The 52361-nt window shown below is 69.9% G+C and carries 43 protein-coding genes, 1 tRNA gene and 3 pseudogenes (1 of these 47 cut by a window edge); 19 read left to right on the top strand and 28 right to left on the bottom strand.

All coding sequences use genetic code 11. The features are described 5' to 3' along the window. From ACFWBD_RS05040 to ACFWBD_RS05065, 6 genes are all read left to right on the top strand, one after another. Positions 1-42, top strand: partial view of a (2Fe-2S)-binding protein gene (locus ACFWBD_RS05040; RefSeq protein WP_385662772.1) — the end only. The gene continues 234 nt to the left of window position 1, outside the view; the window shows 42 of its 276 coding nt (coding positions 235-276); the start codon falls outside the window, past its left edge; the stop codon is at positions 40-42. A 181-nt stretch (positions 43-223) separates the two neighbouring features. Further along, positions 224-1630: an FAD-dependent oxidoreductase gene (locus tag ACFWBD_RS05045; protein WP_385662775.1), complete on the top strand. Its 1407-nt coding sequence runs from the start codon at positions 224-226 to the stop codon at positions 1628-1630. 43 nt (positions 1631-1673) lie between these two features. Further along, positions 1674-2606 (top strand): dihydrodipicolinate synthase family protein, encoded by a 933-nt coding sequence (locus ACFWBD_RS05050; protein WP_385662778.1) that lies wholly within the window; start codon positions 1674-1676, stop codon positions 2604-2606. Between the two features lie 40 nt (positions 2607-2646). Further along, positions 2647-3648: a proline racemase family protein gene (locus ACFWBD_RS05055; protein ID WP_385662781.1), complete on the top strand. Its 1002-nt coding sequence runs from the start codon at positions 2647-2649 to the stop codon at positions 3646-3648. Positions 3649-3844: 196 nt separating this feature from the next. After that, positions 3845-4627, top strand: coding sequence for a GntR family transcriptional regulator (locus ACFWBD_RS05060; RefSeq protein ID WP_385662784.1), 783 nt, complete (start codon positions 3845-3847; stop codon positions 4625-4627). 207 nt (positions 4628-4834) lie between these two features. Further along, positions 4835-6121, top strand: coding sequence for a flavin-containing monooxygenase (locus ACFWBD_RS05065; RefSeq protein ID WP_385662787.1), 1287 nt, complete (start codon positions 4835-4837; stop codon positions 6119-6121). 316 nt (positions 6122-6437) lie between these two features. Here ACFWBD_RS05065 and ACFWBD_RS05070 read toward each other — a convergent pair whose 3' ends face one another. From ACFWBD_RS05070 to sucC, 11 genes are all read right to left on the bottom strand, one after another. Next, the gene (locus tag ACFWBD_RS05070; RefSeq protein WP_385662790.1) at positions 6438-7646 is read right to left on the bottom strand and encodes a tryptophan dimethylallyltransferase family protein; all 1209 of its coding nucleotides are present in this window, start codon (positions 7644-7646) and stop codon (positions 6438-6440) included. Positions 7647-7868: 222 nt separating this feature from the next. Beyond that, positions 7869-9212: a cytochrome P450 gene (locus ACFWBD_RS05075; protein WP_385662793.1), complete on the bottom strand. Its 1344-nt coding sequence runs from the start codon at positions 9210-9212 to the stop codon at positions 7869-7871. Positions 9213-9221: 9 nt separating this feature from the next. Continuing rightward, positions 9222-9815: an ATP/GTP-binding protein gene (locus ACFWBD_RS05080; protein ID WP_355707308.1), complete on the bottom strand. Its 594-nt coding sequence runs from the start codon at positions 9813-9815 to the stop codon at positions 9222-9224. Continuing rightward, on the bottom strand, positions 9790-10167 hold the full coding sequence (locus ACFWBD_RS05085) for a DUF742 domain-containing protein (protein ID WP_355707309.1): 378 nt from the start codon (positions 10165-10167) through the stop codon (positions 9790-9792). The genes ACFWBD_RS05080 and ACFWBD_RS05085 overlap by 26 nt, the downstream gene beginning before the upstream one ends. Then, the gene (locus ACFWBD_RS05090) at positions 10164-10565 is read right to left on the bottom strand and encodes a roadblock/LC7 domain-containing protein (RefSeq protein WP_020125671.1); all 402 of its coding nucleotides are present in this window, start codon (positions 10563-10565) and stop codon (positions 10164-10166) included. The genes ACFWBD_RS05085 and ACFWBD_RS05090 overlap by 4 nt, the downstream gene beginning before the upstream one ends. Continuing rightward, entirely contained in the window at positions 10562-11728 is a 1167-nt protein-coding gene (locus ACFWBD_RS05095; protein WP_385662796.1) for an ATP-binding protein, read from the bottom strand. The genes ACFWBD_RS05090 and ACFWBD_RS05095 overlap by 4 nt, the downstream gene beginning before the upstream one ends. Positions 11729-12160: 432 nt before the next feature. Further along, positions 12161-12245: transfer RNA gene (locus ACFWBD_RS05100), tRNA-Leu, on the bottom strand. Positions 12246-12388: 143 nt separating this feature from the next. Further along, positions 12389-12685, bottom strand: a complete 297-nt coding sequence (locus tag ACFWBD_RS05105; protein WP_385662799.1) for a MarR family transcriptional regulator — start codon at positions 12683-12685, stop codon at positions 12389-12391. Positions 12686-12689: 4 nt separating this feature from the next. Further along, a complete protein-coding gene (locus ACFWBD_RS05110; RefSeq protein ID WP_385662801.1) occupies positions 12690-14231 on the bottom strand; it encodes an aldehyde dehydrogenase family protein in 1542 nt (513 codons plus the stop codon). Positions 14232-14334: 103 nt separating this feature from the next. Next, on the bottom strand, positions 14335-15228 hold the full coding sequence (gene sucD, locus ACFWBD_RS05115; RefSeq protein WP_385662803.1) for a succinate--CoA ligase subunit alpha: 894 nt from the start codon (positions 15226-15228) through the stop codon (positions 14335-14337). 12 nt (positions 15229-15240) lie between these two features. Beyond that, on the bottom strand, positions 15241-16371 hold the full coding sequence (sucC, locus tag ACFWBD_RS05120) for an ADP-forming succinate--CoA ligase subunit beta (RefSeq protein WP_385662804.1): 1131 nt from the start codon (positions 16369-16371) through the stop codon (positions 15241-15243). A gap of 245 nt (positions 16372-16616) precedes the next feature. On the opposite strand from sucC, the gene ACFWBD_RS05125 reads away from it, so the two are divergent. From ACFWBD_RS05125 to ACFWBD_RS05140, 4 genes are all read left to right on the top strand, one after another. Further along, a complete protein-coding gene (locus tag ACFWBD_RS05125; RefSeq protein WP_385662806.1) occupies positions 16617-18299 on the top strand; it encodes a thiamine pyrophosphate-binding protein in 1683 nt (560 codons plus the stop codon). A gap of 19 nt (positions 18300-18318) precedes the next feature. Next, positions 18319-19560, top strand: coding sequence for a formyl-CoA transferase (frc, locus tag ACFWBD_RS05130; RefSeq protein ID WP_385662893.1), 1242 nt, complete (start codon positions 18319-18321; stop codon positions 19558-19560). 4 nt (positions 19561-19564) lie between these two features. Then, positions 19565-21709 (top strand): acetate--CoA ligase family protein, encoded by a 2145-nt coding sequence (locus tag ACFWBD_RS05135; protein ID WP_385662895.1) that lies wholly within the window; start codon positions 19565-19567, stop codon positions 21707-21709. Positions 21710-21832: 123 nt separating this feature from the next. After that, positions 21833-23224, top strand: a complete 1392-nt coding sequence (locus ACFWBD_RS05140; protein WP_385662807.1) for an OFA family MFS transporter — start codon at positions 21833-21835, stop codon at positions 23222-23224. Between the two features lie 246 nt (positions 23225-23470). Here ACFWBD_RS05140 and ACFWBD_RS05145 read toward each other — a convergent pair whose 3' ends face one another. The 13 genes and pseudogenes from ACFWBD_RS05145 to ACFWBD_RS05205 form a co-directional block, all read right to left on the bottom strand. Further along, a complete protein-coding gene (locus ACFWBD_RS05145; RefSeq protein WP_385662809.1) occupies positions 23471-24517 on the bottom strand; it encodes a sugar phosphate isomerase/epimerase family protein in 1047 nt (348 codons plus the stop codon). A 105-nt stretch (positions 24518-24622) separates the two neighbouring features. Then, positions 24623-24736, bottom strand: a pseudogene (locus ACFWBD_RS05150) (hypothetical protein); the annotation flags it as partial. Then, positions 24727-24978 (bottom strand): annotated as a pseudogene (locus ACFWBD_RS05155) (PQQ-dependent sugar dehydrogenase); the annotation flags it as partial. The pseudogenes ACFWBD_RS05155 and ACFWBD_RS05150, both read right to left, overlap by 10 nt. A gap of 24 nt (positions 24979-25002) precedes the next feature. Then, on the bottom strand, positions 25003-26001 hold the full coding sequence (locus ACFWBD_RS05160) for a sugar phosphate isomerase/epimerase family protein (RefSeq protein WP_385662811.1): 999 nt from the start codon (positions 25999-26001) through the stop codon (positions 25003-25005). 21 nt (positions 26002-26022) lie between these two features. Next, positions 26023-27231: a Gfo/Idh/MocA family protein gene (locus ACFWBD_RS05165; protein ID WP_385662813.1), complete on the bottom strand. Its 1209-nt coding sequence runs from the start codon at positions 27229-27231 to the stop codon at positions 26023-26025. 549 nt (positions 27232-27780) lie between these two features. Next, positions 27781-28842 carry a substrate-binding domain-containing protein gene (locus ACFWBD_RS05170; protein ID WP_385662815.1) on the bottom strand — a complete coding sequence of 354 codons (1062 nt, stop codon included), beginning with the start codon at positions 28840-28842 and terminating at the stop codon, positions 27781-27783. Positions 28843-28859: 17 nt separating this feature from the next. Further along, positions 28860-29876: an ABC transporter permease gene (locus ACFWBD_RS05175; protein ID WP_385662817.1), complete on the bottom strand. Its 1017-nt coding sequence runs from the start codon at positions 29874-29876 to the stop codon at positions 28860-28862. After that, the gene (locus ACFWBD_RS05180) at positions 29873-31435 is read right to left on the bottom strand and encodes a sugar ABC transporter ATP-binding protein (protein WP_385662819.1); all 1563 of its coding nucleotides are present in this window, start codon (positions 31433-31435) and stop codon (positions 29873-29875) included. Before ACFWBD_RS05180 ends, ACFWBD_RS05175 begins: the two co-directional genes overlap by 4 nt. 150 nt (positions 31436-31585) lie before the next feature. Further along, entirely contained in the window at positions 31586-32767 is a 1182-nt protein-coding gene (locus tag ACFWBD_RS05185; protein ID WP_385662821.1) for an ROK family protein, read from the bottom strand. A 195-nt stretch (positions 32768-32962) separates the two neighbouring features. After that, positions 32963-33640: a GntR family transcriptional regulator gene (locus tag ACFWBD_RS05190; RefSeq protein WP_385662824.1), complete on the bottom strand. Its 678-nt coding sequence runs from the start codon at positions 33638-33640 to the stop codon at positions 32963-32965. Between the two features lie 226 nt (positions 33641-33866). Beyond that, the gene (locus ACFWBD_RS05195) at positions 33867-34814 is read right to left on the bottom strand and encodes a beta-ketoacyl-ACP synthase III (protein WP_385662827.1); all 948 of its coding nucleotides are present in this window, start codon (positions 34812-34814) and stop codon (positions 33867-33869) included. 190 nt (positions 34815-35004) lie between these two features. After that, on the bottom strand, positions 35005-35142 hold the full coding sequence (locus ACFWBD_RS05200; protein WP_020125643.1) for a hypothetical protein: 138 nt from the start codon (positions 35140-35142) through the stop codon (positions 35005-35007). Next, a complete protein-coding gene (locus ACFWBD_RS05205) occupies positions 35108-36445 on the bottom strand; it encodes an OFA family MFS transporter (protein WP_385662831.1) in 1338 nt (445 codons plus the stop codon). The genes ACFWBD_RS05200 and ACFWBD_RS05205 overlap by 35 nt, the downstream gene beginning before the upstream one ends. 299 nt (positions 36446-36744) lie before the next feature. Here ACFWBD_RS05205 and ACFWBD_RS05210 point away from each other — a divergent pair, with 299 nt between their 5' ends. From ACFWBD_RS05210 to fdhD, 5 genes are read left to right on the top strand one after another with little or no spacing between them, the layout of a single operon-like run. After that, positions 36745-37716 (top strand): 2-dehydropantoate 2-reductase, encoded by a 972-nt coding sequence (locus ACFWBD_RS05210; RefSeq protein WP_385662834.1) that lies wholly within the window; start codon positions 36745-36747, stop codon positions 37714-37716. A gap of 16 nt (positions 37717-37732) precedes the next feature. Continuing rightward, positions 37733-39658, top strand: a complete 1926-nt coding sequence (locus ACFWBD_RS05215) for a molybdopterin oxidoreductase family protein (RefSeq protein ID WP_385662837.1) — start codon at positions 37733-37735, stop codon at positions 39656-39658. A gap of 4 nt (positions 39659-39662) precedes the next feature. Then, positions 39663-41486, top strand: a complete 1824-nt coding sequence (locus ACFWBD_RS05220) for an NADH-ubiquinone oxidoreductase-F iron-sulfur binding region domain-containing protein (protein WP_385662840.1) — start codon at positions 39663-39665, stop codon at positions 41484-41486. 28 nt (positions 41487-41514) lie between these two features. Continuing rightward, the gene (locus tag ACFWBD_RS05225) at positions 41515-42375 is read left to right on the top strand and encodes a 2Fe-2S iron-sulfur cluster-binding protein (protein ID WP_385662842.1); all 861 of its coding nucleotides are present in this window, start codon (positions 41515-41517) and stop codon (positions 42373-42375) included. A gap of 7 nt (positions 42376-42382) precedes the next feature. Beyond that, positions 42383-43267, top strand: coding sequence for a formate dehydrogenase accessory sulfurtransferase FdhD (gene fdhD, locus ACFWBD_RS05230; RefSeq protein WP_385662844.1), 885 nt, complete (start codon positions 42383-42385; stop codon positions 43265-43267). Positions 43268-43339: 72 nt separating this feature from the next. Here the strand turns inward: fdhD and ACFWBD_RS05235 are convergent, their stop codons facing one another. The 3 genes and pseudogenes from ACFWBD_RS05235 to ACFWBD_RS05245 all read right to left on the bottom strand — a co-directional run bounded on the left by ACFWBD_RS05235 (position 43340) and on the right by ACFWBD_RS05245 (position 45337). Then, positions 43340-43867 (bottom strand): isochorismatase family protein, encoded by a 528-nt coding sequence (locus tag ACFWBD_RS05235; protein ID WP_385662847.1) that lies wholly within the window; start codon positions 43865-43867, stop codon positions 43340-43342. Positions 43868-43886: 19 nt separating this feature from the next. Continuing rightward, positions 43887-44066: pseudogene (locus ACFWBD_RS05240) on the bottom strand (MarR family transcriptional regulator); the annotation flags it as partial. A 254-nt stretch (positions 44067-44320) separates the two neighbouring features. Continuing rightward, positions 44321-45337, bottom strand: coding sequence for a bile acid:sodium symporter family protein (locus tag ACFWBD_RS05245; protein ID WP_385662850.1), 1017 nt, complete (start codon positions 45335-45337; stop codon positions 44321-44323). A gap of 153 nt (positions 45338-45490) precedes the next feature. Here ACFWBD_RS05245 and ACFWBD_RS05250 point away from each other — a divergent pair, with 153 nt between their 5' ends. After that, entirely contained in the window at positions 45491-46402 is a 912-nt protein-coding gene (locus ACFWBD_RS05250) for a LysR substrate-binding domain-containing protein (protein WP_385662898.1), read from the top strand. Between the two features lie 164 nt (positions 46403-46566). On the opposite strand, the gene ACFWBD_RS05255 is transcribed toward ACFWBD_RS05250, so the two are convergent. Further along, on the bottom strand, positions 46567-47562 hold the full coding sequence (locus ACFWBD_RS05255; protein ID WP_385662901.1) for an Lrp/AsnC family transcriptional regulator: 996 nt from the start codon (positions 47560-47562) through the stop codon (positions 46567-46569). A gap of 125 nt (positions 47563-47687) precedes the next feature. On the opposite strand from ACFWBD_RS05255, the gene ACFWBD_RS05260 reads away from it, so the two are divergent. The 3 genes from ACFWBD_RS05260 to ACFWBD_RS05270 all read left to right on the top strand — a co-directional run bounded on the left by ACFWBD_RS05260 (position 47688) and on the right by ACFWBD_RS05270 (position 52321). Continuing rightward, complete coding sequence (locus tag ACFWBD_RS05260) at positions 47688-49187, top strand: MFS transporter (RefSeq protein ID WP_385662853.1); 1500 nt, start codon at positions 47688-47690, stop codon at positions 49185-49187. Between the two features lie 299 nt (positions 49188-49486). Beyond that, positions 49487-51313: an AMP-dependent synthetase/ligase gene (locus ACFWBD_RS05265; RefSeq protein ID WP_385662856.1), complete on the top strand. Its 1827-nt coding sequence runs from the start codon at positions 49487-49489 to the stop codon at positions 51311-51313. A 171-nt stretch (positions 51314-51484) separates the two neighbouring features. Beyond that, entirely contained in the window at positions 51485-52321 is an 837-nt protein-coding gene (locus ACFWBD_RS05270) for an aldo/keto reductase (RefSeq protein ID WP_385662858.1), read from the top strand. Positions 52322-52361: the final 40 nt, after the last annotated feature.

The following is a 52361-nucleotide window of genomic DNA, read 5'->3' on the forward strand; positions in this document are numbered from 1 at the left end:
TGCCTGGTGGCGGTCGTGCCCGGCGTGGACATCCGTACGTAGGTGGGGACGGGCCACGAGGAGGCGGGTCCCGAGAGGGCAGGTCCCGAGAGGGCAGGTCCCGAGAGGGCAGGTCCCGAGAGGGCAGGCCACGAGAGGGCAGGCCACGAGAGGGCAGGCCACGAGAGGGCAGGCCACGAGAGGGCAGGCCACGAGAGGGCAGGCCACGAGGGGGCGGGCCACGATGACTGAGCACGGCCCGGTACTGGCGGTGATCGGCGCGGGCCCGGCCGGCCTCGCCGCCGCCCTGGCAGCCGCTGCCCGTGGCGTGCGCGTAGTCCTGATCGACTCCGCCGCCGAGGCGGGCGGGCAGTTCTACCGGCAGCCCGCACGGGGACTCGGCGCCCGGCGCCCGCAGGCCCTCCATCACCAGTGGCGTACCTGGGAGCGACTGCGCGCCGGGCTCGACACCCACCTCACCGCCGGCCGCGTCACGCACCTGAGTGATCGTCATGTGTGGTGCGTCGAGCGGGAGTCGGGCGGGTTTTCCGTGCACGCGCTGATCGGTCCTGAGCAGGAGGAGCCCGTCACGGTCCGCGCCGACGCAGTGCTGTTGGCGACCGGCGGTTACGAGAAGGTCCTGCCGTTCCCCGGCTGGACGCTGCCCGGCGTGGTCACCGCGGGCGGCGCCCAGGCGCTGCTGAAGGGCGGCCTCGTACTGCCCGGTCGTACGGCGGTCGTGGCCGGCACGGGCCCTCTGCTGCTTCCCGTCGCCACCGGCCTCGCCGCCGCGGGGGCCCGGGTCGTCGCCCTGGTGGAGTCGGCCGGTCCGGGGGATTTCGTAGGTCGCGCCCGGACCTGGGCCGCCGCCCCCGCGAAGCTCGCCGAGGGGGCCGTGTACGCGACCCGACTCCTGCGTCACCGCGTGCCCGTGATGGCCCGTCACGCCGTGGTGGAGGCGCACGGTACCGAGCGGCTTGAGTCGGTGACCGTCGCCGCGTTGGACACGGAGGGCCGACCGGTGCCCCACACGCAGCGACGTATCGCCTGTGACGCCCTCGCCGTCGGCCACGGCCTCCTGCCGCACACCGACCTCGCGGAGGGGCTCGGCTGCCGTCTCGACGGGCCGGGTGTGCGCGTCGACGACGAACAGCACACCGACGTCCCCGGCGTGTGGGCCGCAGGTGAGACCACCGGAATCGGCGGCGCGACTCTGTCGCTCGCCGAGGGGCACATTGCCGGACGGTCGGCGGCGGCAAGACTTGCGGGCGCGGTTCCCGACCCGCGGGAGTGGGCCCCGGCCGCACGGGCCCGTACCCGGCTGCGGTCGTTCTTCGCGGCTCTGGACGCCGCGTATGCCGCCCGGCCCGTCCGGTGGACGGAGCAAATCACCGACGAAACGGTCGTGTGCCGCTGCGAAGAGGTCACCGCCGGCGCCGTCCGCGAGGCCGTCGGCACGCTCGGCGCGGGTGACCTGCGCACCGTGAAACTGCTGACCCGGGCCGGAATGGGCTGGTGTCAGGGCCGTATCTGCGAGCCGGGCGTGGCCGGTGTCGCGGGCTGCGAACTCACCCCGGCACGACGGCTGCTGGCCCGCCCCGTGCCGCTGGGTGTGCTGGCCGCACCGCCTGATCCCACGGCAGCACAGTGATATGTCACATGCCACAACTCCACACAAGAAAGGGACTCGCCGTATGGCCGCCTCCACCGCGCCCACTGCTCCTGCCGCCCCCGCCACCTCCCCGCACCGGCCCTGGCGTGGCGTCCTCGTCGCCACCGCGCTCCCGCTCCACGACGACCTCTCCGTCGATTACGACCGGTACGCCGAGCACTGCGCCTGGCTGGTGGCGAACGGCTGTGACGGAGTCGTACCCAACGGTTCCCTTGGCGAGTACCAGGTGCTCACCGCCGAGGAACGCGCCCGAGTGGTCGAGACCGCGGTGGCCGCGATCGGCGGGGAGCGGGTGATGCCCGGCGTCGCCGCGTACGGCTCGGCGGAGGCCCGCCGTTGGACCGAGCAGGCGGCCCAGGCGGGCTGCGCGGCGGTGATGCTGCTCCCGCCCAACGCCTACCGCGCCGACGAGCGTGCCGTCGTGGCCCACTACGCGGAGGTCGCAGGGGCCGGCCTGCCGGTGGTGGCGTACAACAACCCGATCGACACCAAGGTCGACCTCGTGCCCGAACTGCTGGCCCGGCTGCACGGCGAGGGTCACATCCACGGCGTCAAGGAGTTCTCGGGCGACGTTCGCCGCGCCTACCGGATCGCCGAACTCGCTCCGGATCTCGATCTGTTGATCGGCGCGGACGATGTGCTGCTGGAGCTGGCCGTGGCGGGCGCCAAGGGCTGGGTGGCCGGTTACCCCAACGCGCTTCCGAGGTCGTCGGTGGAGCTGTACAGGGCGGCGGTCGCCGGTGATCTCACCGCCGCGCTGCCCCTTTACCGTCAGCTTCATCCGCTGCTGCGCTGGGACTCGCGCGTCGAGTTCGTCCAGGCGATCAAACTCTCGATGGACGTCGTGGGCCGCCACGGCGGTGGCTGCCGCCCACCTCGGGTCCCCCTGTCGCCGGACCAGGAGGCGACCGTCCGCGCCGCCACCGAGAAAGCCGTCGCCGCCGGTCTGGCGTAGCGGCCGAACCGCTCGACTTCGAGAAAGAGTAGGGGACTTCGTGCGCAGCAAGCTCGTCCTGCACGCCGTCGACTCGCACACCGAGGGCATGCCCACCCGCGTGATCACCGGCGGGGTCGGCACCATCCCCGGCGCGACGATGAACGAGCGGCGGCTCTATCTCCGCGAACACCGCGACGAGATCAAGCAGTTGCTGATGAACGAGCCGCGGGGCCACTCCGCCATGAGCGGTGCGATCCTCCAGCCGCCCACGCGACCGGACTGCGACTGGGGCGTCGTCTACATCGAGGTCTCGGGATATCTGCCGATGTGCGGGCACGGCACGATCGGGGTGGCGACGGTGCTCGTCGAGACGGGCATGGTCGAGGTCGTCGAACCGGTCACCACCATCCGTCTGGACACCCCGGCCGGGCCGGTCGTCGCCGAGGTGGCGGTCGAGGACGGCGCGGCCACGTCCGTGACGCTGCTCAACGTTCCCTCCTTCGCGGTCGCGCTGGATCGCACGGCGACACTGCCCGACGGCCGTACGGTGACGTACGACCTGGCGTACGGCGGCAACTTCTACGCGATCGTGCCGCTGGAGGAGTTCGGGCTGCCCTTCGACCGCGCACGCAAGGACGACATCCTGCGCGCCGGCCTGTCACTCATGGAGGTGATCAACTCCGAGCAGGAGCCGGTACACCCCGAAGATCCCTCCATCCGTGGCTGTCACCACGTCCACCTGTACGCGCCCGACGCCACCGCCCGTCGTTCCCGGCACGCGATGGCCATCCACCCCGGCTGGTTCGACCGCTCGCCCTGCGGTACGGGGACCAGCGCCCGCATGGCACAACTGCACGCGCGGGGCCAACTGCCGTTGCACACCGAGTTCGTCAACGAGTCCTTCATCGGCACCCGCTTCACGGGCCGGCTCCTCGGCACGACGGAAGTCGCCGGCCGCCCGGCGGTACTGCCCAGTTTCACCGGCCGTGCCTGGATCACGGGGACGGCCCAGTACCTGCTGGACCCGACGGACCCGTTCCCGGCGGGGTTCGTGCTCTGACGCCACCACTGCCGCGTTTGTCACCATCACCCGCGTGCCGCCCCGCAGCCGGCCTACGTCGTAGCGGGCCTACGTCGTAGCGGGCGGCCGAGGTCGTAGGCGGGCGGCCGAGGTCGTAGGCGGGAGTGAGGCGTGACATGGCACAGTGCACGGGTTCAGAAGTGACATGGCACAGTCCGCACCGAGGAGACCCACCATGGCCGCCGCCCGACGCACCAGCAGCCAGACACCAGCCGCACCCACCGCGTCCGCCACTCCCGTCACATCCGGCGCACCCGCCACACAGGCGCCGGCACCCGCGCCAGCTCCCGCAGCGGTACCCGCCCTTCCCGTGCTCGGCGGCCGGCGGAGCAGTTACCGCGAGCGGGTCGCCGATGCGCTGCGGGCCGCGCTCATCGCGGGTGAACTGCTGCCCGGCGAGGTGTACTCGGCGCCGGGCCTGGCCGCCCGCTTCGGCGTCTCGGCTACACCCGTGCGCGAGGCGATGCTCGACCTGGCGAAGGAGGGCCTGGTCGATGCCGTCCCGAACAAGGGGTTCCGGGTCACCGAGGTCTCCGACGGCCAGTTGGACGAGTACACCCACGTCCGCGCGCTCATCGAGATCCCCACGGTGGTGGCGCTGGCGACGACCGCCGACCCGGTGTCCCTCGAGGCGCTGCGGCCGGCCGCCCGGGAGATCGTCACAGCGGCGGTGGCGGGCGACCTCATCGCCTACGTCGAGGCCGACACCCGGTTCCACCTGGGCCTGCTCGCCCTGGCCGGAAACGCCCATCTCGTCGAGGTCGTCCGCGAACTACGCGGCCGGGCGCGCCTGTACGGCCTGACCGCGCTCTCCGCCTCGGGCCGTCTGCTGGCCTCCGCCGAGGAACACCTGGAGCTGCTGGACGCCCTGCTGACCCGCGACGAGCAGGCCGTGCGCGCGGTCATGACACGTCATCTGGGGCATGTACGCGGGCTGTGGGCCTCCGCTCGCGAGTAGCGACTCGCCCCGGAGTACGCGACTCGCCCCGGAGTGGAAGGCTCGCCCCACGACGTCCCCTCTACCCGTCCCGTTCCCTCCCGCCACCTCGGCCCGGGAAGCCCGCCTGTGATCCTTGTCGCTGGTGTGCGGCGCGTGGAGAGAGTGTCGCACGGGCATTCAATTGGCCGTGCGCGAAAAGACGGTGTCAATTCTGTGGGGGAACGCGTGAGTCTGTGCCTGATCGGTGCGGGTCTGTCCGGGCTGGCCACTGCACACGCCCTGAAGTCCGAGGGGCTCGACTTCGTCTGCCTCGAGAAGGCTCCCGACGTGGGCGGGCTCTGGCGGCAGCCGGGGGCCGGCGAGCGCGGTCCGGGCTATCTGTCGCTCCACCTCAACACCAACAAGCAGCTCACCGGTTACGCCGACCATCCGATGCCGGCCGGATATCCCGTCTATCCCCGGCACAGTCACCTCGCCGACTACCTGCGCTCCTTCGCCGAGTGGGCCGGCCTGCTGGACCACATCGAGCTGGAGACGACCGTCGAGTCGGTGCGCCGGGCGGCCGACGGTTCCTGGACGGTCGTCAGCCTGGACGCCCACGGCGCGCGCACCACACGGGACTTCACTCAGGTCATCGTCGCCTCGGGACACAACACCGAACCGGTCCTGCCCGCTCCCCCGCCGGGTTCCGAGACCTTCAAGGGAACGATTCTCCACGCACTGGACTACCGCGACGGAAGCGACTACGCGGGCCGGCATGTCGTCGTGGTGGGACTCGGCGCCTCGGCGGTGGACATCGCCGCCGACCTCTCCCGGTACGCCGCGCAGACCATGCTCTCCGTGCGCCGAGGCCTGCACATCCTGCCCAAGCAGCTCTTCGGCATGCCCCTGGACGACGTCGCCGAGGCCCCCTGGTGGACGACCATGTCCCTGGCGGAGCAGCGCCGGTTCATCGAGCAGGCCCTGCTCGTCGCCCGCGGAAAGCTCTCGGACTACGGCCTGCCCGAGCCGGACCACCCGATCTTCGCCTCGGCCGTGACCATCTCCGACGAGATCCTCAGCCGCATACGCCACGGCGGGGTCGTCCCCAAGCCCGCGATCGACTTCGTCGACGGCAGCCGGGTCGTCTTCACCGACGGCACCTCACAGCCCGCCGACGCGATCGTCTACTGCACCGGATACCGGATGGCCCATCCCTTCCTGCCCCCGGGCTGCCCGATCGGTCCGCAGGGCTCGGTCGAGCTGTACAAACGGGTCGTCGCGCCCGATCATCCCGGTCTGTACTTCATCGGCCTGGTCCGCCCGCACGGCTCCATCACCCGGCTCGTGGAGGCCCAGGCACGCTGGGTCGCCCGGATCGCCGCCGGCAAGGCGGCCCTGCCGGAGCCGGACGTCATGCGCAAGGAGATCGGCACGTATCTGGGGGGCATCGCCGGCCAGTACGGCCAGACGCAGGGCGCGTCGATCCAAGTCGATGTGGCGCCTTACCTGGAGGAACTGCGCAACGAGTGACGATCCGTCAGTGGCGGTACGAGGCAGGCACCGGATCCGGCGCCTTGCGCCGAGAAAGCCGCCCGGGCGGTCTGGGCGGCTGACGCGTGCATTTCTCGTGGGAGAGGGGGAGCGGTTCGACGACGTCGTCGCACGACTCCCCCCGAGGTTCTGGTCCGCGGGTGCTGTGGTACCCCTGGTTCTACGGGAGCCGGTGTTCTACGGGAGCCGGTGTTCTACAGGTGCCGGTTCTCTACAGGTGCCGGTTCTACAGGTGCCGCTGTCCTACGGGGTCCCCTGCGGTCCGTGGACGGTGCTGATCCGCAGGTCCTGCGGGCTAGCTTCCGGTCACGGCCGCGGCAGGCAGAGCGACGGTGGACGGGGCGACGGTGGAGAGGGGAACGGCAGGGAGCGCTGCCGTCGGCGGTCGGACCTTGTAGGCCTCCGAGGAGAGGTAGGTCATGACCCGGGGCGGACGCCCCTGCTGATGGGCCAGGCCCAGGTAGGCGACCAGACCCACACCGTCCTCCGGCCGCCGCGAGGTGACGGCGGCCGAGGCGCGCAGCACCGGTGCCGGGTCGATGCCGTAGCGGCCGAGCAGTGCCGTCGCCCGGTCCAGGGCCTCGCCGTCGTGCCGGGCGTAGTCCCGCACCGGGATGTAGAGGGTGAATCCGCTCGGCTGACCGGTTCCGGTGTCGGTGAAGGAATGGCAGGTCTGGACGGGCCGGCGCGCGAGCCGCGGCTCGCCTCCTCCCCCCGCGCCGGCGTCGGGCCCGGCCACGATGCGGAAGAAGTCCTCGATCTGCGCACGGCCGGGTCCGCCGTCCATACGGGACAAGGTGCACGCCTCCGCGGCCGACAGGTCGTGATGCGCGAGGTAGACCTTGACCCGCGGTTCCGCCCAGTCGCCCAGGTCCAGGGCGAAGAACAGGTGACGGTCGCCTTCGGGCAGCGCGTCGAACGCCTCCCGGTACCCGAGTCGCTTCAACGCCTCGCGTACCGTTTTGGCGGCCCGTCTCTCCCCGGATGCCGCGGGGTTCAGATAGGCCTTGACCTTGGGGACGCCACCGGGACGCAGCTCCAGCGCGCACCACAGCGCCAGGGGCCCTTCGGGCGAGGACGGGAAGAACAGGTCCGCCAGCTCGTCGAGCCGGTCGGTGGTGAAGCCCCAGCGGCGCCCCATCTCGCGCAGCACTCGCAGGCCGGTGCGGCCGTCCTCGGTCCGGCTGGCGGCACCTGCTCCCGGCTCCAGCAGTACTCGCAGGGTCGGCGCCGCGCCGGGTTCGCAGGAGAGGGAGAACTCCACCGGGGTGTGGTCGTCGGAGAGGAAACTGCGGCTGGGCGGCGGCAGAGCCAGAGGCCGCTGTGCGACGGGGCCCAACGCTTCGACGAGTGTGCGCGCGTAGACCTCGCCGTCGGCTCCGGACAGCCCCGCGATCTCGCCCAGTCTCAGCAGCTGACGTGCCGCATGACCGCCGAGCGTCTCCGGGCCGGGCGCGCCCGGAGCATCGGGAGTGCCCGGAGCATCGGGAACGACGGCGGTCATCGGGCCTCTCCCCGGGGAATGAGGCGGGCAAGAAGATACCCGCCTGGTGAGGCGGGTATCAGAGGGTGCACGACGGTCGGATGTTGTATGAAAACGGCGTCGGTGGATATGTGGTCCACGACACCTCCTCTGGTGTGTGAGCAGCACGGAATACCGCGTTCCTCACTACCCCCGAGGTTGAATCGTCATGCAGTGGTGGAGAGTTGACGGGTGTTGTGTGAATCACCTCGTCAGCCAGTTGAGGAACTGGCTCCACACACCCCCGCGTTCACCCCTGCCACCCGTCGCGATCGGCTCCTGACGGACGGGGGCTTCCTTGCGGGCAGGAGCGGGCCTGGGCACGATCTGCACCGGGGTGAACTTGGCGGGCAGCACGGTGAGGCCCCGGTTGAAGGGACCCGGCCGCCAGGTCAGGCTCTCCGACGGAACGGCGAGTTCGACGTCCGGAAGCTTGTTGAGCAGGTTCTCGATGGCTGTCACGGTGATCTGCCGGGCCGGCTCCTTGGACGGGCAGGCATGCGGGCCCGCGCTCCACGCCAGGTGGGCGCGGTTGCTGCCCGCCTTGCGTGCCGCCGTCAGTGCCGGGCCGGTGTTGGCCGCGCCGAAGCTGACCAGGAGCAGGTCACCGGCGTGCAGCTTCTGACCGGCGAACTCCATGTCGGCCGCCGGGTAGTGCGGCGCGAGGTTCTGCATCGGCGGGTTCTCCCACAGCGTGTCGTCGATCGCCTCGTCGATCAGACCGCCCTGGTGGGCGTACGCGTCGTGGGTGAGCAGCCGGTGCAGCGTGTTGCCTATCAGGTTGCGCAGCGGCTCGTTGCCGGCCACCAGCAGCAGCGCGATCTGGTGGACCAACTCCTCGTCGGTCAGCCTGGCCTCGTGCTCCATCAGCCAGGAGGGGACGTCGTCGCCCGGCTTGGCCCGCTTGAGGGCCACCAGTTCGCCGATGGCCCCGAACATGACCCCGACCGCCTGCTCGGCGTTCACGCCGTCGAACATGCCGGTGATGCCGAACACGACGCGGTCACCGATGTCGGCGGTGCAGCCGAAGAGTTCGTTGAACACGAAGAGCGGCAGCTGCTTGGCGTAGTCGCCGAGCAGGTCCGCCGAACCGCGCGAACCGAACTGCGAGAGCAGGTAGTCGGAGACCTGCTCGGTGGTGCGGCTCAATTTGTTCGTGTCGACGCGCGCCATGCTGTCCGTGATCGCTTGGCGGAGCCTCAGGTGCTCCGCGCCGTCGCTGAACATGGCGTTGGGCCGGTACGACAGCAGGGGCACGACCGGACTGTCCGGAGAGACCCGTCCTTCGTTGAGGTCGCGCCAGCGGCGTGCGTCCTTGCGGAACGCGCCTGAGTCCTGGAGCAGTTGAAGTGCAAAGGCGTAGTCCGTGATGAGGGTCGCCTCGACTCCCGGAGCCAGTTCGACCGGTGCGGTCGGCCCGAAGTGGCGCAGGTAGGTGTAGTAGGCCTGCGGGTCGGCGGCGAACTCCATGCCGTGCAAGGGCACTCTGCCGCCGGCCTGATGCGCCGGGCACCCGGGCGGGGGCACGGGTGCGGTGGGTTGGTCCATGTTCTGCTCCTAGTGTGCACGGTCCTGGAGGTGGCGGACGAGGGTGATCAGCGCGTCGGCCGACGACCGCTCGTCTCGCGCGTCACAGGTGACGACGGGGGTGTCGTCGAGCAGGTCCAGTGCGTCGCGCAGAGCCATCTCGTCCCGCAGGGGGGTGCCGTCGAAGTGGTTGACGGCGATGGCGTAGTCGAGTCCGTACTGCTCGATCAGGTCGATCACGGCGAAGGAGTCCGCGAGCCGCTCGGGGTCCACGAGCACCAGCGCGCCGAGCGCGCCGCGCGCCATGTCCTCCCACATCTGCACGAAACGCTGCTGGCCCGGCGTTCCGAACAGGTAGAGCACGACACGCTCGCTGATGGTCAGACGGCCGAAGTCCATGGCGACCGTGGTGGTGGTCTTGCCCTGGACCCCCTTGAGGTCGTCGACCGACTCGGCTGCCCGCGTCATCGTCTCTTCGGTGGTCAGCGGCTCGATCTCGGAGATCGCTCCGATGAACGTGGTCTTGCCGACCGCGAAGTGACCCACGACGAGGATCTTCACCGCCGTCTGCGTGGCCCCGTCGCGGACGTAGGCCTGCTCATCCAAACTTGGCCCTGAGACCATTCAGCACCTCCTCCAGGATGTCCCGGTCGGCGAGCGGGGCCCGCTGCACCGGCGGGCGGGTGACGAGGTAGCCGCCCTCGGTGAGGGCGGCGAGGAGGATCTTCACCACTCCCAGGGGCAGTTGGGTGTGCCCGGCGATCTCGGCGACCGACAGGTAGCCGGCCGAGCACAGGTCCAACAGGTTCTGTTCCTCGGGGGACAGGCGGGTCGGCCGCTGCTCGTGATCGGCGGCCGCCGTGACCAGGGTGATGAGGGACAGCTGTCCTTCGTCGGGCAGCCCGCGTCCCTTGGTGATGACGTACGGACGCACTAACTCCGGCGTCTGCGGCTCCAGTTCGTCGAAACCGTTCATGACCGGGCACCGAGGTTCTCGCGCGGCGGAGTCGTCAGCGCCTTGCCGAGCTGGCCGACGAGCTGCTGCATGCGGAAGGTGATGTCCGCCATGTCGACGTCCGGCGAGGCGGAGACGCCGAGGTAGGCGCCCTCGCCGGCGGAGATCAGGAAGACCCATCCCCCGTCGAACTCGACCAGCGTCTGCCGCCACCCCATCTGCGGGTCCTCGCAGAAGAACGCGAGCGAACGACTGAGTGACTGCACACCGCTCATCGCGGCGGCCACCCGGTCCGCGTCGTCCTTGTCGAAGTCCTGCGTCCGCGCCATCAGCAGGCCGTCGGCGGAGATCAGGACTGCGTGCAGGGCCCCGGGTATCTCCAAGGCGCTGTCAAGCATCCATGACAGATCGTCGTTCACGAGACCTCATGCCCTTCGCTGCCAGCACCACGGGTGCTGCTCGACTTTTCCGCGGGACTCGCAGGCGTGGCCCGGCCCGACTGGGTGCCTCGCTGGAAGGCGCCCATGATCGCCGCTGTCTCGGCGCCCGAACGGGCGGGAGTGGACGCGGACGCACTGCCGGGCACGATGGCCATGGGCCGCTTGCGACGCCGCTTCGGCAGGCCGTCGGCGGTGGTACTGGTGGAAAGCCCGCCTTCGGGGCCGCTGCGGGCCGCGGTGGTGGCGGCGGGAACGACCGGAGCCGGCTCCCTCTGCTCGGGCGCGTTGGTGAGCAGGTCGTGCGGCAGGAGGAGGACCGCCCGGACGCCTCCGTAGGGGGAGGTGGAGTCCACCGACACCTCGAAGCCGAAGCGCTCGCTGAGCACACCGATCACCGCGAAACCGAACTGCGGCGGGTTGCCGAGTGCGGAAACACCCGAGACCCGCTGGCTCGACAGGAGTTTGTCGGCACGGGCCCGCTCTTCGTCGTTCATACCGACACCGGCGTCGTCGACGACGATGCAAATGCCCTTGGGCACGGTACGAATGTTGATTTCGACGACGGTGTCCGGGCTGGAATAGCTCGTCGCGTTGTCGAGCAGTTCGGCGAGGGCGAGTGCGACCGGTTCGACCGCACGGCTCGTGATGCCGAAGTCGACCTGCGAGAGAATTTCCACCCGCCGGTAATGGCGGACCCTGCCCTGCGCGCTGCGTACCACGTCGTACACGGACGCGACATCACGCGCGCGTCCCAGCCAGCCGTCGCAGAGAACGGCGATGGACTGGGCCCGTCGACCGAACTGCGAGTTCGTGTGGTCGATCTCCAGGAGGTCCTGGAGGATGGCTGACTCGCCATATTTGTTCTGCAGCCGGGAGACAATCAACTGCTGTTCCGCGGCAAGGCCCTGAAGGGTCCGCATCGCGGACTTGAGGACCGTTTTCGTAGCCTCTTCGGCTCGTTCCTGAGCTGCCTCGACGGATTGCGCGTACTCGTTTTCCAACGCGGAGTAGTGAGACCTGAGCCCCGCGATCTCCTGCCTCAAGGCACGCGCCGCCCTGCGCTGGCGAACAATGAGGGCGACTGCGACGAGTACGGCCACGAGGAGAGCCCAGAGTACCGGGTTCTGTATGTAATGCGTCATAAGACTCTCTTCAGGCGACTGACGGCCAGTTGCTGAATTCCCGTCAACGCGGGTGGACCGGCGGACCGCCCGAATTGACGGGTGACCGCCCGGACTGTCCCCGTAGTCGGAGATGTCGTCTTGCACCCATCCGCCCGCTCTACAAGCGAGCGTGATCGTATCACCACAAGATGGAGTCACAGACCGTCAATTTGCGGACTGAGGTGAACATTGACGGATCGTCAGCGAAGCCGGTGAGCAACGGCGGAGTGGCCGGGAGGTGACTTCGCAAGCGGGCTGGCGCACGGCCCGACAGGGCAACCGATAAACGGGCTTCCGCGACATTCCGGAGGCAATGGATACGGAAACAACAAAACCCGCACCCGGCGGAACGCCGAATACGGGTAATTGATTGCTCACCGAACGGAAGTCGTTCGATACGGAGGGTGAGAGTGTCCGAGGGGGGACTTGAACCCCCACGCCCGATAAAGGGCACTAGCACCTCAAGCTAGCGCGTCTGCCATTCCGCCACCCGGACCAGGTGTTGCCGCTGCGTGAGATCTCCCCGCGGCGACAGGCACAACAATACCAAGCTTTCGGAGTGCGTTTCACCTGCATATCCGCTGGCCGCGCGGGTGCCGGAGCCGCCGCGCGAGGGCCTCACGCCGGGTGACGGAGGGATCACTTCGCCGTCGGCTCCTCGACGACGAGCATCCGCGGCGCCCGCAGCAACGCGGCCGCCGCCTGCTCGTCCAGCGGGGCGAGGAACCGGCGCTCCGCGGCCCTGCGAGCCGCCTCGGCCCGCTCCAGACAGACCAGGCCGGCGTCCGTGAGCCGGACGATGTTCCTGCGGCGGTCTCGAGGACTGCGCCGCCGTTCCACCAGGCCGTGGTCCTCCAGTCCGTCGACGAGCGCCACCATCGTGGTGCGATCGACGCCGAGCCGCCCCGCAGCCTCGGCCGGCGGTCCGTCCGGCATCTGGTCAGGGCATCAGCTGGTAGTCCGGGAAGTTCCCGGGCAGCCTCTCCCCCGTCGGCCCCCGGGTCACCGCCCGTACCAGCAGCTCACCGCCGACGAACGCGCCCCGCCAGGACGCGCCGAAACCGCCGAAGAGCTCGTCGCGGTCGCCGCGGGAGCGGGCTGTGCCGTGGCCGACCTTGAACGCGTGGATCTGCGGGGCCAGTCGGTCGTAGGTGCTCCGGTCGTCCGTCGACAGCGTGGCGACGAGCGCGCCGTTGGACGCGTTCATGGCGGCCAGCAGTTCCGCCTCGGTGTCGACCAGGACGATGGTGTCGACCGGGCCGAACGGCTCCGCGTGGTGCAGCGGAGAGGACGGCGGTGGTCCGAGGAGTGTGACGGGCTGCACGTACGCCGAGGTGTCCTGGCCGGGCAGGAAGCGGGCGTCGGCCGGCCTGCCGCGGTGCAGCGGGACCGCGCCCCGGTCGATGGCCTCGGCGATCTGGTCGTGCAGTTCCTTGGCCTTGGCCGCGTTGATCACCGGCCCGAAGTCCAGCCGGGGATAAGGATCGTCGCGCTTCTCCACCGCCAGCGGGTGCCCGAGGGTCAGCGTGCGCACCGCCGGGAGGTACGCCGCCAGGAACTCGTCGAACAGGGCGCGCTGGACGACGAATCGCGGGTACGCCGTGCACCGTTGTTTGCCGTAGTCGAAGAGCTTGGGCACGACCGCGGAGAGGGTGTCCCAGTCCGAGTAGTTCCAGATGCCCCAGGCGTTGAGTCCTTCCTGTTCGATTACGTGTCGCTTGCCCAGGTCGGCGACGGCCGTGGCCACCGCGGCGCCGGTGTCGCGGCCGCCGACGAAGGAGACGCAGCCGATCTCGGGCGCCCGGACCAGCGCCTGGGACAGCTCGCCCCCGCTGCCGCTGACGAGGGTGATCGGGACGCCCTCGCGGGCGGCGAGCGCACAGGCCAGCGTCAGACAGGCGACACCGCCGTCGGTCGGGGTCTTGGCGATGACCGCGTTGCCTGCCAGTGCCTGTACCAGCAATGCGTGAACGAGCACGCTCATCGGGTAGTTCCAGCTCGCGATGTTGGATACCGGGCCGTCCAGCGGTGTCCGCCCGGCCAGCATGGGTTCGATGCCGTCGACGTACCAGCGCACGCCGTCGACGGCCCGGTCGACGTCGGTTTGCGCGAGCCGCCAGGGCTTGCCGATCTCCCAGACGAGGAGGAGGGCGAGGAGTTCGCGGTGTTCGGCGAGGGCGTCGAGGGTGGCCGCGATGCGGGCGCGACGCTCCTCGACCGGGACGTGCCGCCAGGCGCGGTGCTGGTCCAGACCGGCGCGGACGGCTTGGTGGGCGGTGGCCGTGTCCAGTCGGGGCGGGCCGGCGATCGGACCGCCGTCGACCGGGCTGGTGGCCGGCAGTGTCCGGCCGTCGGCCTGCCAGGAGGCGTTCCAGAGGTTCAGGACACGGTCGTCGCGGAAGGCCTCGGGGGCGACGGCGAGGCATCGTCGCCAGGTGTCGGGCCAGGACGTGCCGGATTTGAGGGTGAGGGTGGTTGCCATCGGGCTGCTCCGCTCTCGGTGCACAGTCGGGGGCGGGGTGGTGCATGGCGGTGGAGGACGCCGCGAGGCACGGCGTCCTTGTCGGGTGACGGCGCGTCGTCCCTCAGTGTCGTCCGGCCCCTTCGTCCAGTACGGCGAGTGCGAGACGCGCGGTCTCGGTCGGTGTGGCGCCCACCTTGATCCCCGCCGCTTCCAGCGCCTCCTTCTTCGCCTGAGCGGTCCCCGAGGAACCGGAGACGATCGCGCCCGCGTGCCCCATGGTCTTGCCCTCCGGCGCGGTGAAGCCCGCGATGTAGCCGACGACGGGTTTGGTGACGTGCTCGCGGATGTAGGCCGCTGCTCGCTCTTCCGCGTCGCCGCCTATCTCGCCGATGAGGACCACGAGGTCGGTGTCGGGGTCCTCCTCGAAGGCGGCCAGGCAGTCGATGTGACTGGTGCCGACGACCGGGTCGCCCCCGATGCCGACACAGGTCGAGAAGCCGATGTCACGCAGCTCGTACATGAGTTGGTAGGTGAGCGTGCCGGACTTGGAGACCAGTCCGATACGGCCCGGTTTGGTGATGTCGGCCGGGATGATGCCCGCGGCGGACTGGCCGGGGGTGATCAGGCCGGGGCAGTTGGGGCCGATGACGCGCGTCCCGCGTGCCGCGGCGTGGGTGGTGAAGGCGACGGAGTCGTGGACCGGGACGCCCTCGGTGATGACGACAACGAGGCGGATCCCGGCGTCCGCCGCCTCGAGGACGGCGGCCTTGGTGAAGGCGGGCGGCACGAAGACGACGGTGACGTCGGCGCCGGCCGACTGCATACCGTCGGCGACCGACCCGAAGACGGGCACCGCGCGGTCGTCGAAGTCGACGGCCCGGCCCGCCTTGCGCGGATTGACGCCGCCGACGATGTTCGTGCCGGCCGCGAGCATGCGCGGGGTGTGCTTCATGCCCTCGGCGCCGGTCATGCCCTGGACGAGGACCTTGCTCTCCTTGGTGAGGTAGATGGCCATGGCGTCTTCTCCTCAGACTCCGGTGGCGAGTTCGGCGGCACGGCGGGCGGCGCCGTCCATGGTGGTGGCCTGCTGGACCAGTGGATGCCGGTGCGCGTCGAGGATCGCCCGCCCCCGGGCCGCGTTGTTCCCGTCGAGCCGGACGACGAGCGGCTTGGTCAGCCGTACGGTGTCCAGCGCGCGCACGATGCCCTCGGCGACCGCGTCGCACGCGGTGATGCCGCCGAAGACGTTGACGAAGACCGACTTCACGGCCGGGTCGGAGAGGATGAGCGACAGTCCGTCGGCCATGATCTCGGCGGACGCGCCGCCACCGATGTCGAGAAAGTCGGCGGGGCGGGCACCGCAGCCCGCGACGACGTCGAGGGTCGACATCACGAGTCCGGCGCCGTTGCCGATGATGCCGACCTCGCCGTCCAGTTTCACGTAGTTGAGGCCCTTGGCCGCGGCCGCCGCCTCCGGCGGGTCCGCGTGCTCCGCGGCCTCCGCGCCCCAACGTGACTGCCGGAAGGACGCGTTGTCGTCGAGGGTGACCTTGCCGTCGAGGGCGAGGATCTGGCCCTGCCGGGTGCGGACGAGCGGGTTGACCTCGACGAGGAGGGCGTCCTCCCGGATCAGCACCTGCCAGAGCCGGACGAGCACGTCCGCGGTCTGCGCGGGCAGTCCGGCCGCCGCGGCGATCTCCCCGGCCTTCGCCGAGGTGACGCCCTCCGCCGGGTCGACGGGGATCCGGGCGACCGCCATGGGCCGGGTGGCGGCGACCTCCTCGATCTCCGTACCCCCCTCGGCGGAGGCGATCGCGAGGAATCGGCCGGCCGCGCGGTCCAGCACATAGGAGACGTAGAACTCCGCCTCGATGTCCACGGGCTGGGCGAGCATCACCGTACCGACCGGGTGTCCCTTGATGTCCGTGCCGAGGATCTGGCGTGCCGTCAGTTCTGCCGCGGCCGGATCGGCGGCGAGCCTGACGCCGCCCGCCTTGCCCCGCCCTCCCGTCTTGACCTGGGCCTTCACCACCGCTCGCCCACCGAGCCGACGAGCGATCTCGCGCGCCTCCTTGGGCGAGTCGGTCACCTCGGCCCTGGGGACCGGGATGCCGTGTTCCGCGAAGAGTTCCCTTGCCTGGTGTTCGTACAGGTCCATCTCGCCTCCTGTCTGTGAAGTCGGATCCGAAGTCCGCCTATCCGTCGAGCCGTCGAGCCGTCGAGCCGTCGAGCCGTCGAGCCGTCGAGCCGTCGAGAGGCCGAACTCCGATGACCGAAAGTGCCGCACGCCCCCTGGACACCACCCACCGGATGCGGGATAACAAGCTTCATACAGTATTCGTCGACTGTATGCAATGTACCGCGAGAGCCTTCCACCCCCCTACGAAGGGACGGAACTTCGCCATGCCCGACGACACCCAGGACCTGATTTCCGGTGGTCATCTCGTTGCCAAGGCACTCAAGGCAGAGGGGGTCGACCGCATCTACACCTTGTGCGGCGGCCACATCATCGACATCTACGACGGCTGCGTCGACGAGGGCATAGAAGTCGTCGACGTACGCCACGAACAGGTCGCCGCCCACGCCGCCGACGGCTACGCGCGCATCACCGGCAAGCCCGGCTGCGCCGTCGTCACGGCGGGACCCGGCACCACCGACGCCGTCACCGGTGTCGCCAACGCCTTCCGCGCGGAGTCCCCGATGCTGCTGATCGGCGGCCAGGGGTCGCTCACCCAGCACAAGATGGGGTCGCTCCAGGACCTGCCGCACGTCGACATGATGACGCCGATCACCAAGTTCGCCGCGGCCGTGCCGGACACGGCGCGCGCGGCGGACATGGTGTCGATGGCGTTCCGCGAGTGCTACCACGGCGCGCCCGGCCCCGCCTTCCTGGAGATCCCGCGCGACGTCCTCGACGCCAAGGTGCCGGCGGCCAAGGCCCGGGTGCCGCGGCCCGGCGCCTATCGCGCCTCGACCCGCTCGGCCGGCGACCCCGAGGCGATCGAGAAGCTCGCCGACCTGCTCGTACACGCCGAGAAGCCCGCGATCCTGCTGGGCAGCCAGGTGTGGACGACCCGGGGCACAGCAGCCGCCATCGAGCTGGTGCGCACCCTGAACATCCCGGCCTACATGAACGGCGCCGGCCGCGGCACCCTGCCTCCGGGCGACCCGCACCACTTCCAGCTGTCCCGCCGCTACGCCTTCTCCAACGCCGACGTCATCGTGATCGTCGGTACGCCCTTCGACTTCCGCATGGGGTACGGCAAGCGGCTGTCGCCGGACGCGGCGGTCGTCCAGATCGACCTCGACTACCGCACCGTCGGCAAGAACCGCGACATCGACCTCGGGATCGTCGGCGACGCCGGGCTGGTGCTGAAGTCGGTGACCGAGGCCGCGTCCGGGCGCGTCAACGGGGGTGCCTCCACACGCAAGGAGTGGCTCGACGAGCTGCGCGCGGCCGAGCAGAGCGCCCTCGACAAACGGCTGCCGCACCTGCGGTCGGACGCCTCCCCCATCCACCCCTACCGCCTGGTCAGCGAGATCAACGACTTCCTCACCGAGGACTCGATCTACATCGGCGACGGCGGCGACATCGTCACCTTCTCCGGGCAGGTCGTGCAGCCCAGGTCGCCGGGCCACTGGATGGACCCGGGTCCGCTGGGCACCCTCGGCGTCGGCGTGCCCTTCGTGCTGGCGGCCAAGCAGGCGCGGCCCGACAAGGAGGTCGTCGCCCTCTTCGGCGACGGCGCGTTCTCGCTCACCGGCTGGGACTTCGAGACCCTCGTGCGCTACGGCCTCCCCTTCGTCGGCATCGTCGGCAACAACTCCTCCATGAACCAGATCCGTTACGGCCAGGCGGCCAAGTACGGCGTCGAGCGCGAGCGGGTCGGCAACACCCTCGGCGACGTCCACTACGACAAGTTCGCGCAACTGCTGGGCGGTTACGGCGAGGAGGTGCGCGACCCCGCCGACATCGGCCCCGCGCTGCGGCGCGCCCGGGAGTCCGGGAAGCCCTCGCTGATCAACGTCTGGGTCGACCCCGACGCCTACGCGCCCGGCACGATGAACCAGACGATGTACAAGTGAGGTGCCCCCGATGACCCCCATGACAGGAACGGCCACCAAGGCTCTCGAAGGCATCCGCGTCCTCGACATGACGCACGTCCAGTCGGGCCCGTCCGCGACCCAGCTGCTCGCCTGGCTCGGCGCGGACGTCGTCAAGCTGGAGGCGCCGTCGGGTGACATCACGCGCAAACAGTTGCGCGACCTCCCGGACGTCGACTCCCTCTACTTCACGATGCTCAACTGCAACAAGCGGAGCATCACCCTCAACACCAAGACCGAACGCGGCAAGGAGATCCTCACCGAGCTGATCCGGCGCTCCGACGTCATGGTCGAGAACTTCGGTCCGGGCGCCGTCGACCGCATGGGGTTCACCTGGGACCGCATCCGTGAGATCAATCCGCGGATCGTCTATGCCTCCATCAAGGGGTTCGGGGACGGCCCGTACACCGCCTTCAAGGCGTACGAGGTCGTCGCGCAGGCCATGGGCGGGTCGATGTCGACCACCGGTTTCGAGGACGGGCCGCCGCTGGCGACGGGGGCCCAGATCGGGGACTCGGGGACGGGTGTGCACGCCGTGGCGGGGATTCTCGCGGCGCTGTACCAGCGGGAGAACACCGGGCGCGGGCAGCGGGTCAACGTGGCCATGCAGCACGCCGTCCTCAACCTGTGCCGGGTGAAACTGCGGGACCAGCAACGCCTGGCACACGGACCGCTCGCCGAATATCCCAACGAGGACTTCGGCGACGAGGTTCCCCGGTCCGGAAACGCGTCCGGCGGCGGCCAGCCCGGCTGGGCGGTCAAGTGCGCGCCGGGCGGCCCCAACGACTACGTGTACGTCATCGTGCAGCCCGTCGGCTGGCGGCCGCTCAGCGAGCTGATCGGCCGGCCCGAGCTGGCCGGCGACCCCGAGTGGGCGACGCCCGAGGCCCGGCTGCCCAAGCTCGGCAAGATGTTCCAGCTGATCGAGGAGTGGTCCTCGACGCTGCCCAAGTGGGAGGTGCTGGAGAGGCTCAACGCCCACAACATCCCGTGCGGGCCGATCCTGTCCGCCAAGGAGATCATCGAGGACGAGTCGCTGGTCGCCAACGAGATGGTGGTCCGCGTGCCACACCCGCGGCGCGGCGAGTTCGTGACCGTGGGCAGCCCCATCAAGCTCTCCGACTCCCCCGTCGAGGTGACCGGCTCACCGCTGCTCGGCGAGCACAACGAACAGGTGTACGTCGGCGAACTCGGCCTCGGGGACGAGGAGCTGCGCCTGCTCAAGTCGAACGGGGTGATCTGACGTGATGGCCGAGGACCGGATGCTCAGGGTACGCGCGCTGCTCGACGCGGTGCTTGCCGACGGGCGGACCTCGCTGACCGCGCCCGAGGGCAAGGTGGTCGCCGACGCGTACGGGATCGCCGTACCCGGTGAGGAACTGGCGAGGGACGTCGAGGAGGCCGTCGCGTACGCGGCGCGCTTCGGTGGCCCCGTGGTGATGAAGATCGTCTCGCCTGACATCCTGCACAAGACCGACGCCGGCGGGGTGATCGTCGGGGTGGAGGGCGCGCCGGACGTACGGGCGGCGTTCCACCGGATCGTCGAGAACGCGCGCGCGTACGACGCCGACGCTCGTGTCGAGGGCGTACAGATCCAGGAACTGCTGCCGAAGGGTCAGGAGGTCATCGTCGGGGCGGTCACCGATCCGACGTTCGGCAAGGTCGTGGCGTTCGGGCTCGGCGGAGTGCTCGTCGAGGTGCTCAAGGACGTGACCTTCCGGCTGGCTCCGGTGGACGCCGACGAGGCGCTGTCCATGCTGGACTCGATCCGTGCGGCGGAGATCCTGCGCGGGGTGCGCGGGCAGGCCGGGGTGGACCGGTGGGCGGTCGCCGAGCAGATCCGCCGGGTCTCCCGGCTGGTGGCGGACTTCCCGGAGATCGCCGAGGTGGACCTCAATCCGGTGATCGCCACGGCCGAGGGCGCGATCGCCGCGGACGTCCGCGTCATCCTGTCCGACACGCCGGTCAAGGAGCGTAGGCGCTACACGCGCGCGGAGATCCTCACCTCGATGCGCCGTCTGATGCAGCCGAGCTCCGTCGCCGTGATCGGTGCCTCCAACGAACAGGGCAAGATCGGCAACTCGGTGATGCGCAACCTCGTCGACGGCGGTTTCGCAGGGGACATCCATCCGGTGAATCCCCGGGCCGATGACATCTTGGGCCGCAAGGCGTACAAGAGTGTCACCGACGTTCCCGGAGAGGTGGATGTGGCGGTCTTCGCGATACCCGCCAAGTTCGTGGCCTCGGCCCTGGAGGAGGTGGGACGCAAGAACATCCCGAACGCCGTGCTGATCCCCTCCGGGTTCGCGGAGACCGGGGAACACGCGCTCCAGGACGAGATCGTGGCGATCGCCGAGCGGTACGGCGTCCGGCTGCTCGGGCCGAACATCTACGGCTACTACTCGACCTGGCAGGACCTGTGCGCCACGTTCTGCACGCCGTACGACGTCAAGGGCGGGGTCGCTCTGACCTCGCAGTCCGGTGGCATCGGGATGGCCATCCTGGGCTTCGCGCGCACCACGAAGACGGGCGTGTCGGCGATCGTCGGGCTCGGCAACAAGTCGGACCTGGACGAGGACGACCTGCTGACCTGGTTCGGCGAGGATCCGCACACCGACTGCATCGCGATGCACCTGGAGGACCTCAAGGACGGCCGCGCCTTCGTCGAGGCCGCGCGGGAGACCGTACCGAAGAAGCCGGTCGTCGTCCTGAAGGCGGGGCGTACGGCGGCGGGCGCCAGGGCGGCCGGCTCGCACACCGGGGCACTCGCGGGCGACGACGCCGTCTACGACGACATCCTGCGACAGGCGGGCGTCATCAGGGCGCCGGGGCTGAAGGACATGCTGGAGTACGCGCGCGCGTTGCCGGTGCTCCCCACCCCCAAGGGCGACAACGTCGTGATCATCACGGGTGCGGGCGGCAGCGGTGTGCTGCTGTCGGACGCGGTGACCGACAACGGCCTCACCCTGATGGACATCCCGCCGGACCTGGACACCGCGTTCCGCGCGTTCATCCCGCCCTTCGGGGCGGCGGGCAACCCGGTCGACATCACCGGGGGCGAGCCGCCGTCGACGTACGAGGCGACGATCCGGCTGGGGCTCGAGGACCCGCGCATCCACGCACTGGTGCTCGGCTACTGGCACACGATCGTCACTCCCCCGATGGTCTTCGCCGAGCTCACCGCGCGCGTGGTGGGCGAGTTCCGCGAACGCGGCGTGGAGAAGCCCGTCGTGGCGTCGCTCGCGGGTGACGTGGAGGTCGAGGAGGCCTGCCAGTACCTCTACGAACGGGGCGTCGTGGCCTACCCGTACACGACCGAGCAGCCGGTGGCGGTGCTCGGCGCCAAGTACCGGTGGGCGCGGGCGGCGGGGCTGTTGGGGGGCGGTTCATGAGGTGACCCAGGCACGGGGCCGGCCGACGGTGCGCGTCGGCCGGCCCCGGGACCCGAGCGCACGCGAAAGGCATTGGACAGGGGGCGCTGGCCAGAACTTTCGACGCAAGGGGTGCTGAGCGACATGACAACCACCGACTACTCGACGTCCCTCCCCTACCGGGAGGTGACCGACCGCAACGGCCGTGTGTACCGGATCGGCGAGAGCGACCGGGACATCATGGGACGACCACGCTGGACCATGGTGCTCTTCCCCTGGACGGGCATGCTGGGCATCAGTTCCTCGGAGTACGCGTTCACATCGGCCGAGGACACACTGCACGATGCCCATCTGTGGAGCAGTGGGCACATCTTCTGGCTGATGGGCGTCTGGGTGTTCTTCCAGGCGGCCGTGGCCTTCCCGGCCGGGCAGCTGCGGGAGAGCGGCAGGCTGCCCGCGCGGTACGCGATGATGCTGGGCGCGCTGGGCACGGTCCTCGGCTATCTGTCCCTCGCGTACGCGCCGCACGTCGTCGTCGCCTACCTCGGCTTCGGCATGTGCAGCGGCATCGGCGCCGGCCTCGTCTACGCGACCTGCGTGAACATGGTCGGCAAGTGGTACCCGGAGCGCAAGGGCGGCAAGACGGGCATGGTCAACGGCGGTTTCGCCTACGGCTCGGTGCCCTTCGTGTTCCTCTTCACGTCGTACATGGACCTGAGCAACTACAAGGGCGTGCTGGTCGCGGTGGGCCTCGTCTGCTGCGGCGTCGTGGCGTTCGCCGGGTGGTTCTTCAAGGACCCGCCGAAGAACTGGTGGCCGGCCCGCGTCGACCCGCTCAGGCTCACCGACGACCCGAAGATCCGCCGGGCGCTTCAGAAGAACCCGCCGGCCGTGAAGCAGTACACCCCCAAGGAGGCGGCGCGTACCCCTGTCCTGTGGATGATGTGGTTCTGTCTGCTGTGCACGGCCGGGATCAACATCTTCGGTATCGCCTTCCAGGTGCCGTTCGGCAAGGACATGGGCTTCGCCGGGGGGATCGTGGCCACGGCCATGTCCCTGAAGGCGATCGTCAACGGCACCGGCCGCGGCATCATCGGCTGGATCTCCGACCGTTGCGGCCGCCGGCACACCCTGGTCATCGTCTGCCTCGTGCTCGGTACCGCGCAGTTCGGTGTGCTGGTCTCCGGCCAGCTGGGCAGCATGCCGTTCTTCCTGTTCTGCTCCATGGTCTCCGGCTTCGGCGGCGGCGCGATCTTCCCGCTGTTCGCCGCGATGACCGCGGACTACTTCGGTGAGAACAACAACGCCAGCAACTACGGCATGGTCTACAGCTCCAAGCTCATCTCGGGCCTCGTGGGCTCCGGAGTCGGCTCGATCGTGGTCGGCGTGTGGGACTACGAGGGCGCGTTCGTCCTGGCGGGCTGCATCGGACTCGCCTCCTCGGTACTGGCGATCTTCCTGAAGGCACCCGGCAGGCCGACGGCCGGTCGTCGCATCGTCCCCAACCCGCAACCGCTCGGCGAGGAGACGGGCTGACATGACGGCAGACCCCCTCGCGACCAGCAGCTCTTCGACCCACGCCGCACACCGTCCCCACCACGAGGTGACCGACTGCATCGCGCTGCCGCATGGGCAGCCCGGACGGAGCGGAGGGATCACGTCGGCCGCTCGGCCCCGGCGCACGGGCTGACGACGCACACGCGTGTGGAGGCCCACCCCGCTGCCTGCCGGGGGTGGGCCTCCACGCGCGCGTGCCCGCTCAGCGCATGCGGAGCCGCGTGCTCAGCACTTCTCGCGCAACGAGTGCAGGTGCGCGCTCGACTTCCGTGCGAACGCGAACGACTCGACCGGGTTGTCGTGCTCGGCCTGCCAGTGGTGGGCAACCCGCTCGCCGCGCAGCCGGGTGACGGCGCAGATGAAGCGCTGGTAGTCGATGTCCCCGTCACCGACGTCGGTCATCCGGTACCCGAACTCGTTCGAGGGGTCGCCGACGCCGTCCTTCACATGGAAGAGCGGATAGCGATGCGGCTGCCTCAGTACGTAGTCCAGCGGCTCGAAGGGCGCGGCCGTACCGTCGGCCCGCTTCGAGAAACGGAACTGGCCCGCATACGCCCAGAAGACGTCCATCTCCAGGAACACCAGGTCGGGGTCGGTCTCGGCGAGCAGCACGTCGTAGAGACGGACCTTGGGGTTGTCGGTCGCGAAGCCGAACTCGTCGGAGTGGTTGTGCTGGTAGAACTTCATGCCGCGGTCCCTCGCGGCCGCTCCGTACGTGTTGAACTCCTCGGCCGCGCGCTTCCACGCGCCGACGGTGGAGCCGTAGCGGAACGGGCCGGAGGCGGTGCCGATGTGCTTGAGGCCGAGGGCCTGGGCGTCGTCGAGGACCTTGGTGAGGTTCTGGGCGAAGGTGTAGGCGTTCGGGTCACTGGCGTAGTAGCCGACGTGGCTGCCGATCGGCGTCAGTCCGTGGTTGCGTGCCAGCCGCTTGAGCTGGGCAAGGGTGATGGGGCCCGCGGAGCCCTGGGTGTAGCCGGCGAACTCGACCTCGTCGTAACCGTACTTCTGCAACTCGGCGAAGACCGGGGCGAAGCCCAGCGTGGAGACCTTGTCGCGCAGGCTGTAGAGCTGGATGCCGAGGCGGCCGGGGGGCAGGACGGGACGGCCGCGGCCGGCGGCTGAGGCGTCGGTGCCGGTGGCGGGCGCCGCGCCGGCGGGCGAGGCGGCGGCCCCCAGCAGTGCGGCCGCGGTGGCTCCCGCGGCGACGCCGAGCATGCCTCGTCTGGTCAGCCGGTGGGCGAGTTCGGGGTCGATGTCGGAGATGCGTCTCATGTCTGGAACTCCTCGGGATCGGAGGGCGTTGTCAGTGGTGAGTGCCTCACTTGTGATCAGTCGCCAACCGGTCAGCGCAGACCGGCCAGTTGGAGCAGCGTGCTTTCACGTCGGTGGCCGCGACGCGGTCGCCGAGCGAACGGGGGTGGAGCAGATGAGGAGCGGACCGTCGTCGGCGGTAAGGGTCGCGGTGTACGTGCCGTTCTTCTTGTACTTGTGCGTGGGGCCGGCCGCCGTCGAGGTGCCGCCGTCACCGAAGTCCCCGGTTCGTTTGCCGCGAACTCCGTTTCCACCACGATGCCTTGGAGGCCTTCCTCGTCGTGGGAGTAGACGTCGAGCTTGCCCGCCGGCCCGGTGTTGCCTGCGGCGTCGGTGAGCCGGAGTTCGCCGTCGCTCGAGGTGTGCAGGACGGAGCGTTCGGGCAGCACGGCGAGCGACATGGGCTCGCCGGCGGGGAGCTCGGTCACCTCGGCCGCTCGGCCGGCTCAGTTGCCGAACGCCGCGTCGAAGGACGCTGACGGCGGCCTGAAGTCGTAGGCCCGGAGGCGGGCCAGGGCCTCGGGGGCGCCCTGGAGCCGGTCCATTCCGGCGTCCTCCCACTCCACGGAGACCGGGCCCTGATAGTCGATGGAGCGCAGCATGCGGAAGACGTCCTCCCAGGGGACGTCGCCGTGGCCGGCGGAGACGAAGTCCCAGCCGCGGCGCGGGTCGCCCCAGGGCAGGTGGGAGCCGAGGCGGCCGTTACGGCCGTCCAGACGCTTGCGGGCCTCCTTGCAGTCCACGTGGTAGATGCGGTCGCGGAAGTCCCACAGGAAGCCGACCGGGTCGAGGTCCTGCCACACGAAGTGGCTCGGGTCGAAGTTGAGGCCGAAGGCCGGTCGACGGTCGACCGCCTCCAGTGTGCGTACGGTCGTCCAGTAGTCGTATGCGATCTCGCTGGGGTGGACCTCGTGCGCGAATCGCACTCCCTGCGCGTCGAAGACGTCGAGGATGGGGTTCCAGCGCTCGGCGAAGTCCTCGTAGCCCCGCTCGATCATGGACTCGGGCGCCGGCGGGAACATGGCGACCAGATGCCAGATGGCGGAGCCGGTGAAGCCGATCACCGTGTCGACGCCGAAGGCGGCCGCGGCCCTGGCGGTGTCGGCGATCTCGGCGGCGGCTCGCCGCCGGACGCCCTCCGGTTCGCCGTCGCCCCAGATGCGGGCGGGCAGGATGGCCTGGTGGCGTTCGTCGATGATGGCGTCGCAGACCGCCTGCCCCACCAGGTGGTTGGAGATGGCCCAGCATTTCAGCCCGTACTTGCCGAGGAGTTGGTGGCGGGACTCCACGTAACCGGGCTCCGCGAGCGCCTTGTCGACCTCGAAGTGGTCGCCCCAGCAGGCGAGTTCAAGCCCGTCATAACCGAAATCGCGGGCGAGACGGCAGACCTCCTCCAGGGGCAGGTCGGCCCACTGGCCGGTGAAGAGTGTGAAGGTACGCGGCATGCTCCAGGCCCTCCTTCGTCCTCAGTCCGCTATCGGGGTGTAGACGGAGTTCTTCTCGGCGCTCTCCTCGACCGCGGCCAGGACGCGCTGAACCTGGAGTCCGTCGGCGAAGGAGGGTTCGGGGCGGCTGCCCTCGGCGACGGCGTGCACCAGGTCGCGGACCTGGTGGACGAAGGTGTGCTCGTAGCCGAGCCCGTGGCCCGGCGGCCACCAGGCGTTCAGGTAGGGGTGGTCGGGTTCGGTGACGAGGATGCGGCGGAAGCCGGCATGCGTGCCGGGTTCGGTGGCGTCGTGGAACCAGAGTTCGTTGAGGCGTTCCAGATCGAAGGCCAACGAGCCGCGTTCACCGTTGAGTTCGAGGCGCAGGGCGTTTTTTCGTCCGGTGGCGAACCGGGTCGCCTCGAAGGACGCGAGCGCGCCGGAGGTGAAGCGACCGGTGAACAGGGCGGCGTCGTCCACGGTGACCGTGCCGGTGCCGCCGGCGGACGCCACGCTCAGGCCGCCCGTCGGGCCACCCGGCAGCGGCCGCTCCCGTACGAAGGTCTCGGTGATCGCGGAGACTCCCGCGAGCCGCTCCCCCGCAAGGTGTTGTGCGAGATCCACGATGTGCGCGCCGAGGTCGCCGAGCGAGCCGGAGCCGGCCCTTTCCCTGCGCAGTCGCCAGGTCAACGGGAACTCACGGTCGACCAGCCAGTCCTGAAGATACGCCACACGCACATGCCGCAGCGTGCCCAGCCGGCCCTCGGCAACCATCCGCCGAGCCAGGGCGGTGGCCGGGACCCTGCGGTAGTTGAAGCCGACCATCGCCACCTGCCCCCGCGCGTGGGCGGCTTCGGCGGCGCGGGTCATGGCCTCTGCCTCCTCCACGGTGTTCGCGAGGGGCTTTTCACAGAGGACGTGTTTCCCCGCGGCCAGCGCCGCCACGGCGATCTCGGCGTGGGAGTCGCCGGGAGTGCAGATGTCGACCAGGTCGACGTCGTCCCGGGCGACCAGAGCACGCCAGTCGGTCTCGGTCGCCGCCCAGCCGTTCCGGTCAGCAGCCGCCCGCACGGCGGAGGGGTCGCGGCCGCAGATCACGGCGAGGACCGGACGGCGGGGAAGATCGAAGACCCGGCCCGCGGTGCGCCAGCCCTGGGAGTGGGCGGCGCCCATGAACGCGTAACCGACCATCCCCACCCGGAGCGGCTGCTTGCCCGCCTCCGGCCCTGCTGACTGCTGCGGCTGTTCCATACGGTTGTCCTCCTCGTCGTCGTGGCACGGTGGGGGGGGTGGGACGCCGCGGGCACGAGGGCCCGGGCCGTCCGGCGGACGCCCAGGGGGAGCTGGTGCCGCCGGACGGGGCTGATCCCGCCCGGGGACGGCCTCGGCTCGGACGGGGCTCGTTCGGGCACGCACGCTCGCCGGAGCCGGGCCTTGCTGCCCGATGGGCGGATACAACCCATCGGGCAGTGCACCGACCCGGAACCGGTGAACCGGTACAGCTGCGGGCCCGGTACGCGTCGATCGCCGCCTCCGCCACCGGCCCCGATCCCGGAGCCGACGACTGCGACAGCGCGCCGTGCCGAGCCGGGGCATGCGGGACGGAAGTCGGTGGCTCCCGCACCACGCCTGCGGTTCAGGCCACTCGGCAGAGCACCCGGCGCACAGGGCTTGGCGGCCGCTGCCCAGTCGCCCGTATCCCGCACTCCGTAGCCCGTAGCCCGTAGCCCGTAGCCGATAGCCCGTGGCCCACGGCCGACACCCGATGGCCGTGCGCCCGTCCCCCGGACAGAGCACGCCCTACTTGAAGCCGGTGGACATGTACTGGTCGACGTTGGTCTTGTCGACGACCGCCGAGTAGAGGGTGATCGAGGCGGGGATCTCGTACTCGGCGAGACCGCCGACGCCCTTGCCCTGGCCGAGCGCGCGGGCGAGATCGATGGCGGAGGCGGCCATGGTCGGCGGGTAGAGAACGGTTGCTTTCAGCACTCCGTTGTCCTGCTTGATCGCCTGGAAGGCGGCCAGGGCGCCCGCGCCGCCGACCATCAGGAAGTCGTCACGTCCGGCCTGCTCGATGGCGCGCAGCGCGCCCACACCCTGGTCGTCGTCGTGGTTCCACAGCGCGTCGAACTCGGGTTGTGCCTGCAGCAGTTGGGCCATCCTGGCCTGCCCCGACTCGACCGTGAACTCGGCGGCCTGCCGGGCGACCTTCTTGACGTGGGGGTAGTTCTTCAGGGCGTCGTCGAAGCCCTGGGTGCGCTGTCTGGTGAGCTCCAGGTTGTCCAGGCCGGCCAGCTCGATCACCCGGGCATCGGACTTGCCCTTGAGTTTCTCGCCGATGTACTGCCCGGCGCTGAGACCCATCCCGTAGTTGTCGCCGCCGACCCAGCACCGGTACGCCTGAGGCGTGTTGAAGATCCGGTCGAGGTTCACGACGGGGATGCCCGCGCGCATGGCCTTCAGGCCGACCTGGGTGAGGGCCTTGCCGTCCGCGGGCAGTACGACCAGGACGTCGACCTTCTTGTTGATGAGGGTCTCGATCTGGCCGATCTGCTGGGCGGTGTCGTTCGAGCCCTCGGTGATCTCCAGCGTCACGTCGGAGTACTTCTTCGCGCGGCTCTCCGCGTTGTCGTTGATGGCGTTGAGCCAGCCGTGGTCGGCCTGCGGTCCGGCGAAGCCGATGGTGACCTGCTTGCCGGGCTTGTCGTCGGCGGCCGGCTGGTCGTTCGCGGCCGGCTCCTCATCCTTGGAGTCGTTGCTGGTGCAACCCATGAGGAGGGTACCGGCCGAGACGGCGGCGGCCCCGAAGAGCATTCCTCTGCGACTGGTGAAGCGGTTCGTGAACGGTGTCGGCTCCGGCATGACGGTGAACCCTTTCCTCAGGTCGTGCTCGCGGTACGGCGCTGGACCAGCACGGCGGCGACGATGATCGCGCCCTTGGCGATCTGCTGGACGTCGCTCTGCAGGTTGTTCAGGGCGAAGATGTTGGTGATCGTGGTGAAGATCAGTACGCCGAGCACGGAGCCGGTGATGGTGCCGCGCCCCCCGGTGAGCAGGGTGCCGCCGATGATCGCGGCCGCGATGGCGTCGAGTTCGTAGAGGTTGCCGTTGGTGTTCTGTCCCGAGCCGGACAGGATGATCAGCAGGAAGGCGGCGATGCCGCAGCACAGGCCTGACAGCAGGTAGAGGTACAGCCGCTGGCGGCGTACGTCGATGCCGGCGAGCCGGGCGGCCTCCGCGTTGCCGCCGACGGCAACCGTCCGGCGACCGAACGTGGTGCGGTTGAGCACCAACCAGCCGATGACCGTCACGATCGCGAAGACGATCACGAGCGGCGGGACGCCCAGCACGTATGCGTCGCGCTCGCCCAGGTCGAGGACGCCGTCCACGGTCACGATCTGCGTCCGGCCGTCCGTGATCTGCAGCGCCAGTCCGCGGGCGGAGGCCAACATGGCGAGCGTCGCGATGAACGGCACCATCCCGCCGTACGCGACGAGCAGACCGTTGACCAGGCCGCAGCCCAGTCCGACGATCACCGCCGTGAAGAGGATGCCCGCGAAACCGTATTCCTGGGTGGCGACCGTGGTCGCCCACACCGAGGCCAGAGCGACGATCGCACCGACCGAGAGGTCGATGCCCCCGGAGGTGATGACGAAGGTCATGCCGACGGTGACGACACCGATCACGGACCCCTGGGTGAGGACGAGTTGCAGGTTGCGGGTGTCGAGGAACTCGTCCGGTTTGGTGATCCCGCCGATCACCATGAGCGCGGCGAGCACACCGAGCAGGGAGAGGGTACGGACGTCGGCGCGGGCCACTACGGTACGCCAGGCGGGGAGCGGGATCTGCGGCACCTTGTCGGTGCTGTCCCGCGGTGGGGAGACGGGCTGCGTCATGACGCCGGGCTTCCTTCCATGACGAGATCGAGTACGCGGTGTTCGTCCAGCTCACAGGCCGGCGCCGTGTGGACGACGCGGCCTTCGCGGAGCACCAGCACGCGGTCGGCGAGGCCGAGCACCTCGGGCACCTCACTGGAGACGAGCAGCACGGCGAGGCCTTCGTCAGCCAGTCGACGGACGACTGCATACAGTTCGGCGCGGGCGCCGACGTCAACGCCGCGCGTCGGCTCGTCGAGGAGCAGGACCCGGCAGCCACGCAGCAGCCAGCGGGCCAGGACCGCTTTCTGCTGGTTTCCGCCGGACAGTGTGCGCACGGGGACGGACGGATTGTCGGGGCGCAGCGACAGCTCACGCGTCGCGGCCCGTGCCGCGCCCCGTTCTGCCCGCCGGTCGATCCAACCACCGCGCGAGAAACGGGACATGGAGGAGACGGAGACATTGCGGGTGACGGACTCCAGCATGAGCAGGGCCTGCGCCTTGCGTTCCTCGGGGGCGAGCCCGAGCCCTGCCCGCACGGCCGCCCGCACGCTGCCGGGACGCAGGGGCCGCCCGTCGACGAGCACTTGACCGGCGCTCGGCTTCCGCGCCCCGTAGATCGTCTCCAGGATCTCCGAGCGCCCCGAGCCGACCAGTCCGGCGAGCCCGACGATCTCTCCGGGCCGTACGGTCAGATCGAGGGACGCGAACTCACCCTCTCTGGCGAGCCCTCGCACCTCGAGGGCCGGCGTCCCGCTCGCGGCCCCCGCACCGGCCCCGCCCCTGACGCTGTCCGTGGCTGCGGCCACGTCTCCCCGCCGCTCGGGGAAGACGTACTCGACGTTGCGGCCCGTCATCAACGCGACGACCTCGCAGGTCGGCGTCGTCTTCGCCGGGAGCCCGCCCGCCACCGCACGGCCGTCCTTCAGTACCGTCACGCGGTCACCGATGCGGCGGATCTCCTCCAGCCGGTGCGAGATGTAGACGACGGCCACGCCGTCGGCGGTCAGGTCGCCGACGATACGGAACAGGTTGTCGACCTCGTCGGGGTCGAGCGCGGCGGACGGTTCGTCCATCACGATGAGCCGCACGTCGTGCGAGAGCGCCCGCGCCATGGAGACGATCTGCCGCTGCGCCGCCGACAACTCCCCGACCAACCGGGCAGGCTCGATCTCGGGATGCCCAAGTCGCCTCAACAGAACACCCGTTGCCGCACGCGCCACGTTGCCTCGTACGACGAATCCGGCTGCCGTTGGTTCATGGCCCAAGTGGACGTTCTCGGCCACCGACAAGTGCTCCACCAGATCGAGTTCCTGGTAGATGGTGGCGATGCCGAGGCGCATGGCGGCGATCGGGGAGCGCAGGGTGACGGGATCGCCCTGCCAGCGGATGACGCCGTCGTCGGGCTGGTGGGCGCCGGCCAGAACCTTGATGAGGGTGGACTTCCCGGCACCGTTCTGGCCGAGCAGGCAGTGCACCTCACCGGCCTGGACGGCGAGGTCGACTCCGTCCAACGCCCGTACTCCGGGGAAGGACTTGGTGATGCCGGACATGCTGAGCAGGGATGGTTCTGTTGCCATGTGGGTTCCCCTCGGCGGACGTGCGGGCCGGAGTCAGGGCAGAACAAGTCGTGTTCTCGGGGCAGAGCAGGGCAGGTCGAGGCAGGGCGGAGCGGAGCAGGGCAGGGCGGAGCGACACGCTGTGCTGGTGAGACCGTGCCGGGTAGCGGCTCAGGCGGGTGAGAACAGGTGGTCGCTGATCAGCCGGGCCGCGCCGATCACACCGGCGGTGGGGCCCAACTCCCCCAGAACGATGGGAAGATTGCCGGTCGCCAGGGGCAGCGACTGGCGGTACACCTGGGTACGGATCGCGGCGAGCAGGGTGTGACCGAGGCCGGTCACCCCGCCGCCGATCACCACCAGGCCGGGGTTGAAGAACGAGACGAGTGCGGCGATGACCTGGCCGACCCGGTTGCCGCCCTCCCGGATCATCTCCAGGGAGACGGCGTCTCCCGCGGCCGCCGCGGCGGCGACATCGACGGCGGTGAGGCCGCCGTTCGCCGCCAGCCGTGCCGCGAGTTCCGCCGAGAGCCCCTGCTGGGCCGCCTCCGCCGCGTCACGGGCCAGGGCCGCGCCGCTGAAGTAGGCCTCGAGACAACCCCGGTTGCCACAGGCGCACGGACGGCCGTCGGGCACGGCCTGGATGTGCCCGATGTCGCCCGCGCTGCCGGTCGTACCGCGGTAGACATGGCCGCCGACGACGATGCCGCAGCCGATCCCGGTGCCGATCTTGACGCAGAGGAAGTCGGCGACCGTGCGGGCGACGCCCGCGTGCTGCTCCCCCATCGCCATGAGGTTCACGTCGTTGTCGACCATCACCGGGCAGCCCAGCTCCTGACTGAGCGCCTCCCGCACGGGAAAGCCGTCCCAGCCGGGCATGATCGGCGGCGCCACCGGCACGCCTTCGGGGAAACGAACCGGCCCGGGTACGCCGATGCCGGCGCCGTCGAAGCCCTCGGCGAATCCTGTCGCCCTCAACTTAGCGGCCATGGAGAGGACTTGCTCGAAGACCGCGACCGGCCCCTCACGTACGTCGAGTGGCTGGTTGAGGTGTCCGAGGGTCTCCAGTTCGGCGTTGGTGACGGCGACGTCGACCGAGGTCGCGCCGATGTCGACGCCGAGGAAGCGCAGCCCCGGGTTGAGCCGGACGTTGTGGGAGCGGCGGCCGCCGCGCGAGGCGGCGAGTCCGTCGGCCACGACCAGCCCCGTCTCCAGGAGCCGGTCCACCTCCACGGCCAGCTTGGATCGTGACAGGTCGATCCGATCACCCAGTTGGGCGCGGGAGTTGGGGCCGCCGTCCCGCAACAGCTTGAGCAGACGGGCCTGGTGGGCGTTCGCGGGTCGTGCCGTCATACGTCTCACGAGCCCCTCCCCGCCTCAGTTCGGCCACCGGTGTCGGGCTTTCGAAGGGAACGTAGCAGCGCCCGCCGAACCTGGGAAGAAGCTGTGCGCGGATTGCCGTCAACTTTCTCCACTCACAGGACAAAGAGCGGAACCGACGCACCCGAAAACGGTCGAGGCCCGGCGAGACACGTATCCCGAGAGGGCTCAGGACGTGGGGCGGTCGTGGTACGAGCGCCGGGTGTGCTCGGTGTGCTCACGCATCAGCCGGGTGGCCAACTGCTCGTCGTGGGCGGCGATCGCGGCGATCAGGTCGCGGTGCTCGATCCAGGACTGGTTGCCGCGCCGGCGGGCGATCGGCGTGTAGTACCAGCGCACCCGACGGTCCACCTGGGCCGCGAGCTCGGCGAGTACCGCGTTGCCCGCGAGCTCGATGACCTTCGCGTGGAAGCGGGCGTTCAGGGCGACCGCGGTGTCCACGTCGTCACCGGCCACGGCCAGCATGCCCTGGGCCAGGATCTCGTCCAGCGCCTCGATGCCGGCCTTGTCCGCGTGCGCTGCGGCGAGCCGTGCGGCCTCCGCCTCCAACAGCGTGCGCACGGTGAGGAGTTGGTCCGCCTCGTCCTCGGTCGGCTCGTGCACGAACGCGCCCTGGGCGGGCCTGAGATCCACCCAGCCCTCGGTGTTCAGCCGCTGGAGCGCCTCGCGCACCGGCTGCCGTGAGACACCGAGATGCGTGGCGAGTTCACTCTCCACGAGATGCTGGCCGGGCTGGAGGGCGCGGGTGGTGATGAGTTCGAGAAGTGCCTCGTAGACGCGGTCACGCAGCGGTCCGGGGCGTTCGAGTTTGGGCACCGCGCCCTGCGGCAGTCCTGTCGACAACATCGGTCGGTCCCCCTCCTGGGCAACACCGGGCAACTGCAACCGGAAAGCCACATATCGATTGGTACTCGGCTGTCCGCAGCCGATCGACTGTCCACAGCCGAGTATCGATTGTCTTTCGTCTACAGTCTACGGCGCACAGTAGCCACAGCCGGGCACAGTCGATCGCGTCACACTACGCCGCGCTCCACCCGCAGAAAATCCACCCGCGGCCGCCTCCCGCCCCTGCTCACGGGCAGCGCACGACCTGTCCCGCATACGACAGATTGCCGCCGAAGCCGAACAGCAGTACCGGGTCCCCCGTGGAGACGGCGCCCTGCTCGACGAGCTTGGAGAAGGCGAGCGGAATGCTGGCGGCGGAGGTGTTACCCGATTCGGTGACGTCACGCGCGACCACCGCGTTGACGGCGCCGATCTTCTGCGCGAGGGGTTCGATGATGCGCAGGTTCGCCTGGTGCAGGACCACGGCGGCGAGGTCCGCGGGGGTGAGGCCCGCCCGCTCGCAGGCCTGTCGCGCCAGCGGCGGCAACTGGGTGGTGGCCCAGCGGTAGACGCTCTGCCCCTCCTGCGCGAACCGTGCCGGCTGCCCCTCGATGCGCACCGCGTGCCCCATCTCGGGCAGTGAGCCCCACAGCACCGGCGAGATGCCGGGCTCCACACCGTCGGGACAGGCCTCGATCACGGCGGCGCCCGCTCCGTCGCCCACGAGCACACAGGTCGTGCGGTCGCTCCAGTCGGTCACCTCGGACATCTTGTCGGCCCCGATGACCAGGGCACGGGTCGCCGCGCCCGCGCGGACCGTGTGGTCGGCGGTGGCCAGCGCGTGGGTGAAACCGGCGCAGACGACGTTGATGTCCATCGCGGCCGGCTTCGGGACGCCGAGGCGGGCGGCGACCCGGGCAGCCATGTTCGGCGAGCGGTCGACGGCCGTGGAGGTCGCGACCAGCACCAGGTCGATGTCACTCGGCGCGAGGCCGGCCGCCGCGAGCGCCTTGGCGGCGGCGTGCGCGGCCAGCTCGTCCACGGGCTCGTCGGGACCGGCGATGTGGCGCGTGCGGATGCCCACCCGGCTCCTGATCCACTCGTCACTGGTGTCGACCAGGCCCGCCAGATCCTCGTTGGTGAGCACCTTGGCGGGCTGGTAGTGGCCGACGGCGGCGATGCGCGAGCCGTTCATTGGGGGGTCCCCTCGTTGCCTTGGGTAGCGGGATCCACCAGTCTGATCAGTGACTCACGGGTACGAGGGCGCGTGAAGCGACAGGAAACCGGTTCCGGGGTTGTCGGCTTCCCCATAGCCCTCGGACGCTGGAGCAACCGCCGAACGCTTGCCCGTCGAGCACCTGCCCCCGAGAAACACCGCCACCCGGTTACTTGGTGAACAGCTGCGTCGCCTTCTGTACCAGCTCGTACAGCCCGTAGGCGAGCGGTGCCCCCACCCACAGCCAGGCGAAGGCGATCAACGGCCGCCGGTCAGGCTGCGGACTCGGGCTGCTGTCGTTCGACATCAGCGGCCTCCCTCTGGGCGGGGACGTGGTGGTGGCGGGCGTGGACCGGCCGGACGAGTTCATTGGCGACGAAGCCGACGGCCAGCAGCCCGATCATGATGAACAGGGACAGGGTGTACAGGGACGAGCCGTGCTTCCCGGCATCCTCCTGCCGGTCGGCGATCCAGTTGACGATCAGCGGACCGAGCACGCCGGCGGTGGACCAGGCGGTGAGCAGCCGCCCGTGGATCGCGCCGACCTGGTAGGCCCCGAAGAGGTCCTTGAGATAGGCGGGGATCGTCGCGAAGCCGCCGCCGTAGAAGGAGAGGATCACCAGCGCGCACAGCACGAACAGGGGTTTCGACGAGTCGCCGATCAGCGCGATGAGGGCGTACATCAGGGCGCCGACGCCTAGGTACACCCGGTAGATGTTCTTGCGTCCGATCAGGTCGGAGGTCGACGACCAACCGATCCGGCCCGCCATGTTCGCCGCGGACAGCAGGGCGACGAAGCCTGCGGCCGCGGACACCGAGACCGGGGTGGAGGTGTCGGCGAAGAAGTCCGTGATCATCGGCGCGGCCTTCTCCAGAATGCCGATGCCGGCGGTCACGTTCATGCAGAGCACGACCCACAGGCACCAGAACTGCGGAGTGCGCACGGCCCTGCTCGCCGAGACCTGCACGCCCTCGACGGCGCTGGACGACGGCCCGCGACCGGCTGTGCCGCGTGGTACCCGCACCAGCAGGACACCCAGCGTCATGAATACCGCATACGAAAGACCGTGTACGAGAAACGCGAGGGCGATGCCGGAGCTGTCGGATCCGAACGACTCCAGCATCTGCGCCGACCAGGGCGAGGCGATGAGCGCGCCGCCGCCGAAGCCCATGATGGCGATGCCGGTGGCCATACCTGGCCGGTCCGGGAACCACTTGATCAATGTGGAGACGGGCGAGATGTAACCGATGCCGAGGCCGATTCCACCGACGAAGCCGTAGCCGAGAACGATCAGCCAGTACTGCTCGGCGGCCGCCCCCAGCGCGGAGATCAGGAAGCCGGACGAGAAGCAGACCAGGGCGACGGTCATCGCCCAACGCGGTCCGTTGCGCTCGACCAGCGTGCCGCCGAAGGCGGCGGAAAGGCCGAGCATCACGATGGCGAGCTGGAACGGGAGCGCGCTCTCGGTGCCGCTGAGACCGAGCGCGGATTCCAGCGGCGGCTTGAACACGGACCACGCGTACGCCTGGCCGATGGAGAGATGGACCGAGAGAGCGGCAGGGGGGACGAGCCAGCGGCTCCAGCCGGCCGGTGCGACAGGGGGACTCATGAATCCTGGACGGTAGGAACCGGCGAGGGCGTTGAGAAGGCGGCGCGTCGACCGTATGCGGTGAACGGTATCCAGGATGCGCCGAACGGTCGGACCGACCGGTTCCGTAACCGCTTCCGAGGCCGTTTCCCGGCCCTCGTCCTCTCCGGCGCCGCCCGTGGGCTTGCCCGGGGCCAGTCAGGAACCCTCTAGGACGCTGCGCGAACCCTTGCCGCCCCAACCTCCATACTGTAGACAATATTTCGTCGACAGGATTCGACAGTTCCTCGGTACCCTCGACCGAACGGAGCTCCCTCGCAATGAAAGTCGCAGTCCTCGGCGCCGGTGCGATCGGCGCCTACGTCGGTGCAGCGCTCCACCGCGCCGGCGCCGACGTGCATCTCGTCGCCCGTGGACCGCATCTCGCGGCCATGAGGCGGGACGGGGTGCGGGTGCTCAGTCCGCGCGGCGACTTCACCGCCCGCGCCCACGCCACCGACGACCCGGGCGAGATCGGCCCGGTCGACTTCGTCTTCCTGGGCCTCAAGGCCAACTCGTACGCGGCGTGCGGGCCGCTGATCGAGCCCCTGCTGCATGACTCCACCGCGGTGGTCGCCGCGCAGAACGGCATCCCCTGGTGGTACTTCCACCGCCACGACGGGCCTTACGACGGACTGCGTGTCGAGAGTGTGGACCCGGACGGCGCGGTCAGTGCGGTGCTCGCGCCCGAACGGGCCGTCGGCTGTGTGGTCTACGCGGCCACCGAGCTCGAAGGGCCGGGCGTCGTCAGGCACTTGGAAGGAACCCGGTTCTCCGTCGGCGAGCCCGACCGCAGTGTCTCGACCCGCTGTCTGGCCTTCAGCGAGGCGATGCAGGCCGGCGGGCTGAAATGCCCGGTGGAGCCGGCCCTGCGCAACGACATCTGGCTCAAGCTGCTGGGCAACATCTCCTTCAACCCGATCAGCGCGCTGGCCCGCGCCACCATGCGGCAGATGTGCCTGCACGGCGGTACCCGCCAGGTCATCGAGACGATGATGCGCGAGACGCTCGCGGTCGCCGAGGCCCTGGGCTGCGAGGTGGGCGTCTCCATCGAGCGTCGGCTCGCGGGCGCGGAGAAGGTCGGCGACCACCGCACCTCCACGCTCCAGGACCTGGAGCGCGGCAAGCCGCTCGAACTCGACGTACTCCTGTCGGCGGTCGTCGAGTTGGCGGAGATCACCGGCGTGGAAGTGCCCACCCTGCGCACCGTGCACGCCATCTCGGACCTGCTCGCGCTGAGGAGCGCCGCATGATCGCTGGGGAGCACGCATGAGGAAACGCGACCGGACTCCGAAGACCTACACCCGGCTCACCCGACCGCTCGTCAGGGACTCCCGCGCCGGCCCTTTTCGCGAAGCAAGTTGGGACGAGGCGCTGGAGCGCACCGCGCGGGGCCTCCAGCGCAACCGTGGCGCGTTCGGCATGTTCTCCTGCGCCCGCGCGACCAACGAGATGAACTACGTGGCGCAGAAGTTCGCCCGGGTCGTCATGGGCACCAACAACGTCGACTCGTGCAACCGGACCTGTCACGCGCCGAGCGTCGCCGGTCTGTCGGCCGCCTTCGGCTCCGGCGGCGGGACGTCGTCGTACGAGGAGATCGAGCACACCGACGTCATCGTGATGTGGGGGTCCAACGCGCGGTTCGCGCATCCGATCTTCTTCCAGCATGTTCTGAAGGGGGTGCGGAACGGGGCCCGGATGTACGCGGTCGACCCGCGCCGGACGTCCACCGCCGAGTGGGCGGACAGCTGGCTCGGCCTCAACGTCGGCACGGACATCCCCATGGCGCACTCGATCGGCCGCGAGATCATCCACGCGGGCCTCGCCAACGAGGCCTTCATGGAACGGGCGACCAGCGACTTCGAGGCCTACAAGGCCCTCGTGGAGCCCTGGACGCTGTCCCTGGCGGAAAAGGTGACCGGCGTGCCGGCCGCCGCCATAAGGGAGTTGGCGCATGCCTACGCCCGCGCCGAGCGCGCCCAACTGTGCTGGACCCTCGGCATCACCGAGCACCACAACGGCACGGACAACGTGCGCGCGCTCATCAATCTCTCGCTGCTGACCGGGCACGTGGGCCGCTACGGTTCCGGCCTCCAGCCCCTGCGTGGGCAGAACAACGTCCAGGGCGGCGGCGACATGGGCGCGATCCCCAACCGCCTCCCCGGCTTCCAGGACCTCCTCGATTCCGACGCCCGGCTGAGGTTCGAGTCGGCCTGGGACACCGTCATCCAGCCGCACTACGGACTGAACCTCACGGAGATGTTCGAGGCGATGGAGGAGGGCTCGCTGAAAGCGGTCTACTGCATCGGCGAGAACCCCGCCCAGTCGGAGGCGGACAGCGAGCAGGCCGTACGCCGTATGCGGTCCCTCGACTTCCTCGTCGTGCAGGACATCTTCCTCACCAGGACCGCCGAGCTGGCGGACGTGGTGCTGCCCGCCACGGCCGGCTGGGCGGAGACCGACGGCACAACGACCAACAGTGAAAGGCGAGTTCAGCGGGTACGGCGCGCCGTGACGCCGCCCGGCGAGGCGCGCGAGGACATCGACATCCTCTGCGACCTGGCGACCCGGCTCGGTCACGAGTGGAAGTACGCGGACGCCGAGGCCGTGTGGAACGAGCTCAGGTCGGTGTCCCCGGAGCACTACGGGATGACGTACGACCGGCTGGAGAGGCATCAGGGCATCCAGTGGCCGTGCCCGAGCACCGAGGGCATCGAACCCGCTTATCTGCACGGCAGATTGTGGGAGAGGGAGCCGCAACGGCGTGGCAGGCGCGCGCCGTTCGGGATCGTTCAGCACGACCCGCCGGTCGACCTCACGGACGAGGAGTACCCGATCCGGCTGACGACAGGGCGGCGACTCGACTCCTACAACACCGGTGTGCAGACCGGGAGTTTCGCCTCCCCCCTACGGCGCGGCGAGTACGTCGAGCTGTGCCCGGAGGACGCGGAGCACTACGGAATCGTCGTCGGCGAGGAGGTCCGGGTGAGCTCACGGCGCGGATCCGTGGTGGCGCCGGTGTGGATCGACACCGCCCTGCGGCCCGGGCTCGCCTTCATGACCATGCATTTCCCCGACGAGGTGGACACCAACCAGCTGACGATCGAGGCGAACTGCCCGATCGCGGGGACCGCGGAGTTCAAGGCGTCGGCGATCCGGATCGAGAAGCTCCCGGCCCCGACCTACGTGAGGTGATGTCGTGGACCTGCACTTCGGTGACAGCAAACCGACGGACGACGAACGCGCGGCCGTGGACGCTCTGTTCGGTCCACCGCAGTCCTCGTGGGAGGGCGCCGACCGTTCCGACGCGGACCTGCGGTGGGCGCGGGGCGGACGCGAGGCCCGGGACCGCCGCGACCTGCTGCTGCCGGGGCTGCACGCGATCAGCGACCGAATCGGCTGGATCAGCGAGGGCGCACTCGGCTACCTGTGCCGCCGCCTGACCGTGCCTCCTGCGGAGGCCTACGGCGTCGCCACCTTCTACGCGATGTTCTCGGTGGCACCACGGCCGGCCACCGTGCTCCACGTGTGCACGGACCTCGCCTGCACCGCCGCGGGCGCGCCCGCACTGTGTGCGGGGATCGAGTCCCGCCTGGGCCCGGGCAGCGGTGTGGCCGTCGAGCGCAGCCCCTGCCTCGGCCTGTGCGAGCGCGCCCCGGCCGCGCTCGCGGTCAAGGCGGGTGATCCGGTGCGTACGGCGGTGTCGGCGCCGACGAGCGTCGAGGCGGCCGTACTCGCCGCGAGCGCCCCCGGCTCGGCGCCCGAGGAACGGCCGGCGGCGCGCGCGGTGCCCCAGGCCGGGGACCCGTCGCTGATCCTGCTGAACCGGGTCGGCGTGGCCGACCCGTCGTCGCTCGACGACTACCGGGCTCACGGCGGCTACACGGCCCTGCGCCGCGCCTTCGCGCTCGGTCCCGCCGGGGTCATCCGCGAGGTCACCGACTCCGGTCTGCTCGGGCGTGGCGGCGCTGCCTTCCCCACCGGCCGCAAGTGGCAGGCCACGGCGTCCCGGCCCGACCGTCCGCACTACCTGGTGTGCAACGCGGACGAGTCCGAGCCGGGCACCTTCAAGGACCGCGTACTCATGGAGGGCGACCCGTACGCACTGGTGGAGGCGATGACGGTCGCGGGGTATGCGGTCGGCGCGCACAAGGGGTACCTGTACCTCCGCGGCGAGTATCCGCGCGCCCTACACCGTATGCAATATGCGGTCGACCGTGCGCGCGCTCGGGGTCTTCTCGGCGACGACATCCTCGGCCAGGGCTACGCCTTCGACATCGAGATCCGGCGAGGCGCCGGCGCGTACGTCTGCGGCGAGGAGACGGCCCTGTTCAACTCCATCGAGGGGTACCGGGGCGAGCCTCGTTCGAAACCGCCCTTTCCCGTGGAGAAGGGCCTGTTCGGCAAGCCGACGGTCGAGAACAACGTGGAGACACTGGTCAACGTTCTGCCGATCCTCACCATGGGCGCACCGGCCTACGCGGCGATCGGCACGTCCGGATCCACCGGGCCCAAACTGTTCTGCGTGTCGGGCACCGTCGAGCACCCCGGCGTGTACGAACTCCCCTTCGGCGCCACGCTGGGCGAACTCCTCGCCCTCGCCGGGGTCGGCGCAGGCCTGCGTGCCGTACTGCTCGGTGGCGCGGCCGGCGGCTTCGTACGGCCCGACGAACTGGACGTCCCGCTGACCTTCGAGGGCACCCGGGAGGCGGGCACGACGCTCGGTTCGGGAGTGGTGATGGCATTCGACGACACCGTGCCGATGCCCCGACTGCTGTTGCGCATCGCCGAGTTCTTCCGGGACGAGTCGTGCGGGCAGTGCGTGCCCTGCCGGGTCGGGACCGTGCGGCAGGAGGAGGCGTTGCACCGGATCGCGGAGCGGACCGGCGCCGACGCCGCCGACGACATCGCCCTGCTGCGCGAGGTCGGCCGCGCCATGCGGGACGCCTCGATCTGCGGACTGGGCCAGACCGCGTGGAACGCCGTGGAATCCGCCATCGACCGTCTGGGGGCGTACGAATGACCGCGACCGTCCGCACAGGAGCCGCAATATGACCGCGATACCGCTGGGAGTGCCGCGTCGGCTGGTGGAGTTCACGATCGACGGGCAGGAGGCCCGGGCGCCCGAGGGATCGACGATCCTCGACGCCTGCCGGGCCGCCGGGAAGGACGTCCCGACCCTGTGCCAGGGCGACACACTCACCCCGAAGAACGCCTGCCGGGTCTGCGTCGTGGAGGTCGAGGGCTCCCGGACCCTGGTGCCGGCCTGCTCGCGCAGGGCGGAGCCCGGCATGGAGGTCCGTACCGACACCGAGCGCGCCCGGCACAGCCGCAAGATCGTTCTCGAGCTGCTGGCGTCCTCGGCCGACCTTTCCACGACACCGATGGTTGCGGAATGGATCAAGGAGTACGACGCGAAGCCGGATCGTTTCGGCCCCGACGCGGCACGGCTGAACGAGGAACCGAAGATCGACAACGATCTGTATGTACGCGATTACGACAAGTGCATCCTCTGCTACAAGTGCGTGGACGCCTGCGGTGACCAGTGGCAGAACACCTTCGCGATCTCCGTCTCGGGGCGTGGTTTCGACGCCCGGATCGCCGTCGAGCACGACGCTCCGCTCACCGACTCGGCGTGCGTCTACTGCGGGAACTGCATCGAGGTGTGCCCGACCGGAGCGCTGTCGTTCAAGTCCGAGTACGACCGGCGAGCGGCCGGAGACTGGGACGAATCGGCACAGACGCAGACCACGACCGTATGCGCTTACTGCGGGGTGGGCTGCAACCTCACACTCCATGTGCAGGACAATGACATCGTGAAGGTCACCTCACCGCACGACAACCCCGTGACCCACGGGAATCTCTGCATCAAGGGCCGCTTCGGCTACCAGCACGTACAGAACCGGGGCTGATCACGACATGGGACGAGTCACCGAACGACGCAAGGTGGTCCGCATCAGGGACGGGGTGGTCTCCGCCCGGCCGGACACCCTGGTCGCCGAGGAGCCGATGGAGATCCGGCTGAACGGCAAACCGCTGGCCATCACGATGCGCACACCCGGTGACGACTTCGCGCTGGCGGCCGGCTTCCTGGTCAGCGAAGGCGTGCTGGCCGCCACGTCCGATCTGTTGAATATCGTCTACTGCGCGGGCGCGACGGGTGGGGGCCCCTCCCGGTCGAGCGGAGCCGAGAGTGGGGAAAGGTCCAACAGCTACAACGTGGTGGACGTCCGGACGGCCCCCGACGTGACGATGCCCGACATCACCCTCGAGCGGAACGTCTACACCACCTCCTCCTGCGGTCTGTGCGGAAAAGCGAGCCTGGACGCGGTCCGCACGACGGCCCGCTGGCCCATCGCGGACACTCCCCCGCTCCGGATCGAATCCGAACTGCTCGCAAGCCTCCCCGACCGGCTTCGCGCGGCCCAGCGGGTCTTCGACCGGACCGGGGGGCTCCACGCGGCCGCCCTGTTCTCCGAGGACGGCGAGCTGCTGGACGTACGCGAGGACGTGGGACGGCACAACGCGGTCGACAAGCTGGTCGGCCGTGCCCTCCAGAACGGGGAGCTGCCCCTGTCGCGGACGATCCTGCTGGTGTCGGGCCGGGCCTCGTTCGAACTGGCGCAGAAGGCCGTGATGGCGGGCATCCCGATGCTCGCGGCGGTCTCGGCGCCCTCCTCCCTGGCCGTCGATCTGGCCGCGGAGACCGGGCTGACACTGGTGGGCTTCCTGCGGGGCAGTTCCATGAACGTGTACGCGGGTGAGGACCGCATCACCCTGCGGACCGCGGCCGCCCAGGGCTGACCCGGTTCCCCGCGGCACGGCGGCGGGGCCCCGGCCGGCGGGGAGCGCCCCCTGCGCCGCAGGGGCCCCGCCTCAGCCGCTCGTGAATCGCACGTCGGTCGCGCGCGCCACGGTCCCGAGCCGGGGGAAGTCCAGCTTCACCGAAGCCTCGTGTTCGGCCCCGGTGAGAGCGGACATCGCGTCCTCGACGAAGACCAGGTCGTAACCGAGGTCGCCGGCGGCACGGGCGGTGGACTCGACGCCGAGGTTGGTGGCGATACCGCCGAACACGAGGGTCTTCACGCCCTGTTCGCGGAGTCGATCGTCCAGGCCGGTCCCCTGGAAGGCACCGATCGTTCGCTTGACGATCTCCAAGTCGCCCTCCTGGTATAGCCCTTGGACCAATCCGCTGCCGGGTGGTTGCTCGGCGACGCCGGGACGCTCGACGCGGACGAGGACGACGAGCGCGCCGGCCGAGCGGAACGCCGCCGCCAACTCCTCCACGGCAGTGAGTACTTCGGTTCCCTTGTGGGGCTCCAGGGGCAACGCGACGATGCGGTCCATCAGGTCGACGAGGACGAGGGCGCTGTGCGCGGGGACGAGTGGGAGAGCTGCGGTCATGACGGAACGTTATCCGCCGTCAGCCCTCCGTGCCGGAAATCCGGATCAACATGCCCATGAAGTGGTCGCCTTCGGCGGCGGAGAGCGGGGCGAGGGGTACGTCGTTCGCCTCCCGAACGGCCTTCTCGCAGCGCCGGAACAGCCGTCGCCCCTCGTCGGTGAGTGACACCGCGTTCTTCCGGCGGTCGTGCGGCTCCGGTCGCCCTGGAGGACGCGGCCGAGGCGCACGCGACGATCGAGTCACGGGCCGATTCGGGCAAGGTCGTCTTGGTGCCGTGAGCCGACGGTCTGCAGGTCTACAGGTCTACAGGTCCACGGTCTACGGAAGCCAGGACGCGGTCGAACGCACATTACATACGGTTGCCCCGCGACCACCCGCGGACCGCCGGCGACCGGCGACCGGCGACCGGCGACCGGCGACCGGCGACCGGCGACCGGCGACCGGCGACGATCTCACGCCGCAGCCGATGCCCTCTCGTCGGCAGGTTCCCGCGACGCCTCCAGCGGATCCCTCGCCCGGCGTTTGGCGATGACCGCGCACACCATCAGCTGCATCTGGTGGAAGAGCATCAGCGGCAGCACCGCCAGGGACGCGTGCGCGCCGAACAGGACGCTCGCCATCGGCAGCCCGGAGGCGAGGGACTTCTTGGAGCCCGCGAACTGGATGGCGATGCGATCCTCGCGGTTGAACCGCAGCGCCTTGCCGCCGTACCAGGTCAGGACGAGCATCACGGCGAGCAGAACGGCCTCGACGATGAGCAGCCCGCCCAGCCGCACGGCGCTGACCTGGTGCCAGATGCCCTGGACCATGCCCTCACTGAACGCCGTGTAGACGACCATGAGGATCGAGCCTCGGTCGACGAGTCCGAGCACCTTCTTGTGCCGGGTGACGAACCCGCCGATCCAACGGCGCAGCAGCTGACCCGCGACGAACGGTACGAACAGTTGCACCACGATCTCGGCCAAGGAGTCCGCGGAGAAGCCGCCACCGCTGCCGCCGAGCAGGGCCGCCGCGAGCAGCGGGGTGACGACGATGCCGACCAGCGAGGAGAAGGAGCCCGCACAGATCGCGGCGGGCACGTTGCCCCGGGCGATGGAGGTGAAGGCGATCGACGACTGAATCGTCGACGGCACGAGGGTGAGGAAGAGCAGCCCTTGGTAGAGCGGCTGGGTGAGGAACACCGGGACGAGGCCGCGCGCGGCCAGGCCGAGCAGCGGGAAGACCAGGAAGGTGCAGGCCAGGACGGTCACGTGGAGCCGCCAGTGCTTCAGCCCGTCCAGCGCCTCACGGGTGGAGAGCCGGGCGCCGTAGAGGAAGAAGAGGAAGGCGATCGCGGCCGTCGAAGCGCCCGAGGCCACGTCGGCTGCGGCACCGCGCGCCGGGAGCAGCGCCGCGAACCCGACGGTGCCGAGCAACAGCAGGATGTAGGGGTCGACCGGCATCCGACTCGGCCAGTGCAGGCGTTTCACGGTGCTCCACGTGCTGTTCGATGGGCTGACGTCCGGGCTCGAAGAGCCCCTCCCCATCGTCCTCCTCCGATCCGTGATCGGGAATCCGGTATACCGCTCTCACTGTCATCATGAATCGCGATGACAGGGCTCCTGGAGGCTACGGTGGCGGGCGTGTACGAGCCCTCCCATCTGCGTACCTTCCTCGCCGTCGCCCAGACCCTGAGCTTCACGCAGGCCGCGCGGCGGCTCGGGCTGCGTCAGTCGACGGTCAGCCAGCACGTACGACGCCTCGAGGACGCGACCGGGCGGTCGCTGTTCACCCGGGACACGCACTCCGTGGAACTGACGGAGGACGGTGAGGCGATGCTCGGGTTCGCGCGCCGGATCCTGGACGTCCACGAGCAGGCCTCGGCGTTCTTCACCGGTACCCGGCTGCGCGGCCGGCTGCGCTTCGGCGCCTCCGAGGACTTCGTACTGACCCGGCTGCCGGAGATCCTGGAAGGCTTCCGCCACGACCACCCCGAGGTCGACCTCGAACTGACGGTGGAACTGTCGGGCACCCTGCACGAGCAACTCGCCGCCGGAAAACTGGACCTGGTGCTGGCCAAGAGACGCCCCGAGGATCCGCGGGGCGAATTGGTGTGGCACGACGGACTGGTGTGGATCGGCGCGGAGCGACTACGGCTGGACGCCGACCGTCCGGTCCCGCTCATCGTGTTCCCGCCTCCCGGCATCACCCGCGCCCTGGCCCTGGAGGCGCTGGAGCGGCAGGGGCGGGCCTGGCGGATCGTATGCACGAGCGGCAGCCTCAACGGCCTCATCGCGGCGGCCCGGGCCGGCCTCGGCGTGATGGCCCACTCGCGAGGCCTGATCCCGCCGGGCCTGGTGCGGATCCCGGAACGGGCCGGACTGCCGGAACTGGGGCAGGTCGACTTCGTGCTGGTGCACGGACGCAGACGCACCTCGGCCCAGGGCGCCGCGGACGCTCTGGCGGCGGCGATCCTGGCGGGCGGCGACCGGCTGCACCGACGGGTGGCGGGAGCCGGTCGACGGCTCGACCTGCCGGGAGGCGGTGCGGGCTGAACGACCGGCACACCGCATGCGGCGTGCAGTGTGCGGGTGCGGTGTGCCGGTCGTTCAGCGCCGCATATTGCATACCGAAAAATCACATATCGACCATGACAGCCCGCCCCCACGCCCACTGCTTACCGCTTACCGCTTACCGCCTACCGCCTACCGCCTACCGCCTACCGCCTACCGCCGGCATGCTGATACGTCAGCTGCTTGACCCGTCTCATGAACGGCGTCGCCTCCACGTGCTGGACGCCCTCCAGGCGCCCCAGAGGCCCGCTGAGGTAGGCGTAGAGGCCCGCCGTGTCCCGGACCACCGCGGTGACGACGATGTGGGAGGGGCCGGCCGTGGCCGAGGCGAAGGCGATCTCGTCGTGGGTGGCGAGCGCTTCCCCGACCGCGTGCATGGCGGAGGGCGCCGTGGTGATCCACAGGACGGCGGCCAGGGGGTAGCCGAGGAACTCGGAGTGGTACTCGACGTCGATGTAGACGGCGCCCGAGGCGAGCAGGGCGGCGAGGCGGCGTTTGACGGCGGACTCGGAGCGACCGGTGGCGCGCTGGAGTTCGGGGTAGGTGGCGCGGCCGTCGCGTTCCAGGACGGCGAGCAGGGGTTCGTCCTCGGGTTCGATACGGGCCGGTCCCGTCGTCGCGTTCGCGTCGTGGCGCGGTGTGAGGACTGCGACCTGCTCCTCGTCCAGTGTGCCGAACTTCCGCAACCAGCCGGTCGGCCCGCCGTAGAAGCGGTGGAGGAGCTGTTGGGCGCGGATCTCCACGACGCTCGGGGTGCGCGGGAGCTTGCCGAGGAGCAGGTCGTCGTGGTCGCCGGGGTGGCGGGGCCGGGTCATGCAGACGATCTCGGTGCCGCCGGAGCCCAGGCCGATCCAGTACGTGTCGGGGCGTTTGGCGAGCGCGTCGGCGATGACCGTGGCGCTGTCGGGAACGCAGCGCAGCCGCAGCATCCACTGGTCCTGGCCGAGGCGTTCCGCGTCCCGGACGGCGACGACCCTCAGGCCGGCCTCGGCGCTGAGCCTGCGAAAGCGGCGCGCGACCGTCTGGTCGGAGACGCCCAGGACCCCGCCGACTTTGCTGAAGGAGGCCCGCCCGTCCACCTCCAGCGCCGAGAGCAACTGAAGATCCAGTCCGTCCAGCTTGCCATGGGCGTGGAATTCCATCTCCAACGACCTCTCTCCGTCGGATTCCGTCGACAGAACACTGAATACCACGGTGATCGGCCGCATCCAGTCCATCGTACGGAGCGCTACGCAGTCATCGCAGAGGACATATCGAGGAGTGGGACATGCGCACATGGGGGCCGCTGACAGCGGTGTGCCTGGGGACGTTCATGTTGTTGCTGGACGTGACGATCGTGATCGTGGCGCTGCCGGACATGGCGCGGGCGTTGCACGCCTCGCTGAGTGACCTGCAATGGGTCGTCGACGGGTACGCGCTCGCGCTGGCCGCGCTGCTCTTGGGAGCGGGGGCCACCGCCGACATCCTGGGGCGCCGCCGGGTGCACGTGGTGGGGGTGGTGGTGTTCGCGGCGGCCTCGCTGCTGTGCGGGCTCGCGAGCGGGCCGGACACCCTCGTCGCCGCCCGGGCCCTTCAGGGCGTGGGAGCGGCCGCGATGCTGGCGACGACGCTGCCATTGCTCGGCTCGGTCTACCAGGGCCGGCAGCGGTCGGCCGCGCTCGGGGTGTGGGGCGCGGTGAGCGGCGCGGCCGCGGCGGTCGGGCCGGTGCTGGGCGGGCTGCTGACGGAGGGGCCCGGCTGGCGATGGATCTTCTACGTGAACCTGCCGGTGAGCGTGGCCGCGGTGTGGCTGACGCTGAAGGCGGTGCCGGAGTCCAGGGGGCCGCGCGGGATGCGGGTCGACTGGGCGGGCACGGCGACCTTCGCGGTCTTCGCGGGCGGGACCGCGTACGCCGTCGTACGGGCCGGTGAGGACGGCTGGACGGCGTCGGCGACGCTCACCTCGTTCGGGCTCGCCGCGCTCGCCCTGGCGTGCTTCGTGCTGGCGGAGCGGCGGGCGGCCCATCCGCTGCTCGACCTGTCGCTGCTGCGCCGGCCCGCGTTCGTGGGGGTGATGGTGGGCGCTCTCGCCTTCAACGGCGTGGCGTTCGGGGTGACGCCGTACCTGTCCATCTGGATGCAGACGCTGCTGGGGATGAGCCCGGTGCGCGGTGGACTCACGCTGCTGCCGATGACGATGGCGGCCATGGTCACGGCGGTCGTGGTGGGCAAGCGGTTCCACGGCGTTCCTGCCCGGCTGACCATCGGCGGCGGACTCCTGCTGATCGGCGCGGGCTGTTTCTGCCAGGCCGTGCTCGGCGCCGGTTCGGACTGGACGGCACTGGTCCCCGGGTTCGTGCTGGTGGGCATAGGAACCGGTTTCGTCGCTCCTACCGCCGCCGGGGCGGCGCTGGCCTCGGTGGAACCGGCGCGGGCCGGGATGGCGGGCGGAGCCGTGAACACCGTACGGCAGCTCGGTTACGCGCTCGGCGTCGCCGTCTTCGGCACCGTGGTGACCTCCCGGATGACCGACACCCTCCCGCACGACGCCTCACACGCGCTGGCGGGCGGTGGCGCCGGAGCGCTGCGGGGCACGTTCTCCGAGCACACCCTGCGGTCCGCGTTCGCCGCCGGGCTCGACGCGGCGCTGGTGGCGGCGGGCTGCGCCGGCGTGATCGCCGCGGCGCTCGTCCTCGTCCTGGTCAGGCCGCCGCGCGCGGCGGTGGCCGCAACGACGGAGACGGACACGACCGCACTGTCCAAGGAAGGGGCGGCACCCCGGCCGTGACGGCGCCCCCGCCCGTGATCTCGAGATCAGGGGTTGAGATCACGGCTCGGGCGGCGCGGGCCGCGACCGGCCTCGGAAGGGCGGGCGGGGTAATCGGTACGGGCAGATTCGGTGGAGATTACGGTGCCGAAACTTACTCGTCCGTCAGTAATCTGTCCGACCCTTCCCCATGTGAGCCTATTTTCCGGCACTGACCAGCACAGACGAGAGCATCACTCGTTTTCCGCCCCCCTCCCCTCCCGTCGTTTGGTGGGGTAGCTTTCACGGCGCTGTGCGGCCATGAGAAGCGGGGTGCGGGTTTGCGCGAGTTCACCAACCCTCCGTTGGCGTTGGCACCGCCGGTGGGCGGTCTGGCCGACGTCGTCTTCCAGCACGCCCAGGATGACCCGCAGTACGTCGCTCTCGGCCGCAAGGACGAGGGGGGCGAGTGGCGGGATGTGACCGCAGGCGAGTTCCGCGACGAGGTCCTCGCCCTCGCCAAGGGGCTCCTCGCGCGGGGCATCCGCTTCGGCGACCGCGTCGCGATCATGTCCCGCACCCGCTACGAGTGGACGCTCTTCGACTTCGCCCTGTGGACGATCGGCGCCCAGGTGGTGCCGGTCTACTCGACCTCCTCGGCAGAACAGTGTTTCTGGATGCTCTACGACGCGGAGTGCACGGCCGCGATCGTCGAGCACGAGGACCACGCGATGACGATCGCCACCGTCATCGACCGTCTCCCCCGGCTGCGGCAGCTGTGGCAGCTGGACTCGGGCTGCGTGCAGGAGCTGTACGACGCCGGCGCCGGCATCGAGGACGACGTGGTGCACCGGCACCGGGAAGCGGTTACCCCCGACTCGACCGCGACGATCATCTACACCTCGGGTACGACGGGCCGGCCCAAGGGCTGTGTCATCTCGCACGGCAACTTCATGTTCGAGGCGGACACCGTCATCGAGCGCTGGGAGCCGGTCTTCCACTCCAAGAAGGGCGACGAGGCGGCGACCCTGCTGTTCCTGCCGCTCGCGCACGTCTTCGGGCGGATGGTGCAGATCGCCGCGATCCGCGGCAAGGTCCGTTTCGGCCACCAGCCCCAGCTGCACGCGGCCGCCCTGCTCCCCGACCTGGCCGCTTTCAGGCCTTCGTTCTTCCTGGCCGTGCCCTACATCTTCGAGAAGGTCTTCAACGCGGCCCGCCGCAAGGCAGAGCGCGAAGGCAAGGCGGGACCGTTCGCGAAGGCGGTCGACGTGGCCGTGAACTACGCCGAGGCGGTCGAGGCGAAGGCGTGGGGCATCGGGCCCGGTCCTTCGGCGGGTCTGCGTATGCAGCACCAGCTGTTCGACAAGCTCGTCTACTCCAAGGTGCGCGCGGCGATGGGCGGCCGGGTGCGGCACGCCATGTCCGGCGGCTCGGCCATGGACCGCAAGCTCGGCCTGTTCTTCGCCGGCGCTGGCGTGCAGATCTACGAGGGCTACGGTCTGACCGAGACTACGGCGGCCGCGACCGCCAACCCGCCCGGACGCACCAGATACGGCACGGTCGGCCAGGCCATCCCCGGCATGACCGTGCACATCGCGGACGACAGCGAGATCTGGCTGCGCGGCGGAAACGTGTTCCAGGGCTATCTCAACAACCCCAAGGCCACCGACGAGAGCCTGCACGACGGCTGGCTGGCCACCGGCGACCTGGGATCACTCGACGAAGACGGTTACCTCACCATTACCGGCCGCAAGAAGGAGATCCTGGTGACCTCCGGCGGCAAGAGCGTCTCGCCCGGGCTGCTGGAGGAGCGGGTGCGTGATCATCCGCTGGTCAACCAGTGCATCGTCGTCGGCAACGACCGGCCGTTCGTGGCCGCCCTGGTCACCCTCGACCAGGAGGCCGTCGAGCACTGGCTCCAGATGCGCAACAAACCGCAGCTGACCCCGGTCGAGCTGGTGAGCGACCCGGATCTGGAGGCGGAGGTGCGCCGATCCGTCGTAGCGGCCAACACGCTGGTCTCGAAGGCCGAGTCGATCCGCACCTTCCGCATCCTGGCCCAGCCGTTCACGGAGGAGCACGGACTGCTGACTCCGTCGCTGAAGCTGAAGCGCAAGGCCATCGAAAACGCTTACGCGAACGAGGTCGACGCGCTGTACCGCTCGTGAGGTTGCCGACGGCGGCGTGAGGCACGTTTCCCAACCTCCCCAGGCGGGCTCCCGCGGCGGGCTGACGACACGGGCTCCCGAGACGAATTCGGGGGTCAGGAATGCATCACTCGCCGTGTTCGTTGACCATGGGAGTACCACACTGACGGACAACCGAAGGATCAAGAGCTCGTGAGCAGCAAGGTCCCCCCGATCATCCTCAACAACGGCGTGGAGATGCCCCAGCTGGGCTTCGGTGTCTGGCAGGTGCCGGACGACGAGGCCGAGCAGGCGGTCTCCACCGCGCTGGAGGCCGGGTACCGCAGCATCGACACAGCGGCGATCTACGGCAACGAGGAGGGCACCGGCAAGGCCATCACCTCCTCCGGCGTGCCCCGCAAGGACATCTTCGTCACCACCAAGCTCTGGAACAGCGACCAGGGGTACGACTCGACGCTCCGCGCGTTCGACACCTCGCTGGAGAAGCTCGGCCTGGACTATCTGGACCTGTACCTCATCCACTGGCCGCTGCCCTCTCGCGACGGCTACGTGGACTCGTACAAGGCGTTCGAGAAGCTCCTCGCGGACGGCCGGGTGCGGGCCATCGGCGTGTCCAACTTCCTGCCGGAACACCTGGAGCGGCTGATCGGCGAGACGTCGGTCATCCCGGCCGTCAACCAGATCGAGCTGCACCCGCACCTCCAGCAGCACGCCTCGCGCGAGTTCCACGCGGAGCAGGGCATCGCCACCGAGGCCTGGTCGCCGCTCGGCCAGGGCAAGGGCCTCCTCGAGGTCCCGGCGGTCGTGGCCATCGCCCAGAAGCACAACCGCACCCCGGCCCAGGTCGTGCTGCGCTGGCACCTCCAGCTCGGCAACGTCGTGATCCCGAAGTCCGTGACGCCGTCGCGGATCAAGGAGAACATCGACGTGTTCGACTTCAGCCTGGACACCGAGGACCTGGCGGCGATCAGCGCCCTCAACGAGGACCGGCGTATCGGTCCGGACCCGGCGACGTTCGACGTCGGCTGAGGTTCCCCGCACGCGTCGAGGGCGCCCCCTGACCCGGGGG

It is taken from the genome of Streptomyces sp. NPDC060002 (genome assembly GCF_042737245.1).
Classification (GTDB): Bacteria; Actinomycetota; Actinomycetes; order Streptomycetales; family Streptomycetaceae; genus Streptomyces.

Coding starts and splice junctions, on each gene's coding strand:
- ACFWBD_RS05045 (WP_385662775.1), top strand. CDS start 224: ATGACTGAGCACGGCCCGGTACTGGCGGTGATCGGCGCGGGCCCGGCC.
- ACFWBD_RS05050 (WP_385662778.1), top strand. CDS start 1,674: ATGGCCGCCTCCACCGCGCCCACTGCTCCTGCCGCCCCCGCCACCTCC.
- ACFWBD_RS05060 (WP_385662784.1), top strand. CDS start 3,845: ATGGCCGCCGCCCGACGCACCAGCAGCCAGACACCAGCCGCACCCACC.
- ACFWBD_RS05070 (WP_385662790.1), bottom strand. CDS start 7,646: ATGACCGCCGTCGTTCCCGATGCTCCGGGCACTCCCGATGCTCCGGGC.
- ACFWBD_RS05075 (WP_385662793.1), bottom strand. CDS start 9,212: ATGGACCAACCCACCGCACCCGTGCCCCCGCCCGGGTGCCCGGCGCAT.
- ACFWBD_RS05080 (WP_355707308.1), bottom strand. CDS start 9,815: ATGGTCTCAGGGCCAAGTTTGGATGAGCAGGCCTACGTCCGCGACGGG.
- ACFWBD_RS05085 (WP_355707309.1), bottom strand. CDS start 10,167: ATGAACGGTTTCGACGAACTGGAGCCGCAGACGCCGGAGTTAGTGCGT.
- ACFWBD_RS05095 (WP_385662796.1), bottom strand. CDS start 11,728: ATGACGCATTACATACAGAACCCGGTACTCTGGGCTCTCCTCGTGGCC.
- ACFWBD_RS05105 (WP_385662799.1), bottom strand. CDS start 12,685: ATGCCGGACGGACCGCCGGCCGAGGCTGCGGGGCGGCTCGGCGTCGAT.
- ACFWBD_RS05110 (WP_385662801.1), bottom strand. CDS start 14,231: ATGGCAACCACCCTCACCCTCAAATCCGGCACGTCCTGGCCCGACACC.
- sucD (WP_385662803.1), bottom strand. CDS start 15,228: ATGGCCATCTACCTCACCAAGGAGAGCAAGGTCCTCGTCCAGGGCATG.
- sucC (WP_385662804.1), bottom strand. CDS start 16,371: ATGGACCTGTACGAACACCAGGCAAGGGAACTCTTCGCGGAACACGGC.
- ACFWBD_RS05125 (WP_385662806.1), top strand. CDS start 16,617: ATGCCCGACGACACCCAGGACCTGATTTCCGGTGGTCATCTCGTTGCC.
- frc (WP_385662893.1), top strand. CDS start 18,319: ATGACAGGAACGGCCACCAAGGCTCTCGAAGGCATCCGCGTCCTCGAC.
- ACFWBD_RS05135 (WP_385662895.1), top strand. CDS start 19,565: ATGGCCGAGGACCGGATGCTCAGGGTACGCGCGCTGCTCGACGCGGTG.
- ACFWBD_RS05140 (WP_385662807.1), top strand. CDS start 21,833: ATGACAACCACCGACTACTCGACGTCCCTCCCCTACCGGGAGGTGACC.
- ACFWBD_RS05145 (WP_385662809.1), bottom strand. CDS start 24,517: ATGAGACGCATCTCCGACATCGACCCCGAACTCGCCCACCGGCTGACC.
- ACFWBD_RS05160 (WP_385662811.1), bottom strand. CDS start 26,001: ATGCCGCGTACCTTCACACTCTTCACCGGCCAGTGGGCCGACCTGCCC.
- ACFWBD_RS05165 (WP_385662813.1), bottom strand. CDS start 27,231: ATGGAACAGCCGCAGCAGTCAGCAGGGCCGGAGGCGGGCAAGCAGCCG.
- ACFWBD_RS05170 (WP_385662815.1), bottom strand. CDS start 28,842: ATGCCGGAGCCGACACCGTTCACGAACCGCTTCACCAGTCGCAGAGGA.
- ACFWBD_RS05175 (WP_385662817.1), bottom strand. CDS start 29,876: ATGACGCAGCCCGTCTCCCCACCGCGGGACAGCACCGACAAGGTGCCG.
- ACFWBD_RS05180 (WP_385662819.1), bottom strand. CDS start 31,435: ATGGCAACAGAACCATCCCTGCTCAGCATGTCCGGCATCACCAAGTCC.
- ACFWBD_RS05185 (WP_385662821.1), bottom strand. CDS start 32,767: ATGACGGCACGACCCGCGAACGCCCACCAGGCCCGTCTGCTCAAGCTG.
- ACFWBD_RS05190 (WP_385662824.1), bottom strand. CDS start 33,640: ATGTTGTCGACAGGACTGCCGCAGGGCGCGGTGCCCAAACTCGAACGC.
- ACFWBD_RS05195 (WP_385662827.1), bottom strand. CDS start 34,814: ATGAACGGCTCGCGCATCGCCGCCGTCGGCCACTACCAGCCCGCCAAG.
- ACFWBD_RS05200 (WP_020125643.1), bottom strand. CDS start 35,142: ATGTCGAACGACAGCAGCCCGAGTCCGCAGCCTGACCGGCGGCCGTTG.
- ACFWBD_RS05205 (WP_385662831.1), bottom strand. CDS start 36,445: ATGAGTCCCCCTGTCGCACCGGCCGGCTGGAGCCGCTGGCTCGTCCCC.
- ACFWBD_RS05210 (WP_385662834.1), top strand. CDS start 36,745: ATGAAAGTCGCAGTCCTCGGCGCCGGTGCGATCGGCGCCTACGTCGGT.
- ACFWBD_RS05215 (WP_385662837.1), top strand. CDS start 37,733: ATGAGGAAACGCGACCGGACTCCGAAGACCTACACCCGGCTCACCCGA.
- ACFWBD_RS05225 (WP_385662842.1), top strand. CDS start 41,515: ATGACCGCGATACCGCTGGGAGTGCCGCGTCGGCTGGTGGAGTTCACG.
- fdhD (WP_385662844.1), top strand. CDS start 42,383: ATGGGACGAGTCACCGAACGACGCAAGGTGGTCCGCATCAGGGACGGG.
- ACFWBD_RS05235 (WP_385662847.1), bottom strand. CDS start 43,867: ATGACCGCAGCTCTCCCACTCGTCCCCGCGCACAGCGCCCTCGTCCTC.
- ACFWBD_RS05255 (WP_385662901.1), bottom strand. CDS start 47,562: ATGGAATTCCACGCCCATGGCAAGCTGGACGGACTGGATCTTCAGTTG.
- ACFWBD_RS05260 (WP_385662853.1), top strand. CDS start 47,688: ATGCGCACATGGGGGCCGCTGACAGCGGTGTGCCTGGGGACGTTCATG.